48 protein-coding genes and 1 tRNA gene (1 of these 49 running past the window's edge) are annotated in these 57671 nt (G+C 45.0%); 33 read left to right on the top strand and 16 right to left on the bottom strand.

Going from position 1 to position 57671, the window contains the following annotated elements:
- From B3K42_RS02075 to B3K42_RS02035, 9 genes are all read left to right on the top strand, one after another.
- On the top strand, window positions 1-19 hold the 3' end of the coding sequence (locus B3K42_RS02075; RefSeq protein WP_110989906.1) for a 3'-5' exoribonuclease YhaM family protein. The gene continues 1034 nt to the left of window position 1, outside the view; 19 of the gene's 1053 nt are visible here — the last part of the coding sequence; its start codon lies off the left edge, out of view; its stop codon occupies window positions 17-19.
- A gap of 18 nt (window positions 20-37) precedes the next feature.
- The gene (gene topA, locus B3K42_RS02070) at window positions 38-2257 is read left to right on the top strand and encodes a type I DNA topoisomerase (RefSeq protein WP_110989907.1); all 2220 of its coding nucleotides are present in this window, start codon (window positions 38-40) and stop codon (window positions 2255-2257) included.
- Window positions 2257-3168 (top strand): D-alanine--D-alanine ligase family protein, encoded by a 912-nt coding sequence (locus tag B3K42_RS02065; RefSeq protein WP_110989908.1) that lies wholly within the window; start codon window positions 2257-2259, stop codon window positions 3166-3168. The genes topA and B3K42_RS02065 overlap by 1 nt, the downstream gene beginning before the upstream one ends.
- Before the next feature lie 2 nt (window positions 3169-3170).
- Window positions 3171-3719, top strand: a complete 549-nt coding sequence (hslV, locus tag B3K42_RS02060) for an ATP-dependent protease subunit HslV (RefSeq protein ID WP_110989909.1) — start codon at window positions 3171-3173, stop codon at window positions 3717-3719.
- A complete protein-coding gene (gene hslU, locus B3K42_RS02055) occupies window positions 3716-5104 on the top strand; it encodes an ATP-dependent protease ATPase subunit HslU (RefSeq protein WP_110989910.1) in 1389 nt (462 codons plus the stop codon). The genes hslV and hslU overlap by 4 nt, the downstream gene beginning before the upstream one ends.
- Window positions 5104-6123: a DNA-processing protein DprA gene (dprA, locus tag B3K42_RS02050; RefSeq protein ID WP_110989911.1), complete on the top strand. Its 1020-nt coding sequence runs from the start codon at window positions 5104-5106 to the stop codon at window positions 6121-6123. The genes hslU and dprA overlap by 1 nt, the downstream gene beginning before the upstream one ends.
- A 63-nt stretch (window positions 6124-6186) precedes the next feature.
- Window positions 6187-7131, top strand: a complete 945-nt coding sequence (gene fba, locus B3K42_RS02045; protein ID WP_110989912.1) for a class II fructose-1,6-bisphosphate aldolase — start codon at window positions 6187-6189, stop codon at window positions 7129-7131.
- Window positions 7132-7144: 13 nt separating this feature from the next.
- Window positions 7145-8374 (top strand): acetate kinase, encoded by a 1230-nt coding sequence (locus B3K42_RS02040; RefSeq protein ID WP_110989913.1) that lies wholly within the window; start codon window positions 7145-7147, stop codon window positions 8372-8374.
- A gap of 142 nt (window positions 8375-8516) precedes the next feature.
- Entirely contained in the window at window positions 8517-9464 is a 948-nt protein-coding gene (locus B3K42_RS02035) for a cyclic nucleotide-binding domain-containing protein (RefSeq protein WP_258367130.1), read from the top strand.
- Between the two features lie 9 nt (window positions 9465-9473).
- On the opposite strand, the gene B3K42_RS02030 is transcribed toward B3K42_RS02035, so the two are convergent.
- Together B3K42_RS02030 and B3K42_RS02025 are read right to left on the bottom strand one after the other, a co-directional pair.
- Complete coding sequence (locus B3K42_RS02030) at window positions 9474-10316, bottom strand: GNAT family N-acetyltransferase (protein WP_110989915.1); 843 nt, start codon at window positions 10314-10316, stop codon at window positions 9474-9476.
- Window positions 10306-10698, bottom strand: a complete 393-nt coding sequence (locus tag B3K42_RS02025; RefSeq protein ID WP_110989916.1) for a DUF3783 domain-containing protein — start codon at window positions 10696-10698, stop codon at window positions 10306-10308. The genes B3K42_RS02030 and B3K42_RS02025 overlap by 11 nt, the downstream gene beginning before the upstream one ends.
- A 167-nt stretch (window positions 10699-10865) precedes the next feature.
- Here B3K42_RS02025 and B3K42_RS02020 point away from each other — a divergent pair, with 167 nt between their 5' ends.
- From B3K42_RS02020 to B3K42_RS01990, 7 genes are all read left to right on the top strand, one after another.
- Window positions 10866-11858, top strand: coding sequence for a fumarylacetoacetate hydrolase family protein (locus B3K42_RS02020; protein ID WP_110989917.1), 993 nt, complete (start codon window positions 10866-10868; stop codon window positions 11856-11858).
- The gene (locus tag B3K42_RS02015; RefSeq protein WP_110989918.1) at window positions 11839-12699 is read left to right on the top strand and encodes a DegV family protein; all 861 of its coding nucleotides are present in this window, start codon (window positions 11839-11841) and stop codon (window positions 12697-12699) included. The genes B3K42_RS02020 and B3K42_RS02015 overlap by 20 nt, the downstream gene beginning before the upstream one ends.
- 281 nt (window positions 12700-12980) lie before the next feature.
- Window positions 12981-13970 carry a LacI family DNA-binding transcriptional regulator gene (locus B3K42_RS02010; RefSeq protein ID WP_110989919.1) on the top strand — a complete coding sequence of 330 codons (990 nt, stop codon included), beginning with the start codon at window positions 12981-12983 and terminating at the stop codon, window positions 13968-13970.
- Between the two features lie 27 nt (window positions 13971-13997).
- Window positions 13998-15074: a carbohydrate ABC transporter permease gene (locus tag B3K42_RS02005; RefSeq protein WP_110989920.1), complete on the top strand. Its 1077-nt coding sequence runs from the start codon at window positions 13998-14000 to the stop codon at window positions 15072-15074.
- The gene (locus B3K42_RS02000) at window positions 15071-15937 is read left to right on the top strand and encodes a carbohydrate ABC transporter permease (RefSeq protein ID WP_110989921.1); all 867 of its coding nucleotides are present in this window, start codon (window positions 15071-15073) and stop codon (window positions 15935-15937) included. Before B3K42_RS02005 ends, B3K42_RS02000 begins: the two co-directional genes overlap by 4 nt.
- A 136-nt stretch (window positions 15938-16073) precedes the next feature.
- Window positions 16074-17342, top strand: coding sequence for an ABC transporter substrate-binding protein (locus B3K42_RS01995; RefSeq protein ID WP_110989922.1), 1269 nt, complete (start codon window positions 16074-16076; stop codon window positions 17340-17342).
- 74 nt (window positions 17343-17416) lie between these two features.
- Window positions 17417-18652 carry a glycosyltransferase gene (locus tag B3K42_RS01990; protein WP_110989923.1) on the top strand — a complete coding sequence of 412 codons (1236 nt, stop codon included), beginning with the start codon at window positions 17417-17419 and terminating at the stop codon, window positions 18650-18652.
- Between the two features lie 40 nt (window positions 18653-18692).
- Here B3K42_RS01990 and B3K42_RS01985 read toward each other — a convergent pair whose 3' ends face one another.
- From B3K42_RS01985 to B3K42_RS01975, 3 genes are all read right to left on the bottom strand, one after another.
- A complete protein-coding gene (locus B3K42_RS01985; protein WP_258367131.1) occupies window positions 18693-19922 on the bottom strand; it encodes a 6-phosphofructokinase in 1230 nt (409 codons plus the stop codon).
- Window positions 19923-20258: 336 nt separating this feature from the next.
- Window positions 20259-21443: a pyridoxal phosphate-dependent aminotransferase gene (locus tag B3K42_RS01980; protein ID WP_110989925.1), complete on the bottom strand. Its 1185-nt coding sequence runs from the start codon at window positions 21441-21443 to the stop codon at window positions 20259-20261.
- A gap of 488 nt (window positions 21444-21931) precedes the next feature.
- Window positions 21932-23962: an Ig-like domain-containing protein gene (locus tag B3K42_RS01975; protein WP_110989926.1), complete on the bottom strand. Its 2031-nt coding sequence runs from the start codon at window positions 23960-23962 to the stop codon at window positions 21932-21934.
- A 304-nt stretch (window positions 23963-24266) separates the two neighbouring features.
- Here B3K42_RS01975 and B3K42_RS01970 point away from each other — a divergent pair, with 304 nt between their 5' ends.
- Complete coding sequence (locus tag B3K42_RS01970) at window positions 24267-26027, top strand: NADH-dependent [FeFe] hydrogenase, group A6 (RefSeq protein WP_110989927.1); 1761 nt, start codon at window positions 24267-24269, stop codon at window positions 26025-26027.
- Window positions 26028-26079: 52 nt separating this feature from the next.
- Here the strand turns inward: B3K42_RS01970 and B3K42_RS01965 are convergent, their stop codons facing one another.
- Entirely contained in the window at window positions 26080-26991 is a 912-nt protein-coding gene (locus B3K42_RS01965) for a sugar transferase (protein ID WP_110989928.1), read from the bottom strand.
- Between the two features lie 104 nt (window positions 26992-27095).
- Between B3K42_RS01965 and B3K42_RS01960 the strand changes: the two genes are divergently transcribed.
- From B3K42_RS01960 to B3K42_RS01940, 5 genes are read left to right on the top strand one after another with little or no spacing between them, the layout of a single operon-like run.
- Window positions 27096-28385: a metallophosphoesterase gene (locus B3K42_RS01960; protein WP_110989929.1), complete on the top strand. Its 1290-nt coding sequence runs from the start codon at window positions 27096-27098 to the stop codon at window positions 28383-28385.
- Between the two features lie 13 nt (window positions 28386-28398).
- Window positions 28399-32856, top strand: coding sequence for a fibronectin type III domain-containing protein (locus B3K42_RS01955; RefSeq protein ID WP_110989930.1), 4458 nt, complete (start codon window positions 28399-28401; stop codon window positions 32854-32856).
- 24 nt (window positions 32857-32880) lie between these two features.
- The gene (locus tag B3K42_RS01950) at window positions 32881-34374 is read left to right on the top strand and encodes an ABC transporter substrate-binding protein (protein ID WP_110989931.1); all 1494 of its coding nucleotides are present in this window, start codon (window positions 32881-32883) and stop codon (window positions 34372-34374) included.
- Between the two features lie 12 nt (window positions 34375-34386).
- Window positions 34387-35340 carry an ABC transporter permease gene (locus B3K42_RS01945; protein ID WP_110989932.1) on the top strand — a complete coding sequence of 318 codons (954 nt, stop codon included), beginning with the start codon at window positions 34387-34389 and terminating at the stop codon, window positions 35338-35340.
- Window positions 35341-35350: 10 nt separating this feature from the next.
- Window positions 35351-36181, top strand: coding sequence for an ABC transporter permease (locus tag B3K42_RS01940; RefSeq protein WP_110989933.1), 831 nt, complete (start codon window positions 35351-35353; stop codon window positions 36179-36181).
- On the opposite strand, the gene B3K42_RS01935 is transcribed toward B3K42_RS01940, so the two are convergent.
- Window positions 36182-36724, bottom strand: a complete 543-nt coding sequence (locus B3K42_RS01935; RefSeq protein ID WP_110989934.1) for a glycerol-3-phosphate responsive antiterminator — start codon at window positions 36722-36724, stop codon at window positions 36182-36184.
- A gap of 198 nt (window positions 36725-36922) precedes the next feature.
- On the opposite strand from B3K42_RS01935, the gene B3K42_RS01930 reads away from it, so the two are divergent.
- The 4 genes from B3K42_RS01930 (at window position 36923) to B3K42_RS01915 (ending at window position 40096) form a co-directional block, all read left to right on the top strand.
- Complete coding sequence (locus B3K42_RS01930) at window positions 36923-38365, top strand: NAD(P)/FAD-dependent oxidoreductase (RefSeq protein WP_110989935.1); 1443 nt, start codon at window positions 36923-36925, stop codon at window positions 38363-38365.
- On the top strand, window positions 38362-39597 hold the full coding sequence (locus B3K42_RS01925; RefSeq protein ID WP_110989936.1) for an NAD(P)/FAD-dependent oxidoreductase: 1236 nt from the start codon (window positions 38362-38364) through the stop codon (window positions 39595-39597). The genes B3K42_RS01930 and B3K42_RS01925 overlap by 4 nt, the downstream gene beginning before the upstream one ends.
- Window positions 39597-39956, top strand: coding sequence for a DUF1667 domain-containing protein (locus B3K42_RS01920; RefSeq protein ID WP_110989937.1), 360 nt, complete (start codon window positions 39597-39599; stop codon window positions 39954-39956). The genes B3K42_RS01925 and B3K42_RS01920 overlap by 1 nt, the downstream gene beginning before the upstream one ends.
- Window positions 39957-40021: 65 nt before the next feature.
- Window positions 40022-40096, top strand: a tRNA-Asn gene (locus tag B3K42_RS01915).
- A gap of 28 nt (window positions 40097-40124) precedes the next feature.
- Here the strand turns inward: B3K42_RS01915 and B3K42_RS01910 are convergent.
- Window positions 40125-41063, bottom strand: coding sequence for an asparagine synthetase A (locus tag B3K42_RS01910; RefSeq protein WP_110989938.1), 939 nt, complete (start codon window positions 41061-41063; stop codon window positions 40125-40127).
- A 164-nt stretch (window positions 41064-41227) separates the two neighbouring features.
- On the opposite strand from B3K42_RS01910, the gene B3K42_RS01905 reads away from it, so the two are divergent.
- Complete coding sequence (locus tag B3K42_RS01905) at window positions 41228-42343, top strand: elongator complex protein 3 (protein ID WP_110989939.1); 1116 nt, start codon at window positions 41228-41230, stop codon at window positions 42341-42343.
- Window positions 42330-45854 carry a chromosome segregation protein SMC gene (gene smc, locus B3K42_RS01900; protein ID WP_110989940.1) on the top strand — a complete coding sequence of 1175 codons (3525 nt, stop codon included), beginning with the start codon at window positions 42330-42332 and terminating at the stop codon, window positions 45852-45854. Before B3K42_RS01905 ends, smc begins: the two co-directional genes overlap by 14 nt.
- Here the strand turns inward: smc and B3K42_RS01895 are convergent.
- The 8 genes from B3K42_RS01895 to B3K42_RS01860 all read right to left on the bottom strand — a co-directional run bounded on the left by B3K42_RS01895 (window position 45844) and on the right by B3K42_RS01860 (window position 53992).
- The gene (locus tag B3K42_RS01895; RefSeq protein WP_110989941.1) at window positions 45844-46752 is read right to left on the bottom strand and encodes a DMT family transporter; all 909 of its coding nucleotides are present in this window, start codon (window positions 46750-46752) and stop codon (window positions 45844-45846) included. The genes smc and B3K42_RS01895 overlap by 11 nt on opposite strands.
- On the bottom strand, window positions 46749-48236 hold the full coding sequence (locus tag B3K42_RS01890; RefSeq protein ID WP_110989942.1) for a glycoside hydrolase family 13 protein: 1488 nt from the start codon (window positions 48234-48236) through the stop codon (window positions 46749-46751). The genes B3K42_RS01895 and B3K42_RS01890 overlap by 4 nt, the downstream gene beginning before the upstream one ends.
- Window positions 48233-49045: a transglycosylase SLT domain-containing protein gene (locus B3K42_RS01885; protein ID WP_110989943.1), complete on the bottom strand. Its 813-nt coding sequence runs from the start codon at window positions 49043-49045 to the stop codon at window positions 48233-48235. The genes B3K42_RS01890 and B3K42_RS01885 overlap by 4 nt, the downstream gene beginning before the upstream one ends.
- 66 nt (window positions 49046-49111) lie before the next feature.
- A complete protein-coding gene (nuoF, locus tag B3K42_RS01880) occupies window positions 49112-50734 on the bottom strand; it encodes an NADH-quinone oxidoreductase subunit NuoF (protein WP_110989944.1) in 1623 nt (540 codons plus the stop codon).
- A gap of 2 nt (window positions 50735-50736) precedes the next feature.
- Entirely contained in the window at window positions 50737-51234 is a 498-nt protein-coding gene (locus B3K42_RS01875) for a complex I 24 kDa subunit family protein (RefSeq protein WP_110989945.1), read from the bottom strand.
- Window positions 51235-51304: 70 nt separating this feature from the next.
- The gene (locus B3K42_RS01870; RefSeq protein ID WP_110989946.1) at window positions 51305-53104 is read right to left on the bottom strand and encodes an NADH-quinone oxidoreductase subunit NuoF; all 1800 of its coding nucleotides are present in this window, start codon (window positions 53102-53104) and stop codon (window positions 51305-51307) included.
- Between the two features lie 16 nt (window positions 53105-53120).
- Window positions 53121-53498, bottom strand: a complete 378-nt coding sequence (locus B3K42_RS01865; protein ID WP_110989947.1) for a (2Fe-2S) ferredoxin domain-containing protein — start codon at window positions 53496-53498, stop codon at window positions 53121-53123.
- The gene (locus B3K42_RS01860) at window positions 53498-53992 is read right to left on the bottom strand and encodes a complex I 24 kDa subunit family protein (protein ID WP_110989948.1); all 495 of its coding nucleotides are present in this window, start codon (window positions 53990-53992) and stop codon (window positions 53498-53500) included. Before B3K42_RS01860 ends, B3K42_RS01865 begins: the two co-directional genes overlap by 1 nt.
- A 130-nt stretch (window positions 53993-54122) precedes the next feature.
- On the opposite strand from B3K42_RS01860, the gene B3K42_RS01855 reads away from it, so the two are divergent.
- The 5 genes from B3K42_RS01855 to B3K42_RS01835 all read left to right on the top strand — a co-directional run.
- A complete protein-coding gene (locus B3K42_RS01855) occupies window positions 54123-54635 on the top strand; it encodes an adenine phosphoribosyltransferase (protein WP_110989949.1) in 513 nt (170 codons plus the stop codon).
- Window positions 54636-54649: 14 nt separating this feature from the next.
- Entirely contained in the window at window positions 54650-56014 is a 1365-nt protein-coding gene (locus B3K42_RS01850) for a glucose-6-phosphate isomerase (RefSeq protein ID WP_110989950.1), read from the top strand.
- Window positions 56011-56268 carry a hypothetical protein gene (locus B3K42_RS01845; RefSeq protein WP_110989951.1) on the top strand — a complete coding sequence of 86 codons (258 nt, stop codon included), beginning with the start codon at window positions 56011-56013 and terminating at the stop codon, window positions 56266-56268. The genes B3K42_RS01850 and B3K42_RS01845 overlap by 4 nt, the downstream gene beginning before the upstream one ends.
- The gene (coaE, locus tag B3K42_RS01840; RefSeq protein WP_110989952.1) at window positions 56268-56840 is read left to right on the top strand and encodes a dephospho-CoA kinase; all 573 of its coding nucleotides are present in this window, start codon (window positions 56268-56270) and stop codon (window positions 56838-56840) included. Before B3K42_RS01845 ends, coaE begins: the two co-directional genes overlap by 1 nt.
- Window positions 56841-56878: 38 nt before the next feature.
- The coding region (locus B3K42_RS01835) for an extracellular solute-binding protein (RefSeq protein WP_292596480.1) at window positions 56879-57671 on the top strand (793 nt) is incomplete at its 3' end.

Below are 57671 nucleotides of genomic sequence, written 5' to 3'. Positions count from 1 at the left end.
TCGAAGATCGGGCGACTGAAGAAGTAGGAGTGATATCTTGCCAGATAAGCTTGTAATCGTTGAATCGCCAGCAAAGGCGAAGACAATTGGTAGATACTTAGGAAAGAACTACGAAGTAACCGCTTCAAAGGGACACGTCAGGGATCTGCCGGAATCAAATTTGGGATTGAATCCTGATACATTTGAGCCGACATATGAGGTTTTGAAAGGTAAGGAGAAGGTAGTTCAAGAACTTGCGAAGAAATCCAAAGGTAAGAAAGTCTTTCTTGCTTCTGACCTTGACCGCGAAGGCGAGGCGATCGCTTGGCATATTTCTGAGCTTCTGGGTCTTCCTCGAAACGAAAAGAATAGAATAGTCTTCAATGAGATTACTGAGTCGGCAATAAAAAGCGCAATACTGGATCCGAGAGAAATAGATATGTCGAAAGTCGAGGCTCAGGTGGCCAGGAGAGTTCTCGACAGGATTGTGGGTTATAAGATCAGTCCAATTCTCTGGAGAACGATGACAAAGGGATTGAGTGCCGGAAGAGTTCAGTCTGTAGCCTTGAAGTTCATGGTCGAGCTTGAGAAGAGGATAGCTGTCTTCGTACCACATAAATTTTTCAAAATCTTTGCCCAGGTCGGCGAAGATCGATTCTCTCTTTCGAAAATTGATGGCAAGAAGTTCAACAATAAATCTATAACAAGCGAAGAAAAGAGAGATGAGATAATAAATGAACTCTCAAAAGCCAATCTGCATGTAAAAGATGTTAGAAAGCGTACTTCGAAAAGAAACGCTCCGATGCCATTCATTACATCAACTCTTCAGCAAAGCGCTATTGGCGAGCTCGGTTGGAGTGCAAGTAAGACAATGAAGATTGCTCAGCAACTATATGAGGGAATAGAAACTGATAATGGCCAGATGGCCTTTATCACATACATGAGAACTGACTCGACGAGAATTTCGAGTGTGGCCAGAGAAAAGGCTGTAGAGATCATCAACAGCAAATTTGGAAAGGAATACATTGGTCCCGTAAGATCTGCCGGGAAGGGAAAGAAAATTCAGGATGCCCATGAAGCGATAAGGCCCACTTATCCCGAAAACGATCCAGACACGGCGAAGAAGCTTCTATCCGGGGATAATCTGAGGCTATACACGCTTATATGGAATAGGTTCATAGCTTCTCAGATGGCTAGTGCAGAATATGCTGTGACAGATGTTCAGCTAGAGGACGAGAACGAGAAGTATATCCTCAGCTTAACCGGTGAACGAAGACTGTTCGATGGCTTTGAAAGAATTATCTCGAGATCATCGAAGAGTGAGATTGGTCGCGATTACAAGAAGGGGGAAGAGATCAAGCCTTCCAAGATCGAATTCGAGGAAGATACAACCAAGCCGCCCTCCAGATTTAGCGAAGCTTCGCTAGTAAAAGAACTCGAGAAGAGAGGAATCGGTCGTCCTTCAACTTATGCGACAATAATCTCCACACTACTGGACAGAAAATACGTACTTCGACAATCTAGAGAGCTTAGGCCAACATTACTAGGTTCGATTGTAAATGAGTTTCTCAATGATTATTTTCCCGATGTTGTCGACACGAATTTTACCGCAAATATGGAGGAAGAACTTGACGATGTAGAAAATGGCGCCAAAAAGTGGCAGGATGTTGTCCAGGGCTTCTATGGTGGCTTCAAGACGGATCTTGATCAGATTGACAAGAAGATCAAGAAGGGGGAGCTTAGAATTGAGTTCCTGACAGACAAAGAATGCTCTTGTGGCGGCAATTTCAAGATAGTCTTCGGAAGATACGGCGGGTATTTGAAGTGTCGATCATGTGAAAAGAACGAATCTGTTGATATGACTTCTTTCACCTGCGTGATAGACGGGAAAGTCTTGTTGAAGGATGTTGCAGCTAATCAGAAAATGGAAGTGGAGATAGATGAAAAGTGTCCGGAATGTGGTTCCGTACTTGTTAAGAGAAAGGGCAGGTACGGTGAGTTTATCGCATGCTCGGCCTACCCGAAATGCAAGTACACAAGAAACGTGAGAATAGACGCCGCATGTCCGAAGTGCGGAGGGGTGGTTGAGAAGCTGCGTAGCAAGAAAGGTAAGAATTACTACAAGTGTTCCGAATGTGGAGAGCTCTACTGGAATGAGCCCACGAAAGAGAAATGCGAAATCTGCGATTCTCATCTTTTCCTCAAAATCAAGAGAGGAGGAAAGAGGGTTCATTACTGCGAAAAGTGCAAGAAAGAGTTCGAAATGGAGGAAGGCTGATGACCAGGAGAGTTGCGGTTGTCTACGGCGGCTTTTCGAACGAGAGGGATGTGTCGGTCAAGAGTGGAATAAATATTGCTAAGTCTCTTGAAAGGTTAGGAGTTGAAGTTCTGCCGTTTGATCTTAAGAGAGACACTGTTGCCGACCTCCTGGATGTGAAGACCGATCTCTTTTTCCTTGCCCTCCATGGTAGGTTTGGCGAAGACGGAACTATTCAGGGCATGCTGGAACTTGCAGGTTTACCTTATACTGGCTCCGACTCAAGGACCAGCGCAATCTGTTTCGATAAGGAGATCACCTACAGACTGGTCGACAGATCTGTCGAATTGCCAGTATGGAAGCGAGTTGAAAGGGATAGAGACGTCGAGGGGTGGGAGATATTCCCCTGCGTTATAAAGCCTGTGAGAGAAGGATCCAGCATAGGGATTCACATCTGCGATGATCAATCGATTCTAGAGGACAGAACTAGAGAACTGCTAGTCGCTTACGATTCTCTTCTTCTTGAAGAGTATATTGCGGGTAGAGAAATGACAATATCCATAATCGATTCGAAGGATGGTCCCGTAGTGCTTCCGATTCTTGAGATCAAACCCAAGAAGCGTTTCTACGACTATGAAGCCAAGTACATAGCGGGATTGACAGACTTTGTGGTGCCAGCTCCCGTAGAAGAGAGTGTTCAGAAATCGATCATCGAGAAGTCGGTTGCTATATACAAGCTTCTGGGTTGCCGAGATCTTTCGAGGATCGACGGTATACTCAGGGAAGACACGTTTTACTTTCTTGAAGTTAATACTATACCCGGTATGACCGACTTGAGCGATCTTCCAATGTCTGCCAGGGCAATGGGAATGACTTTCGAGGACGTTGTCGGCGGCGTGGTCGAGGCAGCTGAAAAAAGGAACAGGAGGTAATTATGCAGGATATTCACGGAACGACGATACTTGTTCTGAGAAAGAATGAGAAGACGGTTATGATTGGAGATGGTCAGATCACGATCGGTGATACCGTGATGAAAGGAACAGCCAGAAAGGTCAGAAAACTTGGCGACGGTTCTGTGCTGGCTGGTTTTGCAGGTTCAGTGGCCGATGCAATGACCCTTTTTGAGAAGTTTGAAGAGAAACTGAGGGAAGTTAACGCGAATCTTAAAAGAGCGGCTGTAAACCTGGCCAAAGAGTGGAGGACAAACAAGGTACTTAGAAACCTTCAAGCACTTCTTTTAGTTGCCGACAAAGATAGCATTCTCCTGGTGTCGGGTAATGGGGAAGTAATAGAACCAGATGAAGATGTCCTTGCTATAGGATCGGGTGGCTCTTATGCTCTCGCAGCTGCGAGAGCATTAATCAGACACAGTAGCCTGGAGGCGGAAGAGATAGCGACGAAAGCGATGGAGATTGCCAGCGAAATATGCATTTACACTAACACGAAATTTACTCTGGAAACACTTGGAGGAGAAAAGCAATGAAGAGAGAAGAATTGGACGACTTGACTCCGAAAAGGATAGTCGAGGAACTTGACAAATACATAGTCGGACAGGAAAAGGCCAAAAGGGCAGTTGCTGTAGCAATGAGAAATAGAATTCGAAGGCAGAAGCTTCCAGAAGATATGAGAAGAGATGTCATACCAAAGAACATACTTATGATGGGCCCCACGGGAGTTGGAAAGACCGAGATAGCAAGAAGGTTGGCGGAACTCACTGGCTCTCCTTTTACGAAGGTTGAGGCAACCAGGTTCACTGAAGTGGGGTACGTAGGTAAAAACGTTGAGTCGATAATAAGAGAACTCGTCGAAGTTGGTGTCACCATGGTAAAGCAGGAGAAGATGAGTGAAGTAGAAGGTAAAGCAACGTATCAAGTGGAAGAGAGAATCCTCGAGTCTCTTGTTCCCGGTCCACAGAGCAAAGGAAGCGGAACAAGGAATATTCTTGAGCTTTTCCAGGGCCAGCAGCAGCCAAAACCCAGTCAGGAAGAAGTCGATAGAATAAGAAACCGCAGGGAAGACTACAGAGAAAGGTTGAGAAGTGGAGATCTCGAAGAACTGGAAATTGAGATCGAACTCGAAGACCAAAGTCAGCCAATGATAATGATTCCTGGGATGGAGGATATGGGAATCGACATGTCGGGAGTACTGGGAGGAATGGTACCGAAAAAGACAAAGAGACGCAGGATGAGAATCGCCGATGCGAGAAGAACTCTTCTACCTTTGGAAGCGGAGAAGCTTCTTGACATGGATAAAGTTGTGGCAGAAGCGATTGAAAGAGTGGAGAATCGTGGAATAGTCTTTATTGACGAAATTGACAAGATCACCTTTAGAAGTGGCTCCCACGGACCTGATGTTTCAAGGGAAGGTGTTCAAAGAGATCTTCTTCCGATTATCGAGGGAACGACCGTTACTACTAAACACGGGCAGATAAGAACTGACTACATACTATTCATTGCGGCGGGAGCCTTTCATACAGCGAAGCCATCTGATTTGATTCCGGAGTTTCAAGGGAGGTTTCCGATAAGGGTTGAGCTTGATGCCCTTACTCAGAAGGACTTTTTGAGGATCTTAGTTGAACCGAAGAATGCTATAACAAAGCAATATGCTGCATTATTGGAAACCGAAGGGGTAAGAGTGGTTTTTGAAGAGGACGGTTTGAGAGAGATCGCCAAGGTTTCTCATAATCTAAATGAAAAGATCGAAAACATTGGAGCGAGAAGGCTTTACACGGTAGTTGAGAAGGTTCTCGAGGAGACTTCATTCAACGCACCTGAAGTTCCTGAAGAACTCATAATAGACAGGAAGTACGTTGATGACAAAATCGGGGAGATTGCTGCCGATGAGGACTTAAGTGCCTTCATTCTGTAATGGAAAGAATAGAATACGCTGCGGTAGCTCTTTCTGGCGATTTCGTGCCTTCCGAGATGGAGAAGATAGAGAGTGCGGGACTCAGTAGCTCTCTTCTGTTCCGTTCGCAAATAGATCTCAACAAAAGCAAAATGAAGAATTACTGCAAGAATTTTCCTTCCGTAGTCAAAACCATTTCAAAATACAAGAACTTCATTACTTACAATGATGAACAGTACCCCGATGCGCTCAGAAACATATTTGAACCGCCTGCGGTTCTGTTCTTTGAAGGAGAGCTTTCGCTCCTTAACACACAAAGTATTCTTGCCGTTGTGGGTTCCAGAAAAGCGGATAGGTATGGAGCCTCGATTGCAAAAGAATACTCCAGATCACTTTCCGAAACCGGTATTACAATAGTCAGTGGTCTTGCCGTTGGAATCGATGCACAAGCTCATTTAGGAGCTCTCGAAGGCAGTGGCTCGACAGTGGGGATACTTGGAACGGGAATCGATATTGCTTATCCCGCAACTAACAGGCAACTCATAAGATCGGTGATGGAAAGAGGCTGTGTTCTTTCAGAGTATCTTCCCGGAACTCCCCCGTTAAAACATAACTTTCCAAGGAGAAATAGAATCATCGCCGGCGTTGCCAGAGCGGTCTTTGTGGTGCAGGCTACTCTGAGAAGCGGCTCTCTAATCACAGCGAGACTTGCTCTTGAAAACGGAAGAGATGTCTTCGCTGTTCCAGGGGACATAACCAGGAGAAACTCAGAAGGAACTAACTGGCTGATTAAGAACGGAGCGAAACTGGTTTCGGAATGCAAAGACATAGTAGAAGAGTTTCCGGAGATAATCTTGCGTGAACTTTCTGAAGAAAGAATCGACTCACAAGTTCTGGAAGCTATGGGAGACGGTTCTCTTACTTTCGGCGAACTCCTTCTGAGAACAAATTTATCGAGCAAGGATCTGGTCGTCGAACTGACAAATCTGCAATTGGGAGGTTACGTTTACGAGGAAAACGGGCGGTGGAATAGAACTTAGTGGATTTGAACTGGTATAATCTTGATGAAATGTAGATGTGGAAACGAGATTGGAGGGGAAAAAATGCCGTATGTAAACACAAAGGACATACTGGAGAAAGCAAATAAGGAATTTTATGCTGTACCCGCGCTGAATATTAACAATCTTGAGTTTCTTCAGGCGATTGTTGATGCCGGAGTTGAAGAGCACTCTCCAGTGATAATAGAGACCTCTGAAGGAGCAATTAAGTACGCTGGAAATGGGGATGCTAAGCTTGGTGCGAGACTGTTTGTTTCTATGGTGAAAGGCTATGCCGACACCGTGGAAATTCCTATTTCGCTGCATGTAGACCACGGAAAGAACTTCGACATTCTTATGGCCGCAATTCAGTCGGGTTATTCATCAGTAATGATCGATGCTTCGGAGTACCCGTTTGAAAAGAATGTGAATGAGACTAAGAAGATAGTGGAGATCGCCCACAGCCTTGGGGTATCGGTTGAAGCAGAACTGGGCAGGTTGGTTGGAATAGAAGACAACGTTGTGGTCGAATCTCATGAGGCGGCACTGGTTGACCCAGATGAAGCGAAGCGGTTTGTTGAAGAGACTGGAATAGACTTTCTCGCGCCAGCTATTGGTACTAGCCATGGTGCCTTCAAGTTCAAAGGAGAAGCAAGACTTGACTTTGAAAGACTCAAAAAAGTGAAGGAGCTTACTGGTCTTCCACTTGTTCTTCATGGAGCCTCCAGTGTTCCCGAAGAGGTTAAGAACCTCGCCGAAAAACATGGGGCTGATTTCAAAGGGGCCAAGGGTGTTCCGGGAGAGATTCTGGCTGAATCTGTGAGATATGGAATAAACAAAGTGAATACAGATACAGATTTGAGAATGGCATTCATTGCTTCATTAAGAGAGTTTCTTGCAAAAAATCCCGGGGAATTCGATCCGAGGAAATACTTCAAGACACCGAAGGAATTGGTAAAGAATGTGGTTAAAGCCAGGTTGAGACTTCTAGGTTGTTCTAATAAAGCATAGACGGGGGTGTCAAATGAAGATTCTTGTAATCAATTGCGGCTCGTCCTCAATCAAGTACCAGCTTCTTGATGCCGCAAGTGAAAATGTAATGGCAAAAGGGTTGCTTGAAAGGATTGGCATATCTGGATCAAAATTATCCCACAAAAAAGGCGACAAGAAATTTGAGTTTGAGAAGGATATTGCCAACCACACAGAGGGCCTGGAACTCATAATCAATGTATTGCAGGCTGAAGAGACGGGTGTTTTGAAGAACATAGATGAAATTGAGGCAGTTGGCCACCGTGTCGTTCATGGTGGAGAAAGATTCGCTTCTTCGGTTCTCATTGACGATGAAGTTGTAAGGGAAATCGAGGCAAACAATTTTCTCGCCCCTCTTCACAATCCGGCGAACATCGAAGGAATCGTGGCGGCGAAGAAGATACTCCCGTCCGTTCCCCACATCGGTGTTTTCGATACTTCGTTTCATCAGTCCATGCCTGAATCATCTTATTTATATGCAATACCCTATGAGCTCTATAGAAAATACAGGATAAGAAGATATGGTTTCCACGGCACGAGTCATAGATATGTTGCAGAAAGGGCTGCCTCCATGCTGGGTAAACCCTTGAAATCTCTGAAAATAATCACCGCCCATATAGGTAACGGCGCATCTGTCGCTGCAGTAAAGAACGGTAGATCTGTGGATACTTCTATGGGTTTCACACCTCTAGAAGGACTGGTTATGGGGACCCGATCCGGTGACATAGATCCCGCAATCGTTCCATTCTTGCAGGAGCAAGAAGGGCTTTCGGCAGGAGAAGTCAACAGTCTGCTAAATAAGGAAAGTGGTATGTATGGACTTACAGACCGGCAGTTCAGTGACATGAGGGATATAGAGGAACGAGCGATGAAGGACGAGCCAGTATGTAAGCGGGCGCATGACGTCTATGAGTACAGATTGGCGAAGTATATAGGAGCATACTCAGCTGCGATGAATGGAGTCGACGCGATTGTTTTCACAGCGGGAGTGGGAGAAAACAGCCCGTACCTGAGAGCCAATATTGTTAATAAGTATCTTGGATATCTTGGTATAAAAATAGACGAGGAAAAGAACAGAATTAGGGGGAAGGAGGTAGTTATTTCGACTACGGATTCAAGAGTTGGAGTTTTCGTAATTCCTACAAACGAAGAACTTGTTATTGCTAGGGATACACGCAGGATAGTCAAAGAAGGGCTGAAGGAACTGAAACTTTGGGAAGAATGAAAGGTGATGACGGGTCATAAAGGAGATTGTTTTAGAGGGAGATACCAAGCTCGCCGGCTGTGGTGAAAAGGCCGATGCTTACTACATAGTATCGTCTGGCGGTCTCATTCTAAAGGGATCAGATTCTGAAGACAGGGTCTACATGAAAGGAGATCTCGCCGACCCACTTTCTATAGTTGGTGGAGAGCACAGCGGAGATCTTCTTTCCGTTGGTGATTCTTCGATTCTTGTTGGTGACAGGGATGAGTTGAAGGAGTATCTCATCTCAAGACCTTCGAGACTAGAAAGGTTTTTCCTTGATGTTGAAGAAGAGCTTAGACTATGTCCCAAAAAAACGGCGTGTGATCTCGAGGAGCTGATTTCAACTATCGTCTCCAGAAAGCAGCAGTGGCTGAGAGAGTATCCCCCACTGCTTTTTGGTGAGAAGTCTCTTTACAGGAAAGGCATTAAGTTAATTGAGAGGAAGGACTTTCCGGCCGCTCAGGAAGTTCTGAAAAGCTATCTCGATCAGTACAAGAACTCTCCTTTGTCTAGACCCGTGAAGCTCTTCTATTCGGTTAGCTGTTTCCTGAACAGCATTCTAGAAGAAGCGTTATCGACAATAGTGGGGATTCTTGAGGGCGAAGAAGATGAGGTTTCTAAGATCGCGAGATTCTTCGTCTGCAACATGGGCCTTTCCGAATCTGGCTTCAAGCTTTTATACAATGGTCCAGATTACAGTGCTGATCTCTTCAGGCTATTGAGAGCCGATTCGAGAAGAGTTAGGAAAGCGTCTTCAGATCAAATCGTGGTTGAAGAGGGCAGAAAGTGTGGAAGCGCTATCTTCCTTCTCAGGGGAGAGATGATTCTTCTGAAAAAGCGCGGCGACGAAGATTCGGTTCTTTTTTCTCTTAGATCCCCAAATTCTATTGGTGAGGTTCAGGTTCTTTCGAAGAGCAAATGGGATGCAACTGTAATTGCCAGAGGAAAGTCAGAGTACATACTAATGGACAGAGACAGACTTGTTCAGAACTTGATAAACAAATCACCTCAAGATGGATTCAAGATGGTCGAATACCTTCTTGGATACATGAGACAGACTGGCGCTTAACGAGTTCTTTCAGTGTATTCTGAAAATCATTTCACTCTGCTTTAGGAGGACCTCAGGTTCAAAACATTGGGCCTCCAGAAACAGGGGATCTTCTTCCGGCACCGTAGGAAATAAAGGGGTGAGCTCTCTCTCTTTTGCGATACCGCACAACGCGCCTATGGTCTCCTTGAAGGAAAAGTCTTTAGTCGGTCCCGCGTCCCTCACATAGAATACTGAATCCCTTTCCTGCCAGATGCAATAGGCGACTTCTTTTCTCTCTTCATTAATCACAGAGTCAAAGCTATATTGCTCAAGATGATTGAATCCCGCGGGCTCCCTTTCCCACTCAGGATTTCGCTTGAATCTGTTCATCACAAGAAGAGCGCATTCTATTATTCTTCCTAAATCCGAGTCTCTCAGTGAGAACCCCTTTGTTCCGGGTTTTCTGATGAAGAAAGTTATAAGCCTGCGCTTTTGTCTGAATCCGAACTTCTCGTAGAAGCCAATCGCTCTGTTGTCCTTTTCAGGAACTTCAAGGACTATTTGTTCACACCCTTTCCACTTAGCGATTCTTACTGCTTCATCAACCAGCCTAAAACCAACGCCCTCTCTTCTAAAAGATGGAGCAACTCCCATCAGGTCAATTCTCGCTCTCTTCTCTCTGAAGCTCAGCAATACTACTCCGGCATTCTTTCCCTCTATGATTGCGACGAATGAATCTGAGAGCGAGATATTGTTTTCTCTGACATCTCTTTCGAAGCTTTCTAGAGTCCAGTGCATTCTGAGTACATAGTCTGAAAAGATCAGATTCAAAAGGTTCACAATTTCTACTTTTGAAAGGTCTTGCAGTTTGTGGAAAGAATCATTCTTCAAGCTCAACCCGCCTCCCTTTCATGAAGTAGTCATGTTCTTGGGTCAGTTCTGCTAGCAAGTCCTCCAGCTTCCAGTTTAGATTTGATTCCGTCGTGCTAGCGAATATCCAGTCTTTCTGCAAAAGCTGACGAATCTCTTTGATTGTGTTTCCAATAGCATTATTGTCAAATCCGTTGAAGATCGCATAACAAAACCGTTCTTCATTTCTATTGGCTTTGCCATTCCCACTGATATCTTCCTGATCCAGGATCTCTTTTAGAGTGTAATTCTCCAATCCAATACAATCAATAACATTGACACTGATCAAGGAATTCCGAACTAGGAATGTTGTCTCTTCATCACAATATAGAAGGACCGAGCGTCCAAATTCAGGCTTCCTCATTTAATCACCTCGAAACAATTCTAGCATAGTCTTAATCTGCTTTCGCACAAGACAACCCGATCTAGGTTTGACTGAGAGTTGGAATCTAGAATGTGTAATCTCCGGCGGGAGAAAATGAAAGCCAACTGAATGGAACAACAGGTATAATAAATTGAGGAGGGTGGCTTTTGATAATACATGTTGGGAGATTCAGGCGTCACGGACATAAAGATTTCTGGGGAATCGTCGAGAAGGGTTTTGTGAAACCTATGGAGGTAGAATTCAATTCGACAGGTTCCTTCTTGAGAAGAGTAACAGAGAGTCCAGACAAGATTGAAGATCTTTTGTCTGACAAGAGGCTTTGTCTTTCAGATCTTGAAGTCCTTTCGCCGATCACCAAGCCCTGCAGGGTTATATGCCAGGGAAAGAATTACCTGGATCATCTTCTGGACACAGGAATAAGAGAAGAAGATAAAAAATACAATATGTTTTTCAACAAATCATCCGCTTCGATTGCTAGCCCCTGTTCACCTATTGTTAGGCCGATGGGAGTTCGCCTTCTTGATTATGAGATTGAGCTTGGCCTGGTCATTAAAGCGCCGGTGAACCGGAAGATCGACGTTGATTTCTCGAAACTGCACGAGTATGTTGGCGGGATGATTATTGGAAACGATATATCGGCAAGAGATATTCAGTTACCTCAAACTCAGTTTTTCAAAGGGAAGAGTTACCGTTCATTTTGCTCACTAGGGCCATTTATGGCGATTATCGATGGGGAAGATATGAAGTACATAGAAAATCTCACACTTGAACTGAAGGTAAATGGGTTAGTTAAGCAGAGTGCTTCGACTTCAAACATGATTTACAAACCTCACGAGACACTGTCGGAATTGAGTCACTTCTCCGACCTTGATCCAGGAGATGTAATTCTAACCGGTACTCCAAAAGGGACTGCGCTGAGTAACAAAAAGGGATTTCGTGCTTGGTTCAGAAGGCTTCTTTCAGAATCGAAGAGATTGGAGCTGTTTATTAGAGATCAGGAGAAAAGCGGAAGGTACTTGAAGCCCGGAGACATCATCGAGTCTAGAATATTCTCTTTAGATGGCAGAGTTAATCTTGGTTTACAAAGAAACACAGTTGTTGACGAGGAGGAAGCAAATTATGCTAGGGATTATTTGTGATTCATTAGTGGATCTTCCTGTGGAGCTGGCTGAAAGAGATGACGTGTACGTTGTTCCAGTAATGGTAGTCCTTGGGGAAAAGTCTTTTCGCGATGGGGTCGAGATTAGCAGAGCCGAAATTGTCGATTTTTTAGAGAACAACTTTGCCAGAACATCACTGCCCAGCCCGGGCGATGTTATGGAGGCTTTTGAGACACTGTATTCAAGAGGATACGATGAACTTCTTGTCGTGAATCTTTCAAGCGCGCTCAGCGGTACTCACAATCTATTCAAGACGATAGGAGAGCAGTTCGCCAGCGCTCATGAATCGGTCGCTATAGGGTGTGTTGATTCCCTTTCACTTTCCGGTGGTATTGCAATGCTTGTTTACAAGGCTATTAGTATGAAAGAAATGGGAGACTCTCTCGAGGTTATTTCTTCTGATCTCAGAAGTAGGGCAGGAACGAAAAACGTCGTTTTCTTCGTTCTACCTACACTTAAGTATCTAAAGCAGAGTGGAAGAATCGCTAGGCTTGAAGGTTCAGTCGGCGAGATTTTGAATGTCAAACCTATTGGCACGATAGACAGCAATGGAATCTTTACGCTTTCGGGTAAGGCGCGAGGCATGAAGAAGGCAGTTGAGAAGATGGTAGATCGACTAATGGATGTCGCGAAGGGCAAGAAAGTCCTTTGTCTAGCACTTTATCATTCCGGCAACGAGAGGGACACCATATCCCTTGTTGACTGGGCAAGAAAAAGGATCTCTTCTCTCTCAGAGACTCTGCTTACGGGAGAGCTGTCATCTGGGATTCTTGTTCACGGTGGAAAAGGAATAATAGGGATAGGGGCGCTTATTGCCTAGAAGAGAAGAAGCACTTCGTATCCCGCCGTTTCGTTACTGGTGAATGAAACAAGGTCAAATGAAATAGTTTGGAAAGCGAAACGATCGATCCATGTGTGAGTGTGAAAGAGTAATCCAATAATAGTAGAAGCAATCTAGAGAAAGCCGCCCCTTATTCACTCTTACGTTCGGTATTTACTCCAAATGACTTCAGATTGATTCTAAGTTTGCTTTGACTTCATTAATCATATTGTTATAATGGAAGCGATTCCATTACTACACGATATTAGGGAGCGAGTTGTTTGAAAAGGCCCACCATAAAAGATGTTGCATCTCTTTCCGGTGTTGGAACCGGTACCGTTTCTAGAGTTTTGAATGGCGGTTCTGTTAAGGATACAACGAGAATCAGGGTGATTCGAGCCATTGAAAAGCTTGGATACCAGCCGAACCAGATGGCGAGGACACTTGCAGGGGGAAAGACCAGAAGAATTCTCTTCCTAATGCCTGAAGTGAGGACCGAGTTCCACTGGAGAGTTATGAAATCGTTTGATGATTTTCTGGACATGATGAATTATGAGATGGTTATATACCCCGTGTTCTCTGACAGAAGACTAAACAGACTGAAGAAGGATTCTTCGTTGCTGGAGGACTCAGATGGGGCAGTAATTTGTACAATGAACACAGGATTTTTGTCAAAGAACTATATAAATTTCGGAAGCAACATCGTGCTCTTTGAAGCACAATCAGAGGAATTTGATTGTGTATACCTGGATAACATCATGGGGGGAAAGATGGCTGCGGAGATACTTATAGACTGCGGCTCGAGTGATTTCTTCGTTATCTCTTTTGAGGAAGAGAACCCGATTCTCGCAACAGAGAATTTTGAGAAGAGGATCGAGGGTTTTACCGGTGTTCTAGAGAACAAGGGGTATGAGTTCAATCAGGAGAGGCTCGTGTACACATCTTTCTTCTTCGAAACAGCTTATGAAAAAATTGCCAAGATACTTACTGAACACGACAAACCAGGAATATTCGCATTGGCAGACAATTTTGCCCTTGAAGTGCTTCAGACAGCTTCGGCTTTGAAGAAGATACCTGGAAAGGATTTTTTCCTCATCGGTTATGACAATCAAAGCTGGACCGAAAGAGCGGGCCTAACAACAATCGAGCAGCCAATGGAAGACATGGGAAGAAAGACGGCGGAATTGATAATTCAGAGGATAGAAGCTCCGGGGCAATACATTCAGCCGGTAAAATTCCTGCCCAAAATGAAGCGCAGGAGAACGGCCTGACGTTATCCCTAGTGATTAGGAGGATTTATGGCCAGGAAAGATAAGCTGACTCTAGCTCAGAAGGAACAAAGAACTGCCTACAAATTGCTTCTTCCCGCTCTGTTGATCTTAGCGGCTGTTGCATTTTATCCCCTGTTTCAGGTTTTCTACACCAGCCTTACTGACAAGGTGTTTGCTTCCGGAACTGACGAGGCACCGAAGTTCATAGGTCTTGAAAACTATAAGAGTCTTCTCGGACTTACGATTCAAGAGTTACCGCCGATTGTTGATGAAACGACGGGGGATCCCTTAATTGACGAGTCAACCGGAATGACTATGTACGAAAGAGCAATTAGAGTGCTGCCGAGAAGTCCGGTAAGATATAGAGAGTGGTTTCAGTTCTCATTCTTCGGGCGACGTTATGTAGTGGGTGCGAGAGACCCCGAGTTCATGAAAGCTATATGGAATACGCTGGTCTTCACGGTCATCTCGGTTTTTCTTGAGACTATTCTAGGACTTGGAGTTGCACTAGTAGTGAACAGCAATTTCAAAGGAAAAGGCATTATGAGGGCAACCATGCTGGTTCCATGGGCCGTAATAACAGTTGTCTCGGCGAGAATATGGGAGTGGATGCTTCAGCCTACCAGGGCAGGTCTCTTCAATATGGTCCTGAGCAGGCTTGGTTGGGGTGATGGAGGGCTATCGTTCCTGAGCATGCCGACTCTCCAAATGCCGACTCTAATTGCTGTTGACGTCTGGAAGACGACTCCTTTTATGGCACTGCTGATTCTTGCGGGCCTACAACTTATCCCGAAAGAGCTCTACGAAGCTGGAAGAGTTGATGGAGCAAATAGAGTGAGACAGTTCTTCGCCATCACAATGCCGCTTCTCAAACCTACGCTTGCCGTTGCACTTATCTTCAGAACACTTGATGCACTGAGAGTATTCGATGTTTTCCAGGTACTTATGGGAAACCGAATGTATTCAATGGCTTCTTATAACTACTACCAGTTGATTGGCAACAGGAATATGGGTCTTGCCTCAGCAATAGGTGTGATCATATTCTTTATAATCGGAATCTTTGCAGTGTTGTACATGAGGCTTATGGGAGTTGATAAAGAATGAAGAAGAATAGATCGCTCTGGGTTATGGGGAAGATTGCGTTCTGGGTCCTTATCATATTCATCTTCTTCTACATGCTCTTCCCCTTCTACTGGGCAGTGAATTCATCGCTGAAGTCTGAGGCTCAGCTTCAGATGACTCCGGCAACTCTTTTACCCGTTGACAGGGATGGGAAGTTTTCTCCGACGCTCCAGAATTATGTCGCAGTTTTTAACGACGGAACCTTTGTCAGAGCATTGTGGAACAGTACTATTGTTGCGGGTCTTACTACCCTTCTAGCGTTAGGAGTAGGATCGTTTGCAGCCTATGCAATGGGCAAGCTAAGGTTCAAAGGAAAGAGGCTTACTTTGTATCTCATTCTGTCTCTCACAATGTTTCCTCAGATTACAGTACTTTCAGGATTGTATGCCGTGATTACAACACTCAACCTAGGAGCCAGATTGAGCTTGATTCTCTCATATATGATATTTACGTTGCCTTTCACAACTTGGGTCCTCACTTCCTTCTTCAAAGAGCTACCGACGGAAATCATGCAGTCAGCATGGGTTGACGGTGCTACACCTTTCCAAACTTTCTATATGATATTGTTGCCTTTGACTGCGCCCGCACTTGTCACGGCCGGTTTACTTGCTTTCATATCAGCATGGAATGAGTATATTTTCGCTCTCACTTTTACGACTATTGCACCAGAAGCAAGGACGATTCCGGTCGCCATTTCTCTGTTCAGCGGATCGGTTTCAAGACAAGTACCATTTGGGGAGATCATGGCCGGAGCTGTCATAGTAACGGTTCCTGTGGTCGCTCTTGTTTTCATCTTCCAGAGAAGAATAGTGCAGGGTTTGACTGCGGGAGCAGTGAAGGGCTAAGACTGGCTACAACTATTCGGTAAGAGACACCCTAAGTGGTCTGATGATAATAGGAGGTGATCTGAAGGGTTCTAGAATGAGACTAGGTTTGTAAACAAGATGGTGCTTCAGAAGACTGTTTTAAAGGAGGGGTATTATGAAAAAAGTTCTATTGACACTTATGGTAGCGTTATTTGCCCTGGTCGCAGTTTCAGAGACAGTTATTACTGTTGCGGCAGGGGCCGTTGGTCAGGAGCTTGAACTGACCAAGAAAGCAGCGGAAAGATACATGGAGATTCATCCCGATGTGACTGTAAGAGTTCTGGATACTCCAGACATGGTTCAGGACAGGCTCGGGCTCTATCTCCAATTTTTGGAAGCAAGAAGCCCCGAGATTGATGTCTATCAGGTAGATGTTATTTGGCCCGGTGATCTTGCGCAGCATTTTGTCGATCTTTACGAGCACAACGCCGACAAGGTTGTATCTATGCATTTCCCAGCGATAGTTGAAAACAACACGGTCGATGGAAAACTCGTTGCCATACCGTGGTTCACAGATGCGGGTCTTCTATACTATCGAACTGATCTTCTCGAGAAGTATGGGCTTAACCCGCCGACCACGTGGGACGAACTCGAAGAAGCAGCGAAGATCATCCAGGAAGGAGAAAGGAAGACAAATCCCGACTTCTGGGGATTCGTGTGGCAGGGCAATGCTTACGAAGGTTTGACATGCGATGCCCTTGAATGGCTCGCATCAAACGATGCAGGAACAATTATCAGCCCTGACAAGAAGATTACAATAGCAAACGCCAATGCAGTCGAGATTCTTGAAAAAGCAGCTGGTTGGGTTGGAACAATCTCTCCTAGTGGAGTCTTGACTTTCGCTGAGGAAGATGCCAGAGCGGTTTGGCAAACTGGAAACGCTGCCTTCATGAGAAATTGGCCTTATGCCTACAGCCTAAGTAAGGGCGAGGACAGCGCCGTCGCGGGCAAGTTCGATGTCTCTCCTCTTCCGGCCGGGAAGAGTGGGAATGGAGCCGCTACGCTCGGGGGTTGGCAACTTTCAGTCAGCAAGTACAGTAAAAATCCTGAAATCGCTGCGGATTTTGCATTGTTCATGGCCGGTTACGAGGTGCAAAAGTTGAGAGCTGTTGAAGGTTCCTTCAATCCTACGATCGAAGCTCTTTATGCAGATTACGAAGTGCTTGAAGAGAATCCGTTCTTTGGTTCACTTTATTACGTATTCACAAACGCTGTTGCTAGACCTTCAACAGCAACTGCCCCGCGATATAATGAAGTATCTACTCTATTTTTCAAGGCCGTTCACAGTATCCTCTCCGGAACCGCGGATGCACAGAACGCTCTTGAAGAGCTTGCCCTCGATCTCGAAGATTTGACAGGGTTTGAGGTAGTTTGGGGCTTCTAGTAATGGTCTAACTCGGCTAGCTGGTCCCTGATGGGGCCAGCTAACCTTCTGCAAAATCGAAAGAAGGTGTGAAAGTGAAAACTACACAGGTACTGAATAAGAGACTAAAGGATTATGAGCCTTTTGTGGATAAAGATTTTCTAGAGAAAATTCTTCAGCTTTCAAGTGAACTTAGGGGTCTGAGAGTTCTTCATGTCAATGCAACATCCTTCGGGGGCGGCGTGGCTGAAATACTGCACACTCTTGTTCCCTTGATGAAGGACTGTGGCCTCACTGTTGATTGGAAGGTAATTGACGCTCCTTCACAGTTCTTCGACCTTACCAAAAGGATGCACAACGCTCTTCAAGGCAAGGAGGACCGATTATCAGCTGAGGATAAGGGCCTATTTGAAAGCGTTGCAGAGGACAACGCGAGTTTCATCGAACCAAATCAATACGACGTTGCCGTGATCCATGATCCTCAGCCAGTAGGGCTTCCTGCATTTGCAGATTTCGGGAGCTGTAGGCTTGTTTGGAGATGCCACATAGATACTTCTTCGCCAAATCCAGTCTTCTGGGATTATCTGAACTCCTTTTTATCTCACTACCATGCAGGTATATTCACCCTTAAGAACTATGCGAAAGACGGGATTTCAGTTGAAAAGATCTACGAAATCCCACCTTCAATCGATCCTTTGAGCAACAAGAACAGGGAACTGTCGAAGGAAGAGATGGAACAGTCACTGAGAAAACTCGGAATTGAGAGTGGCAGACCTGTAATTACTCAAGTATCCAGGTTCGATCCGTGGAAGGATCCGTTAGGGGTTGTCGATGTGTATAGAAAGCTGAAAAAGAGGTTTAGAGAGCTTCAGCTTCTGCTGATAGGATCGATGGCTTCTGACGATCCTGAGGGCTGGAAGATTTATGAAGATCTTCTGAGATACAGTGGGATGGATTACGATATCAAAGTTCTCTCAAATTTCCAGAACATCGGTGATATCGAAGTCAACGCAGCTCAAAGAGTTAGCAATGTAGTTCTTCAGAAGTCACTTCGCGAAGGTTTTGCGTTGACTATGAGCGAGGCAATGTGGAAGAAGACGCCCGTAGTCGGAGGAAACGTTGGAGGCATTCCTCTTCAGGTTCACCACGGAGTAAATGGATATCTCGTTGAAAGCGTTGAAGATACTGTTGAATACACAGGAAGGATACTTGAAGACCCTAATCTTGCAGAGGAGATGGGGAGAAAGGGATATGAAATAGTGAAGAAAGATTTCCTCAGTACGAGACATCTATATCAATATCTTCAGCTCTTCCGAGATCTTATGAGTTGAGAAAGCCCCCGTGGCCATTTGCGGAACGGGGAGCTTCATATCAGAGAAGCTTCTTTGCCTTTCTTCTTTCAAGATTCTCGTATATGGGCAGACCATGAAGATAGAGATTAGGGGCTTCGCCCTGTATGAGTGGTAATGCATATGATCTGAACTCTTCAGTAACGTAGAATCCGTCTTCTGAGATGAATTCTCTGGGGAGATCTTTCGTGCCGTTCGCAACTTTCCCCAAGTCAACTGTGGAGTATCTCTTTAGATAAGGCTTATTGCTTAATCGGAGAATTGAGACCATCACTCCGCTTTCCCCTTTCAGCGCCTCCCTCACTGCTAGCGCTCCGACCTCGACTGCTTCTTGCCAATCTATTAAGCTTGCGATGTGTCTTGAAGATCTCTGAAGATAGTCGGGAAGAGCGACATGGACTTTGCATTTGAGGGCCTCTCTTATTGCTCTTTCAAGATACTGACCTATCTTTCCGAGCTGCACATTTCCAAATGCGTCATAGTAACCCGCAGTAGAGATGTACGAACCGTCCGGTCGTTTCAGTGCTTCTGAAGCTACGATAGAGCAGTATCCTTCTTTCATTATTACGTCTTCTACTCTTTCAATAAAAGATTCTTCGTCAAATGAAACCTCGGGAAGCAGAATAATCTGGGGACCATGAAATCTATCAGTACTTGCAAGTGAACCGGACGCAGCTAGCCAGCCAGTGTGACGTCCCATTGACTCCATGATAAAGACTTTCGTCGAATCGCTGTACATAGATTTCAAGTCTCTAGTTGCTTCCATAATAGATATTGCAGTAAATCTTGCTGCAGAGCCATAACCAGGGCAATGGTCTGTTTCTAGAAGATCGTTATCAACAGTCTTGGGGATTCCGATCACTTTCAGTGGAAAGCCGATCTCATCTGCCTTCTCATTGATTCTGTGAGCCGTGTCCATTGAATCGTTTCCCCCGTTGTAGAAGAAGTATCGAATCGAATGAGCATCAAAAACTTTGAACAGTCTTTCAAAATCGTCTTCGCTTTCTATTCTCGTCCTGCAAGAACCGAAAATTGCACCTGGGGTATACGGGATTCTGTCGATCTCACTGCGTTCTTCTTCAGTCAAGTCGAACAGATCTTCATTGAGTATTCCTTTGATACCGTTCACACCGGCGAAAATTCTGTCGATCTCTTCAGCCGCAAGTGCTGCAACGATTGTTCCGTAAGCTGATGCGTTGATTACAGATGTGACTCCCCCCGATTGAGCATAAACTGCATTGTATCTTTTCAATTTACCACCCCCATTGTTCAGAAACATAGTAGTAGACCCTGTTCCTCCGGAATGCGTAATCAACTCCTCACTAACAGAGCATCAGCACATAGATTCCAAAGAAATAATTCCCGCGTCTTAAAATGACCACAAAACATGAGATTCAGATCCCTGCAAATGGTTCATAATCTCTAGACACTCACTCAAATAAGTAATCGGGCGTTGGCTCTTTCCGAAAGTCAAGCGGCCCAATATTGAATGAGGGAAGTGCTTCTCGGTTAATCGACGGGTTTTCCACGCATTCATGACGAACAAAAACATCGAGATTGGCGATAGGTGCTTACTTGGGAGTTTCGATCAACGTCCGTACTCCTTGAGGCCCTTCGCAAGTATCTCAATTGCGGCTTTCATCTTCTCCGATGAGAGGACATAGGCAATCCTGACTTCTTTAGTCCCTATGCCTTCAGTTGCGTAGAACCCCTCCAATGGGGCAACCATTACAGTGCTGCCGTTGTAAGAAAAGTCAGTAAGCATCCATTTGACGAATTCTTCGGCGTTTTCGACGGGAAGCTTGACAGAAATATAGAATGCGCCCGCGGGTTTCTGCATTTCTATCCCTTCGATTTTGCTGAGTTCTTCAAAAACCACATCTCTTCTAAGTTCATACTCTTTCTGCACAGAATCTGTATATTCCTTTCCCAGGGTAAGAAGGCCCATTGTTCCAAACTGTGCGATTGTTGGGGGTGAAAGCCTGGCCTGGGCGAACTTCATGATTGTCCTGTAGAGCTCCTTGTTCTTTGTTGCCACGCAGCCAATCCTGGCGCCACAACTGCTGAATCTCTTTGAGATGCTGTCCACGACAATAATGTCCTGCCCTGAATCTATGGTCATTATTGACGATGGTTTGATGCCATCAAAGACGATTTCTCGATATACTTCATCGCTGATGACAAATAAATTATTCTTCCTGGCGAATCTTATTAGTCTCGTTAACTCGTCCTGCGTATATACCACACCTGTGGGATTGGAAGGATTCGAAAAGAGTATCGCTCTTGTTTTCGATGTCAGAGCTTGCTGCATCTCTTCGTCATTTGGAAGCCTATAGCCGTTTGAAACCTTGGAAGTGGCAGCCCTTACGTTTAGTCCTAGAATATTGGCGAACCCTTTGTAGTTGGCGTAAAATGGTTCGATCAGCATGATATCATCGCCCGGGTCGGCAACTGCTGCAAGGGCGAACTGTATTGCTTCGCTCCCTCCCGAGGTGACAAGCAATTCATCGGACGAAATATCGATATCCCAGGAACCGAAATAGCTCGAAAAGGCCTCTTTGAGTTCCTTGATTCCGTCTGATGGAGAATAAGAGACTACTGAACTGAAAAGCTTCCTGATGTAATCGTAAAATACCCTTGGGGTTTGAATGTCGGGCTGACCAATATTCAAGTGATAAACATTGACACCTCTATCCTTAGCTTGCTGCGCAAATGGTACAAGTTTTCTTATTGGAGACGCCGGCATAGCAATTCCGCGTTGCGATACTCTCATGATTGACCCCCTCAAGTCAAATGATATTCTTTCTCAATCATTATACAACAAGTGAACACGAAGAATGAAGGCAGTAGTGGCGCAGCTGAAGAGCTAATGAGCAATTCCTTCTCCCCCACTCAAAAAAAGAGGCTGCATTCGCAGCCTTGACTTCGATCTCTGGATGGATCGTCTATCTAGGAAGAACCAGAGTGAACAACCTAATTTTCCCTGTCTTCGAAAGTTACTTCTATCAAATCAAGATTTTTATCCGTCTCCAGTTCAAGTCCCTTCTTCGCATCTGAACCTATTCTTCTCAAGTCTTTTGTTATCATAAGTTAACCTCCTGTTTTCTGCTTTTCCCCGCCACAAGCAATTATAGCATATTATTGTAGGAAACGAAAGGATAAGCGAGCACAACAAAGATCTAGGAATATAGAGCCCTCTATTTGACGTAGATTATTGTAGAAAGGATGATGCCGGCCAAGGTCGGAATTATCCGATTATAGTTATCTCACAACTATTGCGAAAGTGGCTGTTGCTTCTCCTCCCTTAAGGTCATTGGCGCTCAGCATTACGGTATTCGATCCCAGTTCTTCCGGAATGAAGGAGTATATACTCCCAGTCAACACTCCGGGTCCGTAGATCAGTTCATACCTGAGATAGTCTCCATCGGGGTCACTGCTGAACTGTCTCAAGTCAAGTCTTAGAGTCCTTGAAACTATTGTGGTTTGATCTGGAATATTGAATTCGGGTGGTCTGTTTGTATCAGTAACAAGCAGGTCAAAAGAAGCATTTGCCACGCCTCCTCTTCCGTCTGATGCGCTAACAACGATCGTGTAGAAACCGTAATCCTCATACCCCGGTTCGATTATCAGTCTGCTTCCTTCGATCGCTCCCATTCCCTGAACGATCTCAAATGATAGATCGTCATTGTCCGGATCAGATGAGTATTCGTTCAGATCAGCAACAAGTCTGGAGCCTTCTGCTACCGTGAACCCTGGTATGCTCAAGACAGGGGGCCTGTTGCTCTCCCTAATATCGATTCTCAGCGTCGTTCTCGCCAATCCGCCCTTACCATCGCTCACTGAGATAACTGCTTCGTAGATTCCCGCGCTGCCGTAGTCTGCGTCAAAAGTGTAAGTTCTTCCCTGTATCGTTCCTGGGCCAGAAATCAGTGAGTAGCTAAGCGGGTCATTGTCTGGATCGGAAGCATGATCCGAAAGGTTAATCGACAGCCTTTCTCCCTCAGAAATCCTTCTCGGAAGAATCGAGATCGTTGGCGGCTTGTTTGTCTGACTCACATTGAAGATCGCCGTTCTGTCTACCGATCCGCCCTTTCCATCGGACGCTCTGATAGTTGCTGAGTATCTTCCTGGATCAGACGATTGAAATGTATACTGACTACCGGTGATTCTACCGGAACCGCTGACAAGCTGGTATGAAAGTGGGTCTCCGTCAGGGTCAGAGAAGTAATTGGAAAGGTTGAGCGTTAGTTGTTCATTCACTTCAATCGTTCTTTCGGGAATGTTTGAAGCTACCGGTACTCTGTTTCTAGTGGCAATACTTATTAGAAAGCTATCTTCAACAGTATTCAAACCGTCCGAAATCTCCAGAACGATGGTCTTAGTGCCTGAATCATTTTCGGGACTTGTATATGAATAGAGTGATCTCTCTACCTCACCAGGACCAGAAATTATCTTTATCGAGATTGGGTCATTTTCTGGATCTCTTAAGAAGGTTCGAAGATCCAGAACGAGTGTGTTTCCTTGATCCAGATTCTGATCAGGGATGCTCGATACCGGTGGAAGATTTCTTGTTTCAGCTGTTGCCAATCGAGAAGAAGCATCGGTCCCTTCTGGAGTAATGGCGACTGATGTTGCTGACTCGATTGTTGTGGAGTCAGTTGATGGTGTAGACGGGATCGTAATGAACGCCTTATTCAATATCAAGAATGTTGAATCATCGTTTCCTCCGCGGCCATCAGAAACAGTAATAGTTATCCTTTCTTCTGTTCTGGTTGCAAAGTCCGGTCGGTATGTGTAACTACTGCCAATTATCTGCCCGTTGCCAGAAGAGATGTTGTACGTAAGAGGGTCCAGATCGGGATCCTCTGCGAACTCATCAAGATCTATGGAGACAGTCTCATTCTGCGCGATTATCTGGTCTGGTATCGATAGCACTGGTGGACGATTCACTTCTCTAACGGTAATCACGAATGTGGATTCGGCTGTTAGCTCTTTCTGGTCAGCAACGGAAATCGTGACAGTGTGTTTTCCAGACTGTTGGTAACTCGGCGAGAATGTATAGAATGTGTCCCTGATTTCCCCAGGGCCCGCCAACTTTCTGTAGGTAAGGGATGCCATCTTCTCGTCGCTTGAGTAATCGTGTAGATTTATAGAAAGAATATCGCCCTCGTTGATTATCATGTCTGGGATGCTCATTACAGGGGGTTTGTTAAGCATTTCAGGAAGCAGTCGGATGGCAAATACAACTGCTACCACGACCATCAACAACGCCCAGAAGAACCATTTTCTCATACCGCATAACCTCCATGAAGACCATAATAGCAATCAAGTCTATTATAGTCTTATTCCTGTTCCGTGGCCAAACCGAATGGATTCTGAATACCTTTCGTGAGAACTGCTCACTATCGTTAGCGGGAGACTCGCTTACTGTTTAACACGCCTGGCCACGTCGTCTTTCATTTGTTTCCCTGTGAGTAAATTTTAACCTAATACATGGCATAAGAGACGGTCAATATGCTAGAATCTATTTGATAGAAAAATCACAATCTATTTTTTTGTCTCAATAACTGAAGATTTCGAATGGAGGTGCTGTTCGGTGCCCGTGACAATTACCATTAACGGCAAGGACTATTCCGTGAAAGAGGATCAGAGCATTCTTGAGGCTTGCCGCGAAATTGGAATGGATATTCCAACACTCTGTTATCACCCTGCCCTCTCTGTTGTCGGATCGTGCAGAGTCTGTGTCGTTGAGGTTGAGGGGGCTCGTAATCTCTCGCCGGCATGCGCAACTCAGGTCGTTGATGGAATGAAGATTAAGACGAATTCCGAAAGAGTGAACAAGGCCGTAAGATTCAACCTTGGTCTTCTGCTTTCAAATCATCCCAATGACTGTATGACCTGTGATGTGAATGGTAGATGCGAGTTTCAGGATCTGATATATAAGTATGATGTAAAAGACATGTTCCCGAAAACCCTTAGAAATGTCCCTTACGACACTTCCAGTCCTTCGTTGTTCAGAGACATGAACAAGTGTATTGACTGTGGAAGATGCGTTAGAGCTTGTGACGAGCTTCAGGGTCTGTCCATCCTATCGCCGGTAAACAGAGGATACCATGTTCTTCCATTGCCTGCTCTAGGCGCCCCAATAGCTGCGACGGATTGTATCAATTGTGGACAGTGCTCGGCCGTATGCCCAGTGGGAGCTATTACCGAGAGGATGGAATTCAGGGATGTGGTTTCTGAGCTTAAGAGACATGATAAGGTTCTTATTGCGCAGACCGCTCCTTCTGTTAGAGTCGCTTTGGCTGAAGAGTTTGGGGAACTTCCAGGCACTGTGAGCACTGGCAAGATGGTTGCTGCTCTTAGAAAGCTAGGATTCGACTATGTGTTTGACACAAACTTCTCTGCAGATCTAACAATTATGGAAGAAGGATCGGAGCTTCTTGAAAGAGTGAAGGAAGGGGGCAAGTTCCCTATGTTCACTTCTTGCTGTCCGGGATGGGTCAACATGATGGAGAAATTGTATCCGGAATTCACCGAAAACCTCTCAACGGCGAAGTCGCCTCAGGAGATGTTGAGTGCGCTTGTCAAGACATTCTTTGCGGAGAAGATAGGAAAGAAACCTGAAGACATTTATCTGGTTTCGATCATGCCCTGTACCGCGAAGAAGGACGAGAAAGGTAGAGAAACCCTAGAGGTTAGAGGTGCCCAGTCTACCGACGCGGTTCTAGTCACGAGAGAACTCGGAAAACTGATCAAGATGAATAAGATTCCCTTCGAGTCACTTGAAGAGGAAGAATATGACAATCCACTCGGAATCTCTACCGGTGCCGCAGTAATCTTTGGTGCAACGGGGGGTGTTATGGAAGCCGCTTTGAGGACTGCATATGAGCTTCATACTGGAGAAGAGCTCGCAAGACTTGATTTCGATTTTGCTCGCGGGTTTGACGGAGTGAAGGAAGCCGAAATCGACATGAAGGGTACTAAAGTCAAGGTTGCCATCGTTCACGGAGGAAGCAATGTTGTTCGGTTAATGGACAAAATACGTTCAGGAGAGGCATTCTACCATTTCGTCGAAGTAATGGCCTGCCCTGGTGGTTGTATAGGTGGCGGCGGTCAGCCAAAATCAAGCGAGCCCGGCTACCTTCAGAAGAGAATGGAAGCAATCTATAACATTGATAAATCTTCGAAGATCAGAAAGTCTCATGAAAATCCAGCTATTCTGAAGCTCTATGAAGAATACCTGGGAAAGCCTCTTGGACATCTATCTCATGAACTCCTCCACACGCACTACAAAGACAACAGCAAGAGTGTGATTCAAAGAAAGAAGGAGCTTGAAGAGATGACAAAGGGTTGATTCTGCGGTTGAAACTAATAGAATACTGAGGGGTTTGCAGCCCCTCTTTTTCTTAACCTTCCCTCTCGAGCAACGTAATGAAGACGGCAAATGGTGTTTTGAGTAGGCACTTCAGATCCAAAATGAATGATCTGTGTTTTACGTAATATAGATCAAAAGCGGTTTTTATTCTGTATTCTTCAAGAGTGGTAGTGTACTTGTAATTGATTTGAGCCCAGCCCGTGAGTCCCGGTTTTACCAGAAGCCTCAGCGAATAATTCTCAATATTCTCCATTCCAAGCTTGTGAAACGATGGTAACTCCGGTCTCGGACCGACCAGACTCATATCTCCCCTTATAATGTTGATTATCTGTGGAAGCTCATCGAGTCGCAGGGGTCTCAGAAATCTACCCAACCTTGTGATCTCCTCCTTACCATCTTCAGTCTTGAAAGTTCTGAATTTGTACATTCCAAATTCATCACAGTTTTTTCCGATTCTCGTTTGACAGATGAAGATAGGTCTACCACCTGAAAAAAGCGAGATGAGCGCAACTACTCCAATAATTGGACCGAAGATAAGAAGCATGAGAGTAGCGAAAACCACATCCAGAGTTCTCTTTAGTCTGTCATATGCTTTAGTGGTTTGTATTGGTTCTTTTGTGACAAGCATGAACATACCTATCGTGAAGGTCGTTCTCACTAATCTGTATAGGCAGAAATACCTGAAAAGCGTCGCTACGATAGCAGGAACAGCGATAAATGGAGAGTTGAAGATTGTCGTAAGAGCCATAAAACAAGCAAAAACGGCGGATCCAAGGGCCGATGCCTTCTGTTTCTCTGGATCGGAGAAAGTAATTCCCTCGTAACCGCGCATAGAAAAGCTTATTAGAATACTCACGCCCAAAGCTGCGAAAAACGCACAAAAACCGTTCAATAAGAGCGGCAAAGCTAAGGCAAAATCCAGCAAATACCATAAGCTGCTCATCGTTATATTCTCTCATCTTTGCCATGATATTTGAACCAACAATTTCACAGAATATTGAATTTCGATTGCAAATTTGGGGTATTATGGAACTTAGGAGGACCACAGTGAAAAAACTATACTTGAGTGATCTTCACATTGGTGACGGGACCTTGAAGGATGACTTCAAGTTTGATTCCGATCTTGTGGAATTGATATCGAGTTCGAAGGAGAAGAAATTCAGCGAAATCATAATTGTTGGAGATGGTCTTGAGCTTCTGAATTCAGAATTCGTGAAGAACAGGGGGTTGTTGTCCTTTGAAGAGCTTCTTAAAGAGATTGATGAGTCCATTCTTGAAGTCATTGAAAGAAAGCATGAGGAAGTCTTCAAAGCATTTAGAGACTTTACTGAAAGGGGTCGATTAATCTATGTAGTGGGTAACCACGACTCGCTTTTGCTTTTCAATAATAAGCTAAGAACGAGGCTCAAAGAAATGCTTGGAGAGGCCGGAAAAGTTGAAATAGTACCTTATTATCTTGACAGAGAGTTTAACACGATAGCTTTGCATGGCAATCAGTACGATATTGTGAACAGGTTTTTCAGAGACAGAAAGTCTGGGCAGCTCTTGCAGCCATTTGGGGACTATTTGGCTCGGTTCATGATGAAGAACTTCGACAGCTGTCTTCTGAGAACAGAGCTTCCAGAGCAAGCCATAAGAGATTATCAGAATATTCACCCGACTCTCGACGTCTTCGAATGGTTCGATTACATCAGGAGGGTTTACGACGTTGATTCGGATCTTCAGGAAGAATGGTCGAGACAGTTTCTTCTTCTGTTGAAGAGCAATGAGGCCGAGCGATGGATAGACGCTAATTGGCCGGGGCTCAAGGTAATTGAAGGACTCTTCGTCAACAAACACGGAGGAATGAAACTTGGGAGTCTGATGGTACGGTTGGTTATGGCCTACAGGAAGTTTAAGAGGACGGATAATCTTTACAGGCAGGGAAGAAGATTACTTGGAGCAGAAGGAAAGAAAGGCTTCCACAAAGCCATGAACAACGAGTATTTCCTTATGTATGGCGATACGGCTCCCCCAGTCGTCCCTGGTGAACTGAAGGGAGTCATCATGGGTCACAATCACCGCCATGTACTCAGGATGATTTCTAGTAATGGTGAAGAGAAATTCTATGCCAACACCGGTACATGGAAACCCGTCGTAGAAATCATTGACGATGATCCCAGAAATGGTTTTGCAAGAAGAATCGAACTGGGATACATTACTATAGAGATGATTTCGAACGAATTTCTCGTTCAATCTAAGCATATAAAGATGCTTAGCGGGCTACGGCTTTCCGAAGATACGATAGAGATGAATTCGGAGGGATCCGTACCGCACGAAATTGAACTACGAGTCTGAGGAGGGATCCACATTGCACTATTACAAAGGTTCTACAATAGTGCCGATAATCATAACCCTGCTGCTTGTGATAGTTGCTGCCGTTGTGGCCGCTTTCTTCCTCTGGCCCGTTCCGGAACCAAAGATACTGATTTCGAATGTATCACCCGTTCCCAAGAATGGGGAGAGAATTCAGTATTCTGAGAAGGTTACGCTCAGGTGGGAAGCAGTATATGAACGTCCCAGACATGGTCTTATGGCCGAGGTTTTCGCCGGAAAGGACAAGAGCACCCTTAAGAGATTAGCTCTCGATTTGCAGGGAGAGCTAACGTCTTCGACAGAGGGCATATTCTCTTTCTCCCACGAGTTTGAAGTGGATCCTCACTCTCAGTACTGGTGGAAGGTCAGGCTCTACACAGAAGGCGGAAAATCAGCTGAGAGCGAAATTTGGACTTTCGTCTTGATGAACACATATCCTCAACGACCTGAACTCCTTCCTCCGGGTAGTGATCTCGGAAACGTACCGCTCAAAGATCTGATTCTCAAATGGAATTCGTCTGATCCCGATGGAGATGAGTTGGTTTATGACGTCTTTTTCGGGAGAGAACCCAGACTTGACGAAAAGGACATATTGATTAAGGGTGCTGAGAAATCGATAGTAGACGTCTCTTCTCTTAAGAGACTGGATTACTCAACGAAATACTACTGGAAGGTAGTCGCCAGAGATCCATTTGGAGGCGAATCCGTTTCTTATACAGAAAGCTTCACGACTCAAATGAGGGCAGACCTGCCGGCAGTGACGCCAGACAACCCGAGAAGCGGTGCCAGTGATTTCGATGCGAGCATAGGGAGCCTCTCCTGGAAGACTTCTCTTCCTCTGGAATACTATCTTGATGAGCTTTACTTTGATGTCTATCTGGCTGAAGGTCAATCGAGGCACTCACTGATAGGGACCACTAATTCTACTGAAATCCCTGTTCCTTCTCTCAAAGGTAATACCACCTACAGCTGGTACGTCGTGGCAAGGGATTCGGCTGGCAAGGAAAAGAAGAGTGAAGAGTGGATCTTCAGGACTTCAAACAGAGCACCCATAATTGAGATGGGATATCCTTCTGTCCCTCCCGGCCAGGCCTCGTTCCCTGTTACCTGGAGAGTAAACGATCCTGACGGAGACAGCATAACAAGTGAGGTCTTTTTCGGACCGGAAGGGGAAGAGCCAATAAGAATCGCTTCGGGAAGAATGACATCGGTTTTCCTTCCGGCTCTTGATGAAGGGACACGTTACCGTCTCCTTATTAGTGCCAGCGATACCAATGAGGGCAGAACAGAGAGAGAGATCATAATTTCACCAGGGAATAAGCCACCTTCTGTCTCTGTTGAACACCCGTTCTCTCTGGAACAAGTTGAACCATCGCTTGTTACTTTCAAATGGTCTGGAGAGGACCCGGATGGTGATTCTATCCGATATGAGCTTCACCTGCAATCGAGAGACGATTCAAGAATCATCGAATCTATAGATTCTCAAGAATATGTTGCAAGAGAACTGAAGGCGAATGAAGATTATCGCTGGTTTGTTCTTGCGATTGATTCGAAAGGTGGTTTCTCCAGAAGTGAAGATGCGACTTTCAGTACAGGCGATAAGTCTCTTGCGTTGACACTTCCAATAGCGCCCAAACCTGGTGTGGAGGAAGTCGCCATTTCAAATGCTGCCTTCAGCTGGGAAATCGATGGAAATAGCGAAGGAGTCTCATACAGATTCTCACTTGGGACTGGTGATCAGATGGACAACGTAGTGTTTGAACAGGTACTTACTCAAACAAATCTAGAGTTAACTCAGGATCTGCTCAGCAACAAGAAATATTTCTGGAGAGTTGATATTATTAGTGAAGATTCGGAGATACAGGGAGAAATCTGGTCCTTCAAAAGCGAAAATCTCCCGCCGAAAGTACCTGAGCTAAAACTCCCGGTAGACGGAGCCTCAGAAGTATCAACAAGAAATCTGACCTTGAGATGGGAATCCAGTGATTCTGACGGGGAAATAGTTTCAGCAAAGGTTTATTTGAGAGAGCCAGACGGTATCGTGAAAGAATATGTCGCCTCGGGAAACTCATTCACAGTGGAGGATCTAGAACCCGGACGCAGATACGAATGGGCGATAGAGGTTACAGACGACGGAGGTAAGAGTACCGTGAGCTCATATTATTCGTTTATTACGGGAAATCAGAAACCGGTCATTAAGCTAATTCAGCCTTCTCGGATATTCCTTGAAGGCGCGACAGCACCACTTGTAATCGAATGGGAGTTGGACGATCCCGAAGGCGAAGATCTCTATGTGGAAGTCTTCATGAATACTGCCGAAGAATCGCTGGGCTTGCCTGTGGCAAGAGGTAGAAACCTGCAGAGATATGAAATAGAGAATCTCCTCTCTGGTAGGGATTATCTCCTCACAGTTGCTGCAGAGGATCCTGGAGGAGAAAGAGGTACGCTTGAGATCCCTATCAAGACAAGAGTCCCGGGACTCACCTATGAATATCCTGTCGATGGGTTCTACGAAGAAGAGAGAGATTTCTCCTGGTCATACTTACAGGAAAACTCTGGATACGTTTTCAGGCTGTACGATTCGGACTTTGGCCCGCTGGTCAGGAAAGTCGTTCAGAACAGCACATACAAACCGGATTTGACTCTGGTCGATGGCAAGCATTATTATTGGGCTGTCTCAGTTTTGAGGGACAATAATGAATATGCGGGAGAACCTATAGGTTTCATATTTGGACGTCCATATAGAGTGGAACTTGACAGTCCGAAAAACGGTGCAAAAGTGCCTGCTTCAGGCACAATACTGAGATGGAATATGGAAGGTGATACAGGTACAATAAGGCAGAAAGAACTGTACTTCGGAGAGCTTGGCAATCTTTCGCGACATACTCCTGTGGGCGACAGCTTCGAGACAGGGAGGCTACTTCCAGGAAGAGAGTACGAATGGTATGTTCAGTTGACCGATGACAGCGGTGTTATCACAAGGAGCGAGACCTATGGATTTGCTGTCGATAACATGCCCCCCGAGATATCCTTGATAAGTCCAGTCGATAGAGGAACGGTGAACGAGTCATACGTTGATCTTGTTTGGTCCGGCTATGACCCAGATGGAGATCAGTTGAGCTACTCGGTTTACTTTGGTACCGGTCCCGAACTGGAACTATACAGAGAGTCTATGCAAACAAATCAGATTAGAATATCCGGTCTGGTCATGAATCAGACTTATCGCTGGTACATTGTAGCGTCGGACGAAAAGAACACGGTTACTTCCCAAATGAGAACCTTCTCTGTCATGAGTAGACAGTTTGATCTTGAGATCATATCTCCAGCTACTGGTTCCACTTCCGATATTTCACCTGTTTTCACCTGGCGAGTTGATGGTATGGACGATGGAGAGTTCAGAGTCTTTCTTGGCGAATCCCAGTCTCAGATGTCCCTTCTGGGAACGACGACCGGCAACTCGTTGCGATATCAAGGCCAACTTGAAAACGACAAAGCTTATTACTGGAGAGTCGAGTTATGGCGTGATGGACGGCTTCTCTCGTCAACGGCTGCAAGCCAGTTCATGACTAGACCTTCTGATGCGACCGCCTCTGTAGAGGATAGGGACGTAACTGTTCTCTACTTTGGTGGGGTTTTTAATATAGTTTCTCTTGGCAGCTCGGGGCTCGAGATTGTTGAAATTCCTTACCAGTACGATGGAGGTGTTTCCGCGATACTAAACGGCAAGATCCTTTATGTTATTGATAAAACGGGAAGGTTGAACGCTATTGATTTCAGTTCGGGCAGAGCGGAAGTAGTCGGCACTCTCGTAACTGACACTACTCCAGAAAAGATGGTTTTCGAGGGAGGCTATTTGTGGATTCTAGATACCAAGAGTGCTGGAGCTGTGATAAGAGTTTCACTCAACAGCAACGGAATTCCCGAAAGAATGGAAACTATCTACAGGGACTGGACGACACCAGTTGATCTGTTCGTGGCAGAGGATCTTTCAAGAGTCTATTTGGCCGATGCACTGTCAGGAATAAAGATTCTTGAGAGAGAAGGAACGAGATATCTTGATCGCACTTCAAGCTTCTCTGTGCCTCTCGAAGGATACTCGAGAGCAGTTGCCGAAAAGGATGGCGTCGTCTTTTCTGGAGAGGCCGGTATGGACGGCGGGCTAAAGCTTATAGACACCGAAAGATCTTTAAGAAGCAATGTTGGCAGATACTACATTGTACTGAGAATAGAGATTTCTGAGAACATCCTTTACGCTTCAACTGACAAGGGTATAGCAATCGTTGATATAAGTACTCCAACATCACCGGTTGTGCTAAGAGATCTAGAGCTTACGCAGGTAGACGAGATTTCGGTTTCGGGGAGGCTCATGATAGTTAGATCTGGAAACAGAATACTTATTTATGATGTGCAAAGACCAAATGATCCACTTTTACTAGAAAGCAGAAATGAATAGCGTCCAAACCTGGGAGGTGTTAGTATGAGAAAGTCTCTGGCAGTGATTGTTGTAGCTATATTGTCTGTAGCGTTGTTTGCGGTGAGTGACGTTCTTGTGATCGCAATTGAGACTGAACCAGTAGGATTTGATCCGACTCTTGTGACTGCTTTTGCTTCGCACAGAGTTCTTGAGAACGTCTATGATGGTCTCCTGAGATACGACGAAAACATGAACCTAATACCTAATCTTGCTGAAGACTTCGAAGTTGTTGATCCTTATACCATTGTGTTTGAAATCAGAGAAGGGGTCAAATTCCACAACGGGGAAGTCTTGACTGTTGAAGATGTTTTGTACACATTTGAAAGAATTATGGATCCTGATGTGAAGGCTCCTGCAGCCACTTACTACGGTGAAGTGAAATCGATAAAGGTCATAGAAGGCAACAAGGTTGAGTTCAAATTGAAGATTCCAATGGCCTCTTCACTTCTACCTAACTTCGCAGGTGTCAACAGCGCAATACTTTCAAAGAGCTTTGTAGAGTCTGGAGCAAATCTGCAGCTCGTGACAAATGGAACAGGCCCCTTCCTTATGGCCGAATTTGTAGCAGGTAACTACATAACACTGAGAAAGAACGCCGAGTACTTTGTGGAGGGACTCCCTTATCTAAGCGAAATAAAGATGATGATTATGCCAGAAGAGGTTACAAGAGTCTCTGCTCTGAGAAATGGAGATGTTGATCTCGCTAAGATTGGCGAACCACTAAGTCTAAACCAGCTGTCGACGGATAGATTCAAGATATTCAGAACACCAGTTCTGAGTTATTATTTGTTGGGCTTTAATACAACAAGAGGCGCTTTAAGCAAGCCAGAGGTTAGAAATGCTCTGAATTACGCGATAAACAGAGAGATGATCGTTAAGGCGGTCGCTTTTGACGAGGCAACGGTGACTGGCCCGCTCAATCCGGAACTAGATTTCTGGGCGGTTCAGCCAAATGAGTTCGAGGAGTACACCTACAACCCTGCAAAGGCGAAACAGCTGCTAACTGATGCTGGCTATCCAAATGGTTTTGAGTTTGAGATTGTTGCTGCTCAGAGATATAACTTTGACAAAGTCGCCCAGGTCATTCAGGCTCAGCTTGCCGAAATAGGTGTAACAGCAAAGATTAACATTGTTGAATGGGGCATCTTCATTAGCAAATGGAGAGAAAGTGATTTTGACTCTTTCATTTCTTCGAACAGCGGTTCTATCGATCCGGATATTCAATTCAATAGAACCTTCAGAACCGGCGGATCAACCAATGTATTTCTCTATAGCAACCCCGAGGTGGATGAACTACTGGATAGAGGAAGAAGTGAGTCGGATATTTACGCAAGACAGAAGATCTACGTAGAGCTCCAGAAAAAGCTTGTGGAAGACTCGCCAATTCTGTTCCTGTATTCTGCAAACACGATATTTGCTTCGAATAACGCTGTAGAAGGTTTCAGATCTCTGGCTAACGAGAGTCTTGTGTTCTTGAGAGAAACTCAGAAAAAGTAAGAAGAGCAGAGAATGGAGTTCGGATACGTTGTTAGGAGGTTGCTTTCAGCAATCCCTACTGTTCTGTTAGTTACATTCATGGTTTTCATTGCGATCCATATTGTTCCGGGCGATGTAGTGGACATAATGCTTGGAACTCAGAACTATCTTACTGAAAGCCAAATAGAGCAGCTCTACACGGAATATGGTCTAGATAAGCCTCTAGTCGTTCAGTATGGAATTTGGGTTAAGAACCTCCTTTCTCTTAATCTAGGAACTTCGCTCAGAACGGGGAGAGCCGTAACCGAATTAATAAGAGAAAGATTTCCGGTTACTCTTGAACTGTCTGTATTTTCTCTTGGATTCGCTCTATTGTTTGGCGTTCCAATGGGAATCATATCTGCGATTAAGAGAAATCGTTTCATCGATAATATCGTAAGGATAATTGGCCTTATTGGCCTTTCGTCCCCATCCTTTTGGGTGGGGGCGATTTTCATAGTTCTATTCTCCGGTACCTTTCAGGGGTTCAATCTCTTTGGGTATGTAAGACCGGGAGTGGATCTGATTTCCAATCTTCAGGTCATGTTTCTTCCTTCTCTAACTTTGGGTCTGATGGTTGCCGCCCAAATCTTAAGGATTACGAGAACCTCGATGCTAGACGTTTTGAATCAGGATTATGTTAGGACGGCAAGAGCAAAGGGAGTGAGTGTGAGAAATGTGATTTTCAAGCATTCATTGAGAAACGCTCTGATTCCTGTAGTAACACTTTCCGGCATTCAGCTTGGATATCTTCTTGGCGGAACTATTGTTATTGAGAATATGTTTGCGCTTCCAGGGATGGGAAGACTTCTTCTCAACGTAGTGAATGAAAGAGATTACCCGGTTGTTCAGGGGATCGTCCTTTTTATAGGTATCTTGATAGTTCTACTAAACATAGTGGTAGATGTAATATACACTTTAATCGATCCTCGTGTCGAACTTCGGTAGGGTGGGCGAAATGCTTAGAATATTAAGAAGATTAATCCATAATCCAATATATACGGTGAGCATTGCGATTGTCCTTGTAATTATTATGGTCACTTTGTTTCCGGGTCTGTTTGCTCCGTACGATCCGTATAAGATGAATATGGACTCTTTCATGAGCAAGCCCTCCTGGGGTTATCTATTTGGTGGAGATCAGTTTGGAAGAGACGTGTTCTCAAGATCAATGTATGGAATTCAGAAAAGTGTGATAATTGCTTCCAGTGCAATTGCACTATCTGCTATGATAGGAACCTTGCTGGGACTCCTTTCCGGCTACATTGGCGGCTGGACTGATCTGATAATAATGAGGATCATGGACAGTTTCTTCGCCTTCCCTTCGTTGATATTGGCGCTCTTCATAATTGCGCTCTTTGGTTCGAGCATGACCAATCTCATATTCGCAATTGGCCTGGTCTACGTTCCGATTTTCGCAAGAACTGTCAGGGGAGCCACTTTGTCGTTGAAGGACAGTCTATATGTGAAGGCATCAAAAGCGTTGGGAAAAAAGGGCATTTCAATAATGTTGACGGATATCCTTCCAAACATCTCCTCTATACTCATCGTTACTTTTACCACAAACGTATCAACGGCCCTTCTAACGGAGGCATCACTCGGGTTCCTTGGTCTTGGAGTACCTCCACCAGAACCTACTTTGGGAGGCATGGTAGGACAAGGCACATCCTATTTGCTCAGCGCACCGTGGATCGTACTCTTTCCCGGATTGATGATAGCTATCATTGTTCTGAGCCTGAACATTCTTGGAGATGGTCTCAGAGATGTCCTGGATCCGAGAATTAACAGGTAATTACCATCTGTAAGTCCACAGAGACGTGGAACTCGTCGAAACACCATCCACATGCTTCTTCAGTAATTCGATTTCTTCGACACTATCTATCAATCCTGCTGCGACAATTGTTATGTCCGGCGCATAGGATCTTATCTTTGGAGCGATCTTGGCTGACACAATTCCTGGTAATATTTCGATGTTTCTTACGCCATTAGAGACGATTTGCTGAATGCCCTTTTCAACTGCTCTTGAATCCAACGCAAAGAATCTCAGGAGACTTTCAGACATACCAGCGTTCATGGCCTGTTTGAAGATCCTTAACTTTGCGGTGATGATACCGTCGACTCCGCTCTTCTTTAGATAAAGAACGCTATCTTCATCTCCGGAAAGACCTGAGACGAAATCGATATCAACGAAAACTCTCTTTCCCGCACTCTTGAATTGATCAATTCTCTCCCGAATTTCGAAGAGACCACCGTTCAGGAAAAACACTGTGTCCGGAATGACTGAGTCCGGTCTTTCCTTTCTGTCCCATAAAGCTGCGATTATTCCCTGTAGCATAGTTTACCTCCCGTATAATGATGATACACTATGAGAAGAGAGATAGACGAACGAGATATGCCAACAGACGATATTCAGATAGCTGTTTTCAGTTTTTCGCCGAGATCGAGATTATGATATAATTTGTATACACGTGGTAGAGTATATGAGAAAACCACGCCATGCGTTTATGGCGTGGTTTTTTTTTGGAGGTGCCAGATGCAGGCGGTCGTTGTTGGAGGCGGAGTTGTCGGTTCGCTAATAGCCCGGGAGCTTAGCAGATACAGAATGAAAGTCATTCTGGTTGAAAAGTCGGAAGACATAGGGCAAGGGATTAGTAAGGCGAATTCTGCGATCCTGCATGGAGGATATGATGATCCGCCGGGCACCCTTAGGGCCGAATTTTGTGCTGTTGGAAATTCAATGTTTACGAAGCTTTCAGAGGAACTGAAGTTTCCTGTTAAGCGAATTGGATCTATCGTGGTTGCTAATAATGAAAGTGATTTGCCTAAGCTCAAGGAGCTTCTGGAGAACGGTGTAAAGAACGGTGTTCAAGATCTTAAAATCGTTGGAAAAAGTGAGCTAAAGAACCTTGAACCGCACATATCTGACGACTTCAAGTTTGCTCTCTTTTGTGGTAGTGCTGGTATTACTGAACCTTGGATGGTAGCTATTGCTTCGGCTATGAACGTTGCAGCGAATGGCGGGGAAGTCATTACAAATGATGAGGTTGTCGGAGGAAGAATTGTACAAGGAAAGGTTGTGGAGGTCTTCCTTCGTTCAGGAAGGAGACTTGAATCCGATCTAGTAATAAACGCGGCCGGTCTCTTCTTTGAAGAAGTTGCATCGAGATTCGGAGTATATGTACCGAGAGTTAAGTTGAGAAAAGGTGAGTACATACTTTTGGACAGGAAGGCAAGTTCGCTTGTTCGGAGGATAGTCTTTCCTCTCCCTACAGCCGAAGGGAAAGGAAGACTCGTTGTTCCAACGGTTGACGGAGGTGTTCTTCTTGGTCCCACTTCGGTCGAGTTGCCGGGATTTGCTCCTGAAGATGTAAGTACTACTGATGAGGGATTGGTCTCTGTCAGAAATTCCGGGGAGTATCTGATTCCCGGAATAGATAATCCGGGCTGGTATATCAAGTCCTTTGCCGGACTGAGACCGGAGACTGATCGAAAGGATTTCTATATAAAGAGAGCCGAAGAACTTCGGAATTTCATTACTGTGGGAGCCATAAGGTCTCCGGGCTTAACTGCGGCGCCCGCAATTGCCGAATACGTAGTCAGCAAAATCGTTCCCGAAGCTGAAGTGAATCTTGTTGAGAGAGACGATTTCATCCCAATCATCGAAGAAAGAGAGAGAATCAAGGAGATCACCTTCGAAAGAGTTGCGCAATTGATAGAAAGGAATCCCGAGTATGGAAGGATAGTCTGTCAGTGCAATGAGGTTTCGGAAGCAGAGATAATTCAGGCAATCAGGGACGGTGCCAGGACAATTGACGGAGTGAAATTTAGAACAAGAGCTGGGTTTGGTAGATGTCAAGGCGGTTTCTGTAGCTGGAACATCGCAAAGATTATTGCCAGAGAGTTGAATAAGGAGTTGTGTGATGTTCGACAGAACGGAGAAGGAAGCTGGATAGTTGACGGGAAGGTGAGACAGTGAAAAGACTTACCACTGATGTGCTCGTAATAGGTGGAGGCGCAGCTGGTATGGCCTGTGCCCTCAGCGCGGCTAAGACAGGTGTTGAAGTCACCCTTCTTGAAAGAGAGCCGGTGGTGGGAGGCGTACTGAATCAATGTATCCATAATGGCTTTGGTCTTCAGTTCTACCAGGAAGAGCTTACAGGGCCGGAATTTGCTGTTCGACTCCAGAACGAGATGAATCAAGAGAAAGTTACGGTTATTGGCGAATCATATGTTCGAGAGATAGATGTAATAAATAAGAGGGCGATGGTTTTGTCCCCGCAGGGTGCATTCGAGATTTTGTCAAAGGCTGTTGTGATTTCTACAGGAGCAAGAGAGAGACCTTTTGGATCACTGCTTATACAGGGTGATAGACCGTCGGGAATCATGCCGGCCGGGCTTGCACAGAGATATGTGAATCTTGAGAATTATCTTCCTTCAAGGAAGGCTGTCGTACTTGGTTCTGGAGACATTGGGTTGATAATGGCTAGGAGGCTAACGCTTGAGGGCGTTGAAGTTGTTGGAGTGGTTGAAAGAATGCCCTATCCAGGTGGGCTCACAAGAAACATAGTTCAGTGTCTCGAAGACTATGAGATTCCTCTTCTTCTTTCAACAACCGTAACGAAGGTTCTGGGCAACGGAAGGTTAGAGGAGATAGAGATATCAGAGGTAGATGAATCATTCATGCCAGTTCCCGGAACCTCTAGACGTCTCAACGCCGATACTCTGATTCTTTCAGCGGGATTGTTGCCACAGGTCGAGGATTTCGATAATGATTTGAGAATTGATCACATAAACAAAGGATTTCTTGTTTCTAATACAGGCGAGAGTAGCGTCGAGGGGGTTTTTGCGGCGGGGAACAATGTGGCAATATTCGACCTTGTGGACTATGTAGCGGCCGAAGGTTGGATAGCAGGGCGCCATGCGGCCTTATACGCCCTCGGAGAAAGCACTTCTGGTGACAGAGTACCAGTAGTCAGGGGCGAGAATGTGGGAGTTCTTGTTCCGGGGATAGTCGATATGGAGGAGAACTTGAGATTGTATATTAGGTTGAGGAAGCCAATGAATGAGGGCACGGTCATTCTTAAAGAGCTCGACTTTGAAAAGGCTTTCTCGTATGGTGTACCCAGTGAGATGATTCAGATAGTAATGAACAAAGAAAAGCTTGCTCCTCTTATGGGTGCGGGACGGCTTACAGTGGAGGTGCGCTGATGGAAGGACACATCACATGCGTAATCTGCCCAGTGGGTTGCAGGGTTTCAGTGAAGAAAAGTGGTCGGGAATACTCTATAACGGGTAACAAATGCCCTAGAGGAAAGGAGTATGCACTCAATGAACTCGTAATGCCGAAACGAATACTTACAACTAGCGTGAAGGTTTTGAACGGGAAGCATCCCCTTGCTTCTGTGAAGACCACAGGTCCAATAGACAGAGCCGTAATACTGGAAAAGATGAATTTGATTAGCAGAATAGCTGTTGAGGCGCCGGTTGAGATCGGGGATGTCCTGATAGATGACATCGACGGTGAAGGAACCTCACTTGTCGCTACGCGGCCAGTAGGAAGAAGTTAAACTTTCATTCAGTAGCTTTGGCTACTTGAAATAAACTTTGATTCGAGTTACAATAATCAATGTGTTCCAGCGTGGCTCAATGGCAGAGCATCCGGCTGTTAACCGGACGGTTGGGGGTTCGAGTCCCTCCGCTGGAGCCAGAACTCCCCAGTTAAGGGGAGTTTTTTTCTAAATCCAGCTCCGACCGGGGACCTTGGGGAAGAGTCTGGTTCTAGCAACATTATCAAGAGAGCACATATACCTTGTAAGCCTTTCCACACCAATTCCGCAACCTGCAGTAGGAACAAGTTCACCCGCTTCTGCTATCTCCATGTACCATGCTAGCTCCTCTGGATCATTACCCTTGAATTCCATTCTGCTAATAATCCTCTGGTATTCCCACTCTCGTTCGCCACCTGATAGAGTTTCCCCGAAACCGTTAGGAAGAATTAGATCCATGTCTTTGAGCGTTCTTCCGTCTTGTGACAACAGATCGTAGAATTCCCTTTCCCATATTGGAAAATCGATCAGCCAGAACGGTTCTTTGAAGCTCGAAGATAGGACTGTTTCGAAGTCCTTTCCATACTGTTCGTAAGCGTCCATGAATTTTACTTTCGTAAAGGGTGTTGTTGGTATGGAAGGGTTCGAAGAAAGCAATTCCAGTTCTTCCTTGCAACTACTTTTTACTTCTACGATAAGTGTAGTTATGAGATCTTCCACCAGGGTCATTACGTCGTCTCTCTTTGCATTTCGGATTTCCAGGTCAATCTGACTGAATTCAAAAAGGTGTCTTCCAGAAAGCGCCTTCTCTGACGTTTCAAGTCTTACATTGGGGGAGACTATGAAGATTCTGTCGAAGGTCTTGCACGCCAGTTGCTTATGAAATATCATCGACTGGGTTAGACGATACTCCTGATCATAATAACGGAACTTAGCGTTGTGGACCTCATGATTCAGGGGGTCGGTAATCGGTGAGATTATTGTTGGAAGGAGTTCGACAAATTCCTTTCCCCGAAGAAACTTGCCTGCTTCTCCCATTATCGCAGACTTCACTCGAACTGCCGATTTCACCAAAGGATCTCTAAGATGTTCAACTACTCTGGTACTCAATCTTCCGATGCTTTCCATTTTCTCACCCTCCTAAAAAAAATAAGGCCGATGGTTTTCCATCGGCCTGTAATCTTCTACTTTATTAAATGCAAAGATTAACTGACCGATCCCGGCCAGCGATTATTATCGACTTTAAACATTCTAGAAATGGAGACTGCCATAACCATAATTCTTCCTCCTGAATGCTAGATTTTACCACTTGGGAAGTAACACAGAAAGCACGCTGTTTAAGATTTGTTGAAGGCTCTTTGATAAATCTCGCTTGTTCGGTTTATAATATAAACATGAATATTGTTCCTATTTTCGTTCCACATGAGGGTTGCAGAACGCGATGCACATTCTGTAATGAATATTCCACAACTGGAGTCAGAAAACTTCCCGATAAGGAAGAGGTTTTGTCGACTGTCAAAAGATACCGAGGATATTTCAGGAATCCAGAGGAGACGGAACTGGCTTTTTATGGTGGTACGTTCACTGGAACGGGTCGCCAGCAAGTGTATCTTGATGTTGCCGAAGAGCTTGTTCAAAAAGGCCTTGTTAAGGGGATCAGATTCTCCACTTCACCGGAACAAATATCAGAAGAGATGATCGCTATGCTGAGATCAGCTTCCATTAGTTTCGTGGAACTTGGTGTTCAGTCATTTGACGATGATCTGCTGGGAAACTGCTGCAGAAATCACGGGTCCAGAGAAGTGTATGAAGCAGCCAACCGGTTAAGGAGTAGTGGGATAGATTTCGGTATTCATTTGATGACAGGGTTGCCGGGAGATACTGAGGAGAAGGATATATATTCGACTGAGGAAGCGATTCGTTTGGGTGCATCATCCGTAAGAATTCATCCGCTTGTTGTTTTGAAAGGATCGCTTCTTGAGGACGAGTATTTACATGGAAGATTCGTGCCCCAAGGACTTGAGGGATCTATAGAGATCGTTTGGAAGATGTATTTACTGCTTGTTCTGGCAGGTGTGAAAGTTAACAGGATGGGAATCTGTATTTACGGAAAGCAGATTGAAAACGTGGTTGCAGGTCCATTCCACCCGGCATTCGGTGAGTTAGTCAGAGACAGGTTGATGCTTGAAGTAATCAGGAGATACTGTAAAGGCAGAGATCGTTATGCGCTTAAGTTAGATAGAAAATACCAAAGATGGTTCACGGGTCACAAAAAATCTGTTCTTGAAAGAGCTTCTGGAGAAGGGATTTCGATAGATTTCGGTGACGATGGAGAAGATATCGATATACCTTTATATATGAAACTGATCGGGGAAGGGATTCTGGGGGAAGCCTATGCTCAGACTTAATTCAGTCTACATAAAAGGTTTTAAGAGCTTCGCGATGCCAACCAGATTCGAAGTCTCATCTGGAATTACTGCTGTTGTCGGACCGAATGGCAGCGGAAAGTCAAACGTTGTAGATGCCATAAGGTGGATATTTGGTGAGCAGTCGATGAAGAACATCAGAGCCGATAACAGAGAGGACGTGATTTTCAACGGTTCGGAAAGGTTTCCACCTTCAAATTCTGCCGAAGTGAAACTTGTGTTTGAATCGGAGGAAGGTACCTTTTCCATAGCCCGAGAAATTTCTAGAGATGGGCAATCGATGTACAGAGTGAACGACAGGCAGTCGAGACTCAAAGATATAAGGGAGCTATTCCAGGGCACCGGAGTTGGAATGGATATCTACTCGATTGTGGGCCAGGGTCAGGTTGACAAAGTCGTAACCGCTTCTCCTTTTGAATTGAGAGCCCTTATAGAAGAAGCAGCCGGTACCGCAGTATATAAGGAGAGGAAGAAGGAGGCTCTTGGAAAACTCGCCGCGACGGAAGAAAACCTGAGCAGACTGGAAGACATAATCTTTGAACTTGGCAAGCAACGCAAATCTCTCTACCTTAAGGCAAAGAGGGCAGAGAAGTTTGTTGAGTATTCTGCGAAGCAGAAGGAGCTCAAGAATCTCTTTTATGGAAATATTGCCAGACTTGAGAAAGAGAAGCTTGAAGAGCTGCATACAGGTTTCGACAAAGTGCGTGACGAATTGAAGGACTTGCAGAAGAAATTGATTGAAGGTGAATCAAAGTGGTCTGCTTTGAGAGCGGAATTTTCCGAAGTAGACAAAGAAATCGAGGGATTCACCAGGCTTCTTGAGGAGTACAAGAAGCGTCAAAACGATCTTCTGGAACTCAAGGAAATGTATACCAGAAGACTGAGCGAGCGAGAGAATAGGTTAATCGAAGTATCAACAAGGATAGATAATTTCAGATCTGAAATCGAGAATCTCGACAAAAGAAAAGATGAAATCAAGTTGATAATCGAAACTCTGGAAAAGCAGATTTCTGATGAAGAGACCGGACTTTCTTCATCTGAGGAAGAGCGAGACTCTCTTGTAAAGAACTACAGCACTAGAGAGCGTGAATGGTTAAAACACCAGGAGACCTTTGATTCAATTTCCAAGAGGCTTTCCAAGGTAGAAAATGAACTTGAGAGGCTCGAAAACAGCCGCGAAGACACCAACAAAAGGCTCAGGCTTATCGAGAATCAGCTTGGGTCAAAGAGAGAGCGATTTGAGACCCTCAAGGAGGAAACGGAATCTCTTGCAAAACAAGGTCAAGAGAGCTCTGAGAAACAACGAAAAGTTGAGGCAGATGTTAGGGGATCGAAAGAAAGGCTCGCTGAGCTAGACGTCGAATTAGAGAAGGCAAGAGAGAATCTCTCTAAAGACGAGAGCGAGTTGAGGAGCTCTCAAATGGAAAGGGGTTTGCTAGAAAGGCAACAGGGAGAGTATCAGGGTTTTTCAAAAGCCGTCAGAGAGGTTTTCTCAAGAAAGGATAGCTTTTCAGGGCTGCGAGATGTCGTCGCCAATCTCGTTGGAGTGCCGGAGTCGTACGAGACTGCAATAACAATTCTTCTAGGATACAGAATGCAGGATATTGTCGTCGACGACTCAATTACGGCAAAGAGAATCATCGAATTCCTAAAATCATATAAGATCGGTCGTGTAACGTTGCTTCCGATGGACATGATAGAAGGCAATTTCAGAAGCTTTTCCAAAGCAGAGGCGCATCCCGGTTTCATAAACTATGCCGCAAGACTTGTAGATATTCCAAGCGGTTTTGAAAAGCTCCCTGTTTATCTTTTCGGGAATTCAATAGTTGTTGGAACTTTGGACGATGCGATCGATATTAGGAAGGCAGTCGGTTTTTTGGGGAGAATAGTGTCTGTTGATGGCCAGCTGTTGAGTGCCGGTGGATCCATCACAGGTGGATTCATTGGTGAAGAGGCACGAACCGATCTGCTTTCAAGGAAGAGAAGGATTCAAGAGCTTATCGAAAGAGAGACCGAACTCGAAAAGCAGATTCAGCTCGGCCGTAGACAGATTGAAAGGCTCAAGGACGAAATAAGGGAGGTCAGAGGATATCTCAAAGCTTTACAGGAAGAGTTAAATGAGTTGGCTTCCAAAGGGGCAGCAATCAACAGAATGATAAGCGAGCTTCTGAAATCTGCTCAGGAGGTTGAGGAAGAGATATCTGAGCTGACAAAGCTTGAAACCGAGTATACAAGAAGAATGGAAGAGAATTCGAGAAAAAAGGAGATCCTCGTCGAAGAACAGTCCTCTTTGAAGGAAGAGCGTCTGAAACTCGAGCGAATGGTTGAAGCAGAATCAGAAGAGCTAAAGAAACAGAAGAAGGCTCTGGAACAGCTTCAAGAGAGAATAGTAGATACGAGATTAAGGCTTTCAACGCTATATGAGAAGCATGAGCAGTACACAAAAGAACACTCTTCTTTGATTCAGAAGAAGAAGGTTGATAAGGAGAACATAGACCTGCTTTCAAGAGAGGTGCTTGAGGTTGAGTCTGAAACTGAGCGGCTTAGAAGGCAAGTGGGTGACCAAGAGCGTGAGTTGACTTCAGTAAAGAAAGAAACAGAAAACCTCTTTTCGAGTATAAGAAATCAGAGAGAGGGAAAAGAGCAGAGACTATCGTCACTTCAGGAAGCGGAAGAAGAGATAAACAAGATGAAAGAAGATAGAGAGAAGCTTCGAGATAAGGCTCATCAGTTTGAGATGCATATTCAAGAAAGTGAGATGAAGCTTTCGAGAGTGAAAGAAGAACTGGACGAAGATGCTGGAGATGTCCAGATCCTTTCTGAAGAGAAACTGCATGAAACTAAGGTTGAGCTTGACGACTACGAAAACAAACTCAAGTTTCTTGGCAGCGTTGATCTGGAAGCCATAGATGAGTACGGCGTAGTCGATAAGGAGTATCAAGAGCTTGAAGAACAAAAACAAGATCTCGAAGATGCAAAGGTCAAGCTAATCGAATTGATTGAAAAGACTGATGCGAAGGCTAAGAGTATCTTCATGGAGACTTTCAACAACGTGAACAGTAATTTCGGTCAATATATCGAGGAAATCTTCGATGGCGGTGAGGGGGAGATTAAGATAATTCCTGGCGAGGATCTCCTTGAGACAGGTCTTGAGATCACTGTCAGGAGGCCCGGCAGGAAGGTTCAGAAGCTGCAACTCCTTTCCGGCGGAGAGAAAGCGCTCGTAGGTATTGCACTTGTATTCTCCCTGTTGAGCATTAAGCCGAGTCCGTTCTATGTTCTGGACGAAGTTGACGCCCCTCTTGACGATTTCAATGCGGAGAGATTTAGAGTATTGCTGAAGAAACATGCGACCGATACTCAGTTTCTTGTTGTTACCCACAATAAGCTTGTTATGGAAGTTGCCAATGTTCTTCACGGAGTTACGATGACTGACGGTCTGTCAAGAGTGATTCCCGTCGAACTTCAGTCGGTTGAAACGGTTATTGGTTAATTCGATCCCTGAGTGGCGCTGACTGTCGGAACTCTCTTATGATGACCACCACCATTCCCAGCCCGACGAGGATAGATCCGACGAAAAAAAGCAGGGAAGGAGAATTCTTAAGGAAAACAATATCGGCCGCAATTGTGAAGAGCGGGATAGTGTAAACCCAGAGAGTTGCAGCCTTTCCACCCCAGAGAGTGATTCCTTTGTTCCACAGGATATAGCCTAGAGCCGAAGCCAGAATACTGAGAAACAACACTCCGAAGATAGCGCTGCGAGAAAACTCTACGGGCCTCTTAAAGACAAAGACTTCCGTGATTGCAAAAGGCACCGAGAATAGCAGCCCCCAAAGCATTACTTCTAGAGTCGTCCATATAGAACTGTTATGAATCTTCTCATAAAAAAATGTATAGGCCGCCCATGAGACAGCGGCGCCGAACGAGAGAATGTTCCCGGAAACGCTCGAGCCTTCGGAGAAACTTCCAGAGTAGATTATCACAAAGAGCCCGGAAAAGGCAATAAAACCACCTACGTATTCGAAAAGATCGAATCTTCTCCTAACAAAATCGTAGAGAATTATTGTTAGTATTGGAGCGGTAGACACTATTAGAGAGGCATCGGAAGCGTTTGTCATAGTCAAGCCATAGTTCTCGAAGAGGAAATAAAACGTTATGCCGAATAGACCTGCCAGTGCAGCGTTTCTGTGACTAACGGTACTGAAAGACCCCCTCTTTCTTATTGAGAGGGGAAAGAGAATGACGACAGCTAGGCCGAATCGGATAGAGGCCAACAACATCGGTGGGAGTGATTCAACGGCCACTTTTGTGAAGATGTATGATCCTCCCCAAATCATTGCCGTTACTGCGAGAATAACAAGCCCGAAAGATCTCCTCTCAATTCTCTTCATATTCTCTTGTAAGGGGTGTAGTGAGTGTTTGACCTGGAAATCACCGGTTCCAGTATCAAACCTTCGTAGGGTTTCAGCTCTACAGATATTGTTCCGAAGGATGCTTTGAAGACCTTTCCCGTAACCATATCCTTCATCTCTGTACCGTTCATCAGAAAGCCTTCTTGTAAGAATATTCTTGATCTTACAATGTTTCCAGTAGGGTTAACAACACAGACGACCAAATCGTCGATTGCTCCGTTAATTCTTTTGAAAGAAACAAGGGATCCATCAGAAGAAGTCAGCGGTTTGAAATCGCCCGATCGCAAGGATGTTTTTCTCTGCCGAATCGAATTGAGCTTTCTGTATAGTTCCAGGGTTTTCCTTCCTATGTGGATGTTTTCCCATTCCATTGGAGCTCTGTTTTCGGGATCGTTTCCACCTTCCATTCCAATCTCCTCTCCATAATAGATCAAGGGTATGCCAGGGAGGCAGTACTGGAGGGTAAGCGCGGCACTTATTCTTTCGAATGATCCGAGTTCATTTCGTAGTCTTGGCACATCGTGTGATGAGAGAACGGTCCATGACTTGGATACGAATTCTAGTCCGGCATCTCTTATGGCATCTTCGATAATTTGAAGGGCATCTCTTCCTGAAAGATAACCATTAAATACCTCCCAGATCACTAATCGAAAGTAATAGTTCATTAATCCGTCAAGTCCCGATCTTTCAGGCCAGTCTCCTGGATAATTCCAGATCTCTCCTATTAAACTGGAATCAGGTCTGGTGGTTTTGGCTGAATGAACCAATGCTTTGAGAATCTGGGGTCCCAAGTCATATGCAACGTCTAGCCTCCAGCCATCTATTCCACGCTTCAACCAATAACTTACTGCTGAATTCTCTCCGTCATATATGATTTGAGCGAGTTCCGGGTTTTCAAGATTCAGTTCGATTAGGTTGTCAGAGTCCATCCAGCCTCTCAAACCTTTCTCTCCTTTGAAGAAGTAACTCTTAAACTTCTCATTTCCCTGTTCTGCACCGGGCCGGTCGAATATTCCAAGGCGGTTTAACCATTTCCCGGAAGTCCCGACATGGTTAAACACTCCGTCAAGTATTACCCTGATCCCCTTCCTATGTGCTTCATCCAGAAGAACTATGAATTCATCTTCAGAACCTAAATCGGGATCGATCGTGAAATAGTCGATTGTGTCGTACTTATGATTTGTGTGTGCCCAGAAGATCGGGTTCAGATAGACAGCGTTTGCACCAAGTTCTTTGATGTAATCAAGTTTTTCAGTTATGCCGATCAAATCGCCACCCCAAAAATCGTACTGGTGGCTGCCATCAGTCGATGGGAAAGGTTTCTCATCCCACCTTCTAACCCTTTGTTTTGGAAGCGAATAATTGCCATCCTGCTTCTTCTGAAAGACATTCTTTCCATTTCCAATATTGAATCTATCTGGAAATATCTGGTAGACGATCGCATCTTTTTGCAAGTCTCTCATCTCTTCTCCTCGAGAAGTTCATTGGCATAGGCAAGATATACCATGCCTAGAAAGATGTTGTCTCTCACCGACCAGAGCTCCTCAGGCTTAACGTTAATCTGAGATTGCCAGAGCCAAGAATTCAGGGTCCAGAGAGTCATCTCATAGATCTGCATTAGCCCCCTGGAATAGACGAAGGCCGAGAAAGACTCATCGATACTCCTTTCCTCCATCAGAGCGAAGGGATTAAGGGAAGATTCAACTGCCATGATGGACAGCACAATTGCAGGATCCAGCCGGGACAAATCGAGAGTTCGAATCTCACCACCGACGATGATATCCACCTTCACTTCTCTGAATTCAATTAGCGCATTATAGATCTCTTCTGAGAGACGATTTCTGAATGTGTCGGGTCTATCCGAAAGCAGATTACTAGATTCTATCAGTGAATATATCTTTGTTTTGAGAGCGGGATATTCCTTTCTTGATCTTCCCAATGAAAGCTTTGATATTGTTTGGTTATAATCGAAAAGGGAACTCTCAGGAACACTATGCATTTTTATTGAGTTGCTTAACTCGATTTCCGACGAGTCGTTTAATTCAGCAAAGTAACTGTAGGCTTCAAGTACGCGATCATCATACAAGTATGATGGAGTAGAAAGAAGAGATTTGTAATCAGCTCCAAGTCCGGCATTATAAAGAACGGAAAGAGCCGCGACTCTTTCAAGTCTGTTCTTCGCGCGAAGGGAAGTTAGTATCAGTACAATAACGATAATGGAGGCTAGCAGAATAATAAGAACAACTAAATCTATCATCTTACCCTTGTCCATAATTCACCTCTCGGCAATTATAACAGAGAAAAAGCCGGGTTGCCCCGGCTATTCACTACAGTCTGTCTATCTCTTTTTCTTTGTGGGTTTTTCGAATTTGCAGGCACCGACCGGACACTGTGGAGAATTTACGTGCGCAAGGAATTCATCCTCGAATCTGTCGAGAATGGATCTCAAAGGCACTGGGACGGATTGGCCAAGACCACAGAAGGATGACTCTTCCATGGTTTCGGATATATCGTACAGTTGGTTTAGCATCTCGGACGTTCCTCTTCCCTTTGAAAGCTCATCCAAGATATGGACAATTACATGAGTCCCCTCTCTGCAGGGAGCGCACTTTCCGCAGGATTCATGGGCGAAGAACTCCATTAGGTTTCTAGCAATATCGACAGCACAGTGAGTATCGTCGATCGCCAGAATAACCCCTGAGCCAAGAGAGGCACCATACTTTTTGAAGGAGTCGAAATCTAACTGGGCATCCATCTCTTCTGGCTTGATAAAGCTTCCTGCTGCCCCGCCGGTCTGTATCATTTTTAGAGTTCTGCCGTTTGGAATTCCTCCGCCATATTTTTGCACGAGATCCCTAACCGAAGTACCCATAGGTACTTCAACTATTCCCCTTTTTACAAGATCGCCGCATAAAGAGTAAACCTTTGTTCCCGGTGACGATGCTGTCCCAATAGACTTGAACCAACTTGCTCCCTTATCTATTATTGGCGGAATACAGGCAAAAGTCTCCACATTATTGACTACGGTTGGCTTGCCGTATAGACCGCTGACTGGAGGATAAGGTGGCTTCAGTCTTGGCCTTCCCGATTTACCTTCTATTGATTCAATCAGGGCTGTCTCTTCTCCACAAACATATGCCCCAGCACCCAGCCTAACAGAGAGATCGAATGAGAAGTTGGTACCCAGAATCGACTGTCCCAGAAGTCCGTACTCATAGGCCTTGCTGATTGCTCCCCTGAGGCTTGCAACAGATTCAAAGTACTCTCCTCTAATATATATGTATCCTTTGCTGGCCCCAACTGCGTATCCGGCAATTATCATCCCTTCTATCACTGAATGAGGATCGCCTTCCATTATCAATCGATCCTTGAAGGTTCCCGGTTCACCTTCGTCCGCGTTACAAATGACATATTTTTCATCTGACTCGACTCTTTGTGTGAATTCCCATTTCAATCCTGTTGGAAAACCAGCCCCACCTCTTCCTCTCAGATTACTCTTCTTCAGTTCTTCGATAACGTCTTCGGGAGTCAATCTCAAAGCCTTTGCAAGGCCTTGATATCCGTCAAGGGCTATGTACTCCTCAAGATTCCGGGGATCGATAGAACCGGCATTTCTTAAGACGATTCTCTCTTCTTTCGTAGTTTCTGTCGCTTCAACACGTCCTGCCGACTCAAAATCTGTAACAATCAATTCCTCAACTTTTCTTCCCTTAAGAAGGTGCTCCATGACCAGCTTTTCAATGTCTGCTTCAGTCTTAACGGAATACATCACATTGTCCGGAAGCACGAGAAAAAGAACTCCTCTTCCGTAATCTCCAAAAGATCCAGTTTCCAGGATTTCAACGATGGAATTCAAATTGTAGTTTTCAGTCAGGATGCTAAGATAGTTTTTGAAGTGTCTAGCACCGAGAAGAAGGCTGTTCGAATCTATGGATACGAGGACGGTTATTGGTTTGCTCACGATTACTCACTCCTCTCTCTTGAAACCATGCCGTCTACGATCTCAGAGACTCTTTCCGGAGTTAGGTTTCCGTAAGCCTCATCATTTATCATCATTACCGGGGATACTCCGCAGAGTCCAAGACAACTAGTCTCCTCAAGAGTAAACAAGCCATCTGTCGTAGTTTCACCAAAATCAATTTCCAGAATGTTCTTCAAGGAGTCAACTACTGCCTGTCCTCCGGTTACATGGCATGGAAGACTCTTACAGACTCGAATTACATATTTTCCTCTTTTGTGAGTAGAAAACATTGTATAGAAAGTGAGAACTTCATAGATTCTTGAGAGAGGCAATCCCGTCAGATCCTTCATCACTTCAGCCGCTTCGATTGGTATGAAGTTGCCAAAGTGATCTTGAATTGCGTGAAGAGTATTTATAAGCACATCGCCTTTTTCAAGGCTCTGGCTGCTAATGTTTTCATAGATATCAGTTACGATTTCACGGACATTTTCTGCAGACATATAAAATCCTCCCTTCAACCCTCTTTAAAGTAGCAAAAGAACCCCCACTAAGGGGGTTCCTTAAAACCGTTTAAGGTGAAACTTTGCTAATCGCCTCAAATTTGCACACGGCCAGGCAACTCCCACAGCTGGTGCAGATTTCCGGATCTATATCGTGAGGCTTTCTAACCGAACCGCTTATCGCTTCTACGGGACAGACTCTGGCGCAAGCAGTACAACCAACGCATTTGTCCTTATCAATTACCACCCGCATCAAAGACTTGCACTTCTTTGCCGGACATCTTCCCTCTTTGACATGAGCTTCATACTCATCCCAGAAATATCTCATTGTTGATATCACCGGCTGTGGAGCAGTCTGCCCAAGTCCGCAAAGTGAAGTCGACATTATGTTCTCACCAAGATCTTTCAGAAGTTGAAGGTCTTCCACAGTTCCTTCTCCTTCTGTTATTCTTTCAAGAATTTCGAGCATCCTGCGTGTTCCATCACGACAAGGTGTGCACTGACCGCAAGATTCCTCTACGGTGAATTCCAGGAAGTATTTGGCAACATCAACCATGCAGCTGTCCTCATCCATAACGATCATTCCACCTGAACCGATTATTGTGCCCAGTTTTTTCATGTTGTCGTATGTTATTGGCGTATCAATCAATTCTAGAGGTATGCATCCTCCACTTGGGCCGCCAGTCTGAATAGCTTTCAGCTTCTTCCCGCCAGGGACGCCTCCGCCAATGTCAAAGATCAGCTTTCTAAGAGTGATGCCCATAGGAACTTCAACGAGACCGGTGTTCTTTACGTTTCCAGCCAGAGCAAAGACTTTGGTCCCCCTGGAACCATCCACTCCGTACTGGCTGAACCATTCGCCGCCATTTGTGATTATCGGAGGGATGCTAGCGTAGGTCTCCACATTGTTAAGAAGAGTTGGTTTTTCCCATAGCCCCTTACTTGCAGGAAAGGGAGGTTTAACTCTGGGTATTCCTCTCTTGCCTTCAATCGAATTTATAAGAGCAGTCTCTTCCCCACAGACAAACGCGCCTGCACCAATTCTTATCTCAAGATCGAACGAGAAATCGGTTCCGAGAATGTTTTCACCAAGAAATCCATACTCTCTGGCCATTTTCATAGCATGAGTCAACCGTTCTATTGCAAGGGGATACTCGGCCCTAACATACACGAACCCCTTCTGGGCTCCAACTACTCTAGCAGCTATTGTCATAGCTTCTACTACTGTGTGGGGATCGCCTTCAAGAACCGCCCTATCCATAAAGGCTCCAGGGTCGCCCTCATCTGCGTTGCAAATTACGTACTTCGTGTCGCCTTCTACTTTCTTTGTCAGATCCCACTTCATCCAAGTCGGAAATCCCGCTCCTCCGCGGCCCTTAAGCTCGCTTTTCTTCAGTATTTCAACGACATCTTCTCTACTGAGTTCAAAAAGGACCTTATGCAGCGCGAAATAGCCATCCCTCGCAATATATTCATCTATTGAAAGAGGATCAATTACCCCTAAGTTCCTCGTTGCGATTCTCACTTGCTCAGTGAAAAAAGGAAGCTCTTCCTGAGGCTTTTCAGTAAGATTTCCCGAGTCGCCTTTGTATAAGAGATCTTCTACAACTCGCCCTTTCAGAATATGTTCTTCTACAATACGAGCTGCATTCTCTGCCGTGATCTTCTGATAGAATACTCCTTCAGGATAGATCACAAGAATGGGTCCGAGGTCACAAGCACCCATACATCCCGTTTCTACCACCCTGACTACACTTTCCAACGAGTACTTTTTCAGGGTCTCCTCAAATACGTTTCTTACGCTCTTCTCGCCTGCAGAAATGCAAGCACCTCCGGCACAAATAAGTACCGTGTTTTCAACAGCGGGCACCCTTAATCACCTCTCGTTATAGTTCTCCTCTTTTCACAATAAGATCTCCAACTACATTTCCGCCGACAATGTGCTGTTCAACTACTCTCTTTGCTTGAGCGGGGCTTACGTGCCCATAAATTATCGGCTCTGATCCCTCGAGATGGACCTCTATTGTGGGCTCAACATCACAGAGACCAAAACAGCCTGACTGAACGACAGCGACATCATCAATTCCCTTCTCTTCAAGTGAATCTACAATCGCCCTTAACGTATCCTTTGCGCCTGCGGCAATCCCGCATGTTCCCATTGCCACGATTACTTTTCCTCTCTTGCCTGAGTCACGCATCTTAAGACCCTTCATTGCGTTCTCTTTGATCTTCATAAGTTCTTCAAGGCTCTTGATTTTTGCCATCAGTCGGCCCTCCTATATTTGCCTAATATCTTTGAAACCTCATCAGGGGTCACTCTTCCAAAATAGTCATCCTCGCCGACCAAAACCACTGGAGCCATGCTGCAGGCACCGAGGCATCTAACGGCGTGAATAGAAAAGAGTCCGTCGGAGGTCGGTTCATTCATCTCAACGCTCAGTTCGTCTTGAAGCCTTTCGAGTATCTTATCGGCACCCTTAACATAGCAGGCGGTTCCTAGACAGACTTTTATCTGGTTCTTTCCTTTTGGCTTCATGCTAAAGAAATTGTAAAAGGTCACAACTCCATATACCTGACTTAAAGGAATATCGAGTCTCTCAGATACGTGCTGCTGCAGTTCTTCCGAGAGATATCCAAAGATTTCTTGCGCCTTGTGAAGTACATTAATTAGAACACCCGTGCTGCCTTTGACGGAATCAATATACTCATCAAGTTCTCTAAAGAGCTCCTGACAATCCGGGCAGTTTACAAGAGACAAGTTTTGCACCTCCTTTGAGGAAAGAATGTTATTTATTTCACACATGCATTATAACATGCACCTAGAGAAATGGGCTGATTCCTGTGTTAAAATAACCCATGTCCAAGGAGCTCTATAAGGAGGAGATTAGATGGATCTAGAAGCCTTTGTGCGTGACATTCCGGACTTCCCAAAGGAAGGTGTGATTTTCAAGGATGTCACTCCATTATTAAAGGATCCTTTAGCTTTCAGGGAGAGCATATTGCAGATGTCGGAACGGGCAAGGAAAATCGACTTCAATGTCATCGTAGCTCCCGAAGCCAGAGGGTTCATTTTTGCGGCTCCTCTAGCTTATGAAATGGGAAAAGCCCTAGTACCTGTTAGAAAGCCTGGAAAGCTTCCTTACAAGACCAAAGAGATAGAGTATGAACTTGAGTATGGAAAGGCGACTCTTCAAATGCACGTTGATGCGATCTGTAATGGAGATAAGGTACTGATAGTGGATGACATTCTCGCAACCGGAGGGACGATGGAGGCAATTGCTCGTATCATTGAAGATAGTGGGGGAGAAGTCGTCGGAATTCTATGCCTGGCTGAATTAGGATTTCTTGAGCCAAGAAAGAGGCTTTCCGGCCGTAGAGTGGAGACCCTAATTACTTATTAACGGAGGTTGGAGAAATGCTAAAATATGACTTCTCTTTTGCGTTCAAAGAGACTCTTGAAAGCGGACTTTCTTTTGATGAGATGATAGATATTGCTAAGACACTTTCCACGAATTTCGAAAGGGTCTTTCAGCCAATGCCCGGTTTTCTGCGAATTCTTGAAAACGATGAAATTCTTGAAGAAGTCAAGGCCTACAGATCCTGGCTCGAACATTTCGACAATTTCGTGGTGATTGGAATTGGAGGCTCGGCACTTGGCAATCAGGCTTTGCACTGTGCACTGAAGCCGATTAGCTGGAACTCTTATGTTAAGGAGAAGCGAGATGGAAACTCGAGAATGTTTCTGCTCGATAATGTTGATCCCGATATGATTGCCTCTGTGCTGGGAGAACTGGATCTCGGTAACACAGTATTCAACGTTATCTCGAAGTCTGGAACTACCGCTGAAAGCATGGCTAATTATCTCAGTGTTAGAGGATTACTAGAAAAACTTGATCTCCCTATTAAAGACCATTTCATATTTACTACCGACAAACATAAGGGTGTACTCAGACAAATCGCAGACGCCGAAGGTATAAGGACCCTCACTATCCCAGAAGACGTTGGAGGGCGTTTTAGCGTTTTGACACCAGTAGGTCTGCTTTCGGCGGTCGCAGAGGGAATTGATATAAGTCTTATCTACGAGGGGGCGAGGTTTGGAAAGGAAAGATATCTGAGGGATGACGTCAAATCAAACCCGGCAGCTGTAAGTGCTCTAATACACTATGCTTATCTGAAGAAAGGGCACAACATCTCAGTAATGATGCCATATTCAAATAGACTCTATACTCTTGCCGACTGGCATAGACAGTTATGGGCAGAGTCTTTGGGAAAGAAGTTCGATGTCTCCGGCAGAATAGTTCATTCCGGTCAGACCCCTGTAAAGTCTCTGGGCGCAATTGACCAGCACTCTCAAATTCAACTATACAACGAGGGACCGAAAGACAAGATAGTGACGTTCTTGAAGGTGGAGGATTTTGGAAACCAGCTTACAATACCCTTCATACATTCGGACATTGAAGCGTTGTCCTATCTCAACGGAGTTGAGGTTGGCGAACTGCTTAATGCGGAGCTAAGAGGAACATCGATTGCACTTGCTGCGAACGGCGTGCCCAACATGACAATCTCTTTTCCACAGATAGACGAAGTTCATGTTGGCGAATTTATTGTCTCCTACGAGATACAAACTGCATTAATGGGTTTCCTACTGAAAGTGAATCCTTATGACCAGCCTGGAGTAGAGCTCGGAAAGAAATTGACTTATGCTTTTATGGGAAGAAAAGGATACGAGGAAGTTAGGGATAGATATGAGGAGAAAACCTCCTGGAGGTTCGAGTTATGAAGTCTGAGCTCATGAAAGTTATCGAGGGTTTTTCGGTCGAGGAAGTATATTTCGCTTCTGGAGAACCTATACCTACCTTTGTAATAGTTTCAGTGGAATCCGAGGATCTTCTGCAAAAGATCGGAGAAATGGAAGAGATCGAGGCAGATATTATCGTGATCAGCCCTGAAGAGAGGAAGAAACTGGAAAATGCGAACAGCGAAATCTCCAAAGCAGTAATGAATGTCATCGAATCGGGAGAGAAGCTTCTGTAATGGTAGTTGGCTTTGTGGGAAAGGCGGGAAGCGGTAAGTCTACTGCCGCCGAGTGTTTTAAAAGGTTCGGTGCGGAGATAATCTCCCTGGATGAGCTTGGCCACGATTCGTTGGATGAAGAGAAGGAGCGGATTATCGACTCTTTCGGGAAGAGCGTTCTTACTTGCGGCAAAGTTGACAGAAAAAAGCTTTCAAAGAAAGTCTTCGAAGACAGTGAACTCCTGCTAAGACTGAATGAAATACTTCACCCGGTCATTAGACGAAAGGCATTGGAAGCCCTTGAGGGATGTCATTCGAAGCTCTGTATAATCGATGGGGCTTTGATCCACGAAATCGGGCTTGCTGATAGATGTGACAAAGTCATCTGGTTTGAATGTACGAAGAAAGCTTCTGTGGAGAGACTCATGAAGAGGGGAATGAGCAAGTACCAAGCGGAGTCGATACTCCGTTCACAGTCTTACCTTGATTCAAAGAAGGGGCTAGTCAGTGCCGAGGTCTCAACATCAGGCAGTATTGATGAGACTTTCGAGAAGGTGAGAGAGGTTCTTTTTGGGTGGGGCATAGTGGTATAATTAGGTCACTTAAACATTTCTTATAAGGAGGTAGGGAAATGCGCAAAAGATTAATTCTTGCTCTTCTAATTGTTTCTTTTGCAGTATTCACCTTTGCTGTGACGGAGATTGAGTTCTGGCACGCAATGGGCGGTGCTCAGGGAACCACAGTCAATGAAATCGTGGCATCTTTCAATGAGGCAAACCCCGATATTGTGGTAGAGGCCATTTATGTAGGAAATTACAGTGCTTTGCAGCAGAAACTTCTGGTAAGTGCGGAAAGCAAGACATTACCTGCTCTTTCTCAGGCTTACGGGAACTGGACTGCCAGACTTATACCTCGAGATGCTGTTCAGGAACTGAATTCCTTGATTTCCGATCCCGAAGTTGGCTTGACGGATGAAGAATGGGATGCCATATGGAATCCTTTCAAGAAAATGGTCACCTGGGGCGATACTGTTTACGCCCTTCCTTTCAACAAGAGCACTTACGTCCTTTATTACAACACGGACCTCTTTGAGCAGTATGGGCTTGAAGTCCCTAAGACTATGGATGATCTTCTGTTTGCAGCGATGATGCTTACTGAGGACAAGAACAACGACGGTCAGATTGATCAGTATGGCTTTGGTTTCAGAACCACGATCGATCACTTCATGATATTCCTGAGAGCCAATGGTGGAGAGGCAATCGATATAAAGCCCGATGGTTCGGTCGAGGTCACTATAAATTCTCCTGAAGCAAAAGAGGCTCTTCAGTTGATGTACGACATGGCTCACACCTATAAGGTAGCTCTCTTCCAGGGCGGATATCTTGATGCACCATTTGGTGATGGTCAGATCGCCATGTTTGTTG

Origin of the sequence: Mesotoga sp. UBA6090 (assembly GCF_002435945.1) — a bacterium.
In the GTDB taxonomy this organism is placed as follows: Bacteria; Thermotogota; Thermotogae; order Petrotogales; family Kosmotogaceae; genus Mesotoga.
This window is presented reverse-complemented; position numbering and strand designations above follow the sequence as displayed.

Excerpts from the sequence above, each read along its gene's own strand:
- B3K42_RS02065 (WP_110989908.1), top strand. The coding sequence starts at position 2,257 with ATGACCAGGAGAGTTGCGGTTGTCTACGGCGGCTTTTCGAACGAGAGG.
- hslV (WP_110989909.1), top strand. The coding sequence starts at position 3,171 with ATGCAGGATATTCACGGAACGACGATACTTGTTCTGAGAAAGAATGAG.
- hslU (WP_110989910.1), top strand. The coding sequence starts at position 3,716 with ATGAAGAGAGAAGAATTGGACGACTTGACTCCGAAAAGGATAGTCGAG.
- dprA (WP_110989911.1), top strand. The coding sequence starts at position 5,104 with ATGGAAAGAATAGAATACGCTGCGGTAGCTCTTTCTGGCGATTTCGTG.
- fba (WP_110989912.1), top strand. The coding sequence starts at position 6,187 with ATGCCGTATGTAAACACAAAGGACATACTGGAGAAAGCAAATAAGGAA.
- B3K42_RS02040 (WP_110989913.1), top strand. The coding sequence starts at position 7,145 with ATGAAGATTCTTGTAATCAATTGCGGCTCGTCCTCAATCAAGTACCAG.
- B3K42_RS02035 (WP_258367130.1), top strand. The coding sequence starts at position 8,517 with ATGAAAGGAGATCTCGCCGACCCACTTTCTATAGTTGGTGGAGAGCAC.
- B3K42_RS02025 (WP_110989916.1), bottom strand. The coding sequence starts at position 10,698 with ATGAGGAAGCCTGAATTTGGACGCTCGGTCCTTCTATATTGTGATGAA.
- B3K42_RS02015 (WP_110989918.1), top strand. The coding sequence starts at position 11,839 with ATGCTAGGGATTATTTGTGATTCATTAGTGGATCTTCCTGTGGAGCTG.
- B3K42_RS02005 (WP_110989920.1), top strand. The coding sequence starts at position 13,998 with ATGGCCAGGAAAGATAAGCTGACTCTAGCTCAGAAGGAACAAAGAACT.
- B3K42_RS02000 (WP_110989921.1), top strand. The coding sequence starts at position 15,071 with ATGAAGAAGAATAGATCGCTCTGGGTTATGGGGAAGATTGCGTTCTGG.
- B3K42_RS01995 (WP_110989922.1), top strand. The coding sequence starts at position 16,074 with ATGAAAAAAGTTCTATTGACACTTATGGTAGCGTTATTTGCCCTGGTC.
- B3K42_RS01980 (WP_110989925.1), bottom strand. The coding sequence starts at position 21,443 with ATGAGAGTATCGCAACGCGGAATTGCTATGCCGGCGTCTCCAATAAGA.
- B3K42_RS01975 (WP_110989926.1), bottom strand. The coding sequence starts at position 23,962 with ATGAGAAAATGGTTCTTCTGGGCGTTGTTGATGGTCGTGGTAGCAGTT.
- B3K42_RS01965 (WP_110989928.1), bottom strand. The coding sequence starts at position 26,991 with ATGAGCAGCTTATGGTATTTGCTGGATTTTGCCTTAGCTTTGCCGCTC.
- B3K42_RS01950 (WP_110989931.1), top strand. The coding sequence starts at position 32,881 with ATGAGAAAGTCTCTGGCAGTGATTGTTGTAGCTATATTGTCTGTAGCG.
- B3K42_RS01945 (WP_110989932.1), top strand. The coding sequence starts at position 34,387 with ATGGAGTTCGGATACGTTGTTAGGAGGTTGCTTTCAGCAATCCCTACT.
- B3K42_RS01940 (WP_110989933.1), top strand. The coding sequence starts at position 35,351 with ATGCTTAGAATATTAAGAAGATTAATCCATAATCCAATATATACGGTG.
- B3K42_RS01935 (WP_110989934.1), bottom strand. The coding sequence starts at position 36,724 with ATGCTACAGGGAATAATCGCAGCTTTATGGGACAGAAAGGAAAGACCG.
- B3K42_RS01930 (WP_110989935.1), top strand. The coding sequence starts at position 36,923 with ATGCAGGCGGTCGTTGTTGGAGGCGGAGTTGTCGGTTCGCTAATAGCC.
- B3K42_RS01920 (WP_110989937.1), top strand. The coding sequence starts at position 39,597 with ATGGAAGGACACATCACATGCGTAATCTGCCCAGTGGGTTGCAGGGTT.
- B3K42_RS01910 (WP_110989938.1), bottom strand. The coding sequence starts at position 41,063 with ATGGAAAGCATCGGAAGATTGAGTACCAGAGTAGTTGAACATCTTAGA.
- B3K42_RS01905 (WP_110989939.1), top strand. The coding sequence starts at position 41,228 with ATGCTAGATTTTACCACTTGGGAAGTAACACAGAAAGCACGCTGTTTA.
- smc (WP_110989940.1), top strand. The coding sequence starts at position 42,330 with ATGCTCAGACTTAATTCAGTCTACATAAAAGGTTTTAAGAGCTTCGCG.
- B3K42_RS01895 (WP_110989941.1), bottom strand. The coding sequence starts at position 46,752 with ATGAAGAGAATTGAGAGGAGATCTTTCGGGCTTGTTATTCTCGCAGTA.
- B3K42_RS01890 (WP_110989942.1), bottom strand. The coding sequence starts at position 48,236 with ATGAGAGACTTGCAAAAAGATGCGATCGTCTACCAGATATTTCCAGAT.
- B3K42_RS01885 (WP_110989943.1), bottom strand. The coding sequence starts at position 49,045 with ATGGACAAGGGTAAGATGATAGATTTAGTTGTTCTTATTATTCTGCTA.
- B3K42_RS01875 (WP_110989945.1), bottom strand. The coding sequence starts at position 51,234 with ATGTCTGCAGAAAATGTCCGTGAAATCGTAACTGATATCTATGAAAAC.
- B3K42_RS01865 (WP_110989947.1), bottom strand. The coding sequence starts at position 53,498 with ATGGCAAAAATCAAGAGCCTTGAAGAACTTATGAAGATCAAAGAGAAC.
- B3K42_RS01855 (WP_110989949.1), top strand. The coding sequence starts at position 54,123 with ATGGATCTAGAAGCCTTTGTGCGTGACATTCCGGACTTCCCAAAGGAA.
- B3K42_RS01850 (WP_110989950.1), top strand. The coding sequence starts at position 54,650 with ATGCTAAAATATGACTTCTCTTTTGCGTTCAAAGAGACTCTTGAAAGC.
- B3K42_RS01845 (WP_110989951.1), top strand. The coding sequence starts at position 56,011 with ATGAAGTCTGAGCTCATGAAAGTTATCGAGGGTTTTTCGGTCGAGGAA.
- coaE (WP_110989952.1), top strand. The coding sequence starts at position 56,268 with ATGGTAGTTGGCTTTGTGGGAAAGGCGGGAAGCGGTAAGTCTACTGCC.